Raw genomic sequence first — 55178 nt, forward strand, 5'->3', positions numbered from 1 at the left:
CGTTTTGTTTTTTTTTTTGGTGGGGGGGGGGGGGGGGGGGTTGGGGGGGGGGGGGGGGGTGGCGGCGCCCCCCCCCCCCCACGACGGGCCGGTACGCGGGCATGCGGGGGCGGCTGGGCATGAGGGCTCCCTTGGTTGCTCTGGGTTCCCGAGTTCTTACCGGGTGTAGCCATGGTGGCCCGACTGGCTCTACGATGGCCAGGGTCTAACCTTGACTGTTCCGTCTGGTTATGGGTGGCAACGTTCATGAAGAGCAACGAGCTTGACGCAGCCTCATCTCCTCTCGTGCGTTTCGGTGTAGAACTACGCAGGTCGAGGCGGGCCATGCGATGGTCGCAAACCGAGCTGGGGCGTCGGATGGGCTACTCGAATGCCATGGTCTCGTACGTCGAACGGGCGAAGAAGGCCGTAACCTCTAACTTTGCGGTTAGAGCAGATGAGGTGTTCGAAACGGGAGGCACGTTCTACGAGCTCTGGTGCCGGTACTCCAAGGCGAGCCTTCTGGAAGGCTTTCCGGAGTTTGCCGATGCTGAGGCTCGATGCCGTCGCCTGCGCGAGTTCGCACTCACCATCGTCACGGGACTGTTCCAAGTGCCGGAGTATGCCGAGGCGCTGGCATTCGCAGCTGTCCAACGCGGTGCGATCACTCAGTCTGCAGCGGAACAGCGAGTCGAGTTCCTGGCTACCCGTCAACGGGTGCTAGACCGGAAGGGCCCACTGCGGATCCACGCTGTGCTGGACGAGGGCTGCCTGGCACGGCCAATCGGTGGGCAGTCCGTCATGCTCAAACAGCTCGACCGCATCGCGGAACTGGCCGCCCGGCCGAACGTCACCATCCAGGTGGCACCTTTCCATCTAGGCGAGAACCTGCCGTTCACAATGCCGGTTACTCTGCTGGACCTCCCAGATGGTTCGGTGGTCGGCTACGCCGAATCACATGCCCGAGGCCATCTCGAACGCGTTCGCGAAACGGTCACGGCCTGGGAGAGCGAGTACGATCAGCTGGTGGTCGAAGCGCTGCCCAAGGCGGCATCCCTGGCACTGATCCACAAGGCTCGGAAGGAGCTAGCCCCATGAACCCCGATCTGTCCGGCGCGTCCTGGGCCAAGTCGTCGTACTCCAACAACGGCGGTCAGTGCGTGGAGGTCTCCGCGAGCTTCCCGGGTGCCGTTCCCGTCCGTGACTCCAAGGACCCCGAGGGCCCTGCACTTGTCTTCCCTGCGGATGCCTGGCAGTCGTTCGTCGCCGGTGTCCAGGCGGGCGACTTCGGCGCCGTCTGAGCTGGCCTACATGAGGGACCCCGACCCAGCATCCTGGTCGGGGTCCTTTCTGCTGGCCTGGTGGGGTGCACCGCTGCGGGGTGTGCGCAGCCCATCGGCATGGGTATGTTGAGCATGTGCCCCGGCGGTCCTCAAGGCTCGCCGGTGTGTGCGTTCCCGCTGCGCGAACAGGGAAGGGGCCCGAGGCCATGCGTGTCGATCTCCGCAGCGCCAGGTGGCGCAAGAGTACGTACAGCGACAATGGGGGAGAGTGCCTAGAGGTCGCTGCCGGTGTTCCTGGCCTGATCCCTGTGCGTGACTCCAAGGACCCCGACGGTCCGGTGCTCGTCTTCCCGGTGGGGACCTGGCAGTCGTTCGTCTTCGCTGTCCGAGCCGGCGAGTTCGGCATCCTCTGAACCGGCGGCCGTTTCAGATCGAGAAGGGAAGCTGGCCCTATGCACCCTGACCTGTCCGGCGCGTCCTGGGCCAAGTCGTCGTACTCCGACAACGGCGGTCAGTGTGTGGAGGTCTCTGCGAGCTTCCCGGGTGCCGTTCCGGTGCGCGACTCCAAGGACCCCGAGGGTCCGGCGCTTGTCTTCCCCACCGACGCGTGGCGGTCGTTCATCGCCGGTGTCCGGACGGGCGAGTTCGGCGCCGTCTGAGTTGGCCTGCATGAGGGACCCCGACCGGCACCTGGTCGGGGTCCTTTCTGTCGGCCTGGTGGGGGTGTGCACCGCTGCGAGGTGTCTGCAGCCGGTTGCCATGGGTATGTTGAGCGTGTGCCCGGCGGTTCTCAGGGTCTGACGATGCGTGCGTTCCTGCTGTGCGAACAGGGAAGGGGCCCGAGTCTTGCGTGTTGATCTCCGTAGCGCCAGGTGGCGCAAGAGCACGTACAGCAACAACGGGGGAGAGTGCTTGGAGGTCGCTGCCGGTGTCCCTGGCCTGATCCCCGTGCGTGACTCCAAGGAGCCCGACGGTCCGGTGCTCGTCTTCCCGGTGGAGACCTGGCAGTCGTTCGTCATCGCTGTCCGAGCCGGCGAGTTCGGCACCGTCTGAACCGGCTGCCGTTTCAGATCGAGAAGGGAAAGCTGGCCCCATGAACCCTGACCTGTCCGGCGCGTCCTGGGCCAAGTCGTCGTATTCCGGTGGCGGAGGCAATTGCCTGGAGGTCTCCACGAGCCTCCCGGGTGTCGTTCCCGTCCGTGACTCCAAGGACCCCGAGGGCCCGGCGCTTGTCTTCCCCGCCGATGCGTGGCGGTCGTTCATCGCCGGTGTCCGAACGGGCGAGTTCGGCGCGGTCTGAGCTGGCCTGCGACGAGGACCCCGACCGGTGGCCCGGTCGGGGTCCTTTCTGCTGGCCTGGTGGGGTGCACCGCTGTGGGGTGTCCGCAGTTGGTCGGCATTGGGTATGTCGAGCGTGTGCCCGGCGGAACTCAAGGCCTGACGATGCGTGCGTTCCCGCTGCGCGAACCGGGGAAGGGGACCCAAGCCATGCATGTTGATCCCCGCAGCGCCAGGTGGCGCAAGAGCACGTCGAGTACCTCTACGCGATCGCCGACGGCGAGGTCGTACCCGAGGAGGCCGAGCCCGAAGTCGTCGTCTGCATGGACGAGTTCGGGCCGCTCGACCTCCAATCCCACCTCGGCCGACAATGGGCCGAATGCGGTGGCAGGCACAAGGACCCCGACCGGGAACCCCGCCCCCGGCGCCGGGCGACCTCGCTTGTCACAGTCCTCACAGGTCCTTTGTGAGGTCCGCCACCTTGTCGGCCACCTGTGAGAGCAAACTCTGCGGACCGGTGCTCGCCGGATCGTCCTGCACCGCGTCCCTCAGGTCAGCGGTCAGCTGCTGCACCTTGTCTTTGACCTCATCGAGCTGGCTGTCCTTGGCTTCGGCATCAAGCGCATCCTCGCTCATCTGACTACTCCTCAAATATGAATCAAAAAGGGATGGATGAGGTGTCTGCGGGCCAGATTACAGGTCAGGGGCCGTTGCCGGCTGGGGGTTCAGGCGAGCCCAGCGCCGCATCGGGCAGCGTTCGGCCGACTGACGACCTCGCGTAGGCGCTCGTCGGCAGTGTGCTTGTTCCGCCATACATGAGGTAGCGGCGGATCATGCTGCCCTGCTCCCTTCAGCGCTTGCCGTCCGACCTTTGTGTGCAAAGGAGCTGACGGATCATCGGACCATGAAGCCCCGGCAGCCCCGCCTCCGGCGCCGCCACTCAGTGGCTGCGGCGGGCGTTGAGGCGGGCGGCCTGGCGCGTGAGGTGGTCGCGCTCGGCGAGGTTGGGGGCCTTGTGGGCCGCCTCGGCGTACAGCCGTGCCGCCGTCGCCAGGTCGCCGTCGCGCTCGTGGAGGTACGCCGCCACCGCCGTGTGGCGGGGCAGCTTGTCGTCCAGCGCCGCGAGCGCCGCCAGCCCGGCACGCGGTCCGTCGGCCTCGCCGACGGCGACCGCGCGGTTGAGCCGCACGACCGGGCTGTCGGTCAGGCGCGTGAGTTCGTCGTACCACTCGACGATCTGCACCCAGTCGGTCTCCTCGGCGGTGGGCGCGTCGGCGTGCAGGGCCGCGATGGCGGCCTGGGCCTGGAACTCGCCCAGCCGGTCGCGGGCGAGTGCCGCCTGCAGGATCTCGACGCCCTCGGCGATCGCCCCGGTGTCCCACCGGCCGCGGTCCTGCTCGGCGAGCGGCACCAGGCTGCCGTCGGGTGCGGTCCGGGTGGCGCGCCGGGCGTGGTGGAGCAGCATGAGGGCGAGCAGCCCCGCCACCTCGGGGTGGTCGATCGCGGTCGCGAGCTGGCGGGTGAGCCGGATGGCCTCGGCGGCGAGGTCGACGTCGCCGGAGTAGCCCTCGTTGAAGACCAGGTAGAGGACGCGCAGCACGGTGGCGACGTCGCCGGGCCGGTCGAAGCGCACGCCGGAGACGGTGCGCTTGGCCCGGCTGATCCGCTGCGCCATGGTCGCCTCGGGCACCAGGTAGGCCCGGGCGATCTGGCGGGTGGTCAGCCCGCCGACGGCGCGCAGCGTGAGCGCGACGGCGGACGACGGTGTCAGCGACGGGTGGGCGCACAGGAAGTAGAGCTGGAGCGTGTCGTCCACGCCGGCCGCGGGCCCGGGCGCCGGCTCCTCCTCGACGCGGTCCTCGCGTCGGCGGCGGGCGGCGTCCGCGCGCGTCGCGTCGAGGAACCGGCGCCAGGCGACGGTGACCAGCCAGCCCTTCGGGTCCCTCGGAGGGTCGGCCGGCCAGACGCGGACCGCCTCGACCAGGGCGTCCTGCACGGCGTCCTCGGCCGCCGCGAAGTCGGCTCCGCGGCGGACGAGGACGGCGAGCACGCTCGGTGTGAGGCTCCGGAGCAGGACCTCGTTCACCTGGGAGGTCACTCCGTGATGGTGGGCGGCTCGGTGAGGAACGGGCGCAGCTCCAGCCACTCGTGGATCGGCTCCCCGCCCGCCCCGGGGGCGGCCGACAGCTCCCCGGCCAGTTCGACGGCGCGGTCGTAGCCGTCGACGTCGATCACCATCCAGCCGGCGATGAGGTCCTTGGTCTCGGCGAACGGGCCGTCGGTGACCGGCGGGCGCCCCTCGCCGTCGTAGCGGACCCAGGCGCCCTCGGGGGCGAGCGCCTGGCCGTCGACGAACTCGCCGGTCTCCTGGAGCCGGGCCGCGAAGTCCTTCATGTACTGCACGTGCGCCGTGATCTCCTCCGGCGTCCACTGGTCCATCGGCACGTTGTTGGCCGGGGCCGGGGCGCCGCGATAGTGCTTGAGCAGCAAGTACTTGGCCATCGTGGTTCTCCTCAGTACTGGTGCGACCCATTGTGGTCGCGTTCAGTGCTGGGACGGAGCAGGTCCCGGGTTCTCGACATCATCGGCCGGAATTTCTTCGGATCTTTTTCGGCGGCCCGCTCCTCGCGGCCGTGGGCGGACGCCAGTGCCGGCGCTCAGGGGGGTCGGCGTTCAGGGGGTCGGCACGACGATCAGCTCGCCGACCAGGGCGGCGGCCGCCGCGCGGTCCTCCTCCGGGAGCCCCTCGTCGGTGATCAGGACGTCGACCTCGTCGAGCGGGGCGAAGGAGACCAGGCCGACGGAGTTCCACTTGGTGTGGTCGGCCACCACGACGACCCGCCGGGCGGTGTGGATGAACGTCCGGTTGGTCTCGGCCTCGGCGAGGTTGGGCGCCATCAGGCCGCCGTCGGCGGAGAGGCCGTGGCAGCCGAGGATCAGCACGTTCACGTGCAGCGAGCGGATGGCCTGGTCTGCGACCGGGCCCACCAGGGCGTCCGAAGGGGTGCGGACGCCGCCGGTGCGGATGACGGTGGCGGAGGAGGGCGCGCCGTCCGGGCCCGGGTCCTCCATGAGGTCGGCGATGCGCAGTGAGTTGGTGACGACGGTCAGCCCGCCGATCGCGCGCAGGCGGCGGGCCACCTCGTAGGTGGTGGTGCCGGCGGCCAGGCCGACGGCCGAGCCGGGCTGGACGAGCTCGGCCGCGCTCCGGGCGATCGCCTCCTTGGCGGGCAGCTGCCAGGACGACTTGGCCTCGAACCCGGGCTCGCGGACGACCGGGTCCTCGATCCGCACGGCGCCGCCGTGGACCTTGTGGAGCAGGTCCTTGCGGGCGAGCACGTCCAGGTCCCGGCGCACGGTCATGTCCGAGACACCGAGCTCGCGGACGAGTTCGTTGACCCGCACCCCGCCGCGGGTGCGCACCAGGTCGAGGATCAGGGCGCGCCGCTGGCCGGCGAGCGGCTGGGTGGTGTCGGACATCGGGTTGGCCTCCTCCGGCGGGTGGTGACCCGGGTGAATGGGTGATCATCGCCATCATGTCAGGTCGAGTCGGTCGCGCGTTCATCCCACACTGTTGACTTCCGTTGAATCTTGTTTGATTGTGACTGTGTCCGGGGCATGCGCGCCGGCGAGCTGAGAGGGAACGATGGCCAAGACCGTGACCACGCTGGCGGACGGCCGCGAGCTGATCTACTTCGACGCGGGCGCGGTCGCACCGCCGCGCACCGCCGTCGACCGCCGTCCGCTGGACCGGTCGGCCCCGGCCTCCGAGGTCCGGCTCGACCGGGCCACCGGCGCCTGGGTCACCATCGCCGCCCACCGCCAGGCCCGTACCTACCACCCGCCGGCCGACGAGTGCCCGCTCTGCCCCTCCCGCGACGGGCGCCTCAGCGAGATCCCGGACGCCGACTACCAGGTCGTCGTCTTCGAGAACCGCTTCCCCTCGCTGGCCACGGCCCCGCCGGACCTGCGCCCGGGAGGCGTGCACCCGGGGGCCGGGCACCCGGACGGCGGGGCCCCGGGGGCCGACCCGATGCGGACCGCCCGCCCGGGCGACGGCCGCTGCGAGGTGGTCTGCTTCACGGCCGACCACGACGTCTCCTTCGCCGACCTGGACGAGGACCGCGCCCGGCTGGTGCTGGACGCCTGGACCGACCGCACGGCCGAGCTGTCGGTGCTGCCCGAGGTGGCGCAGGTGTACTGCTTCGAGAACCGGGGCGCCGAGATCGGCGTCACCCTCGCGCACCCGCACGGCCAGATCTACGCCCTGCCCTTCACCACCCCGCGCACCGCCCGCATGATCGAGCAGGCGGGGCGCCACCGCGAGGCCACCGGCCGCAACCTCTTCGAGGACCTCCTCGCCGCCGAACGCGCCGACGGGGAGAGGGTCGTGGCCGCCGGCGAGCACTGGACGGCCTTCGTCCCGTTCGCCGCCCGCTGGCCGTACGAAGTCCACCTCTACCCCAACCGCCGCGTCGCGGACCTCACCGAACTCACCGAGGACGAGCGCGCCGAGTTCCCCGCCCGGTACCTCGACCTGCTGCGCCGCTTCGACGCCCTCTTCGCCACCCCGCAGGCGCGTCGACCGGCCTCCGGGCGGACGCCGTACATCTCCGCCTGGCACCAGGCCCCCGCCCGCAACGGTGGCGAACTCGCCCTGCACCTGGAGCTGTTCACCGTCCGGCGGGCCGCCGACAAGCTCAAGCACCTGGCCGGGGTCGAGTCCGGCATGGACGCCTTCGTCAACGACATCGCGCCGGAGACCGCCGCCCGGCGCCTGCGCGACGCGCTGGCCCGACCCGCCTGACCCGCCCGGTCTACACTCACCCGCTCCACCCCCACTCGCTCCACCCTGACCCGCTCCACCCCCCACCCGCAGACCGCCCACCCGGAGAACGACGACGATGACGACCTTCCACGCGCTGTACGGCCACCAGCCCGAAGGGGAGTGGGCGGCCCCCGGCCGGGTCAACCTGATCGGTGAACACACCGACTACAACCTCGGCTTCGTGCTGCCGATCGCCCTGGCGCAGACCGTCCGCGTCCAGGCCCGCCGCCGAACCGACGGCCGGCTGCGCCTGTACAGCGCCCAGGGCGACGGCTCCGTCACCGAGCTGACCACCGAGGACCTCGCCGCGGGCACCGTGACCGGCTGGGCCCGCTACCCGGCCGCCGTCGTCATGGCGCTCGTCGAGGCGGGCCACCGGGTCGGCGGAGCGGACCTGCTGTTCGACAGCGACGTCCCCACCGGAGCCGGGCTCTCCTCCTCCGCGGCCCTGGAGTGCGCGGTCGCGGTCGCCTACAACGACCTGTTCGGCCTGGGCCTGGGCGAGCAGGAGCTGGCCCTGCTCGCCCAGCGGGCCGAGAACCGGTTCGTCGGCGTGCCCTGCGGGGTGATGGACCAGATGGCGTCGATGTGCTGCCGGGCCGGTGCGGCGCTGTACCTCGACACCCGGGACCTGTCCGCCCGCCAGGTGCCGCTCGACCTGGCCGGCGCCGGGCTGCGGCTGCTGGTGATCGACACCAGGGTGAAGCACGACCTCGCCGACGGCGCCTACGCGCAGCTGCGGGCCGGGTGCGAACGGGCCGCCGAGCTGCTCGGGCTGCCCGCCCTGCGCGAGGTCCCGCTCACCGGCCTGGAGGAGGCCCTCACCCGGCTGCCCGCCGAGCTGCGGCCGCTGGTCCGGCACGTGGTGACGGAGGACGACCGCGTCCGGCAGGCGGTGGCCCTGCTCGACGCGGGCGACCCGGCCGCGCTCGGACCGATCCTGACGGCGGGCCACGCCTCGCTGCGCGACGACTACCGGGTCTCCTGCGCGGAGACCGACCTCGCGGTCGCGGCCGCCGTCGCCGCCGGGGCCTTCGGAGCCCGGATGACCGGCGGCGGATTCGGCGGCTCGGTCATCGCTCTGGTCACCGCCGACACCGCCGATGCGGTCGCCGGGAGCGTCACCGAGGCCTTCCGCGAGGCGGGCCACGCCGAGCCGGTCATCCACCACGCCGAGCCGGCGAGCGGAGCCCGGAAGCTGAGCTGAGCTGAGCTGAGCTGACCTGGGCTGAGCTGCGCTGATCGGGGGCGGCGGGGCGGGCTCGGATGGGGGCGGGCCCGGCCCTCGCCGTGGCGTCCCGGCGTCCCGGCGGCGCGCCGAGCCCGCCGCTACCGCCGGATCGGCGCCGGGCGGCGATGATCGATGACAGCTCTCCCGGAGCGACGTCGTCCCATCGCTTGTCCCGTACAGGAGGGCTCCGATGCCCCGGCCGTCCCTGCCGTCGCCGACTCTCACGCCCCTGGTACTGGCGCTCTCGTCGCTGGCCACCGCGGTGCTCCCGGTAGCGCCGGGCGCCGGATCCCAGACCGCACGGACGGCGAGCGCGGCGGCCTCCGCGCCCGCGCCCGCTCCCGTCACTCCCTTGTCCGAACGGGTGCCGTCCCCTCTCGCACCCGCGCCGCCCCCCGGTGACGGCCGGGATCGCTTCCCGGCGCGGTTCACCGCGCCGTACGTCGAGGCCTGGGGATCGCCGGACGTGCTGGAGCGGGCCCGCCGGGAGCGGGGCCTGTCGTACTTCACGCTGGGGTTCGTGATCAGCGACGGCGGCTGCGAAGGCGCGCTCGACGGAACCATTCCGGTCGTGGAGCCCGGGTGGCCGGAGGCGGTGGCGGCGCTGCGCGCGGCCGGCGGCGACGTGATCGTCTCCCTGGGCGGCGGCGCGGGCGTCGAGCTGGCGCGGGCGTGCGGCTCGGTGGACGCCCTCGTCGGCGCCTACCGGCGCGTGGTGGATGCCTTCGACCTGCGCCGGATCGACCTGGACATCGAAGGCCCCACCCTGGAGGACGGCGCCGCGAACGATCGCCGCACCCGGGCGCTGGCCCGGCTCCAGCACGAGTACGCGGCGACGGGGCGCGGACTCGCCGTCCAGTACACCCTGCCGACCCACCCCCACGGCCTGTCCGACCCGGCGCTGGACCTGTTGCGCGACGCCCGCGACCGGGGCCTGGACATCGACCTCGTCAACATCATGACGATGGACTACGGCCCCGACTTCGACATGGGCCGGACGGCCGTCCGGGCCGCGAAGGGCCTGCACGAGCAGCTCGCCGGGATCTGGCCGGGCAAGAGCGCCGAACAGCTGTGGGCGATGGAGGGCAATACGCCCATGGTGGGTGTCAACGACGCCGTGAACGAGGTCTTCAGCACGGCCGACGCCACCGAACTGGCCGCCTTCGCCGAGGAGAAGGGCATCCGGATACTGTCCTACTGGTCACTGGGGCGCGACCGGGCCTGTCCCGTGCTCGGCGCCCTGGCCGAGGACTGCAGCGGGACCGCGCAGGATCCGGGCGACTTCACCCGCATCCTCAACCGCGCCGCGCCACCGGCCCCGGGTGCGGCCGGGACCGCCCGGTTCCCGTACCGGAGCGCGGGAGCACGACGAAGCATCGTCCCGCTGCGCGCCGACGGCCGGGTGCGGGCGGAGGTCGAACACAACCCCGCCGGCCTGGCGCAGTCGACGGCCTTCCAACGCCGGCACGGGGGGCCGCACGCGAGGGGGCCCGCGGGACCGCACCGGTAGCCCCCGTTCCCCCGGTGCGGCGGCCCGGATTCGCCGGCGACTCCTCGATGGTGACTCGCCGATCGCGGGGTGCCGGCAGCACGCTTTCGGGCGGCCGGCGGGCTCGGGCGGGCGGGGTCAGCAGGGCGGCGTCACGGTGTGGATCGCCTGGAGGAGCCGGCGCAGGGCGGGCGGGGGCGGGTCGCTGCGGACGGCGAGCGAGGTGGTGACGGCGAGGTCGGCGAGCGGCCGGTAGGCGATCCGGGGGACGGGCGGCAGGTCGGACACCCGGTAGAAGACCGTCCACGACGGGGCGTCGTCGGCGATCTCGGTGAGCGTCTCGCGCAGGGTGGTGAAGGGCGGGCCGGGCGCCGGCGCGGTGGGGCCGGCCGCGCGCCGGGCGGCGGTGACCAGGTCGTGGAAGGGCGGGTTGTGCGCGCGGGGGGCGAGGCGCAGCGGCAGGTCGCCCAACTGCGCCAGGCGCAGCGGGGCGCCGCCGGCGGGGGAGGGCCCGGACCCGGCCAGGGGGTGGTCGGCGGGCAGGGCGGCGTACAGCGGGTCGCTCCAGAGCGGGAGCAGGTCCAGCCCGGGGGCGGTGGCCGGGCCGCGCACGAAGGCGGCGTCCAGCGCGCCCGAGCGGACCTGGGCGAGCCGCTCCGCCGGGGCGGCCCGGGCGAGCCGGACCCGCAGGCGCGGCGCGATGTCCGCCAGCGCGGCCAGGACGCGGTAGAGCCGGTCGCCGGGCCCGTGCACGGCGCCCAGCCGGAGCATGCCGTCGGCCCCGGCGGCGATCTCGGCGGCCACCCGGCGGGTGCGGTCGGCCGCGGCGAGGACGGCCCGGGCCTCGGGCAGCAGGCGCTCACCGGCGGCCGTCAGCCGGACGCGCCGGGTCGAGCGGTCGAAGAGCGGCACCCCGAGCTCGCGCTCCAGCCGCTGGACCTGCTGGCTGACGGCGGACTGGACGATGCCCAACCGCTCGGCGGCGCGGCCGAACCCGCCCTCCTCGGCCACCGCCACGACGTACGCCAGCTGCCGGAGCTCCACGGTCCCCCTCGGTGTGCCGGTCCATCGCGACCGGTGATCGGTGACATCGCCAACTGCTGCTGGTTCGGCCGCTATTCCCGGGCTCGAATGGGACCGGACCAGCCGGCCACCCGAGGAGGACCCACCGATGCCGACCGACCCGAACCCGAACCCGAACCCGGACGTGAACCCGCGCCCCGCCCGCCGCCCCGCGACCGACCACGCCGGCCGCGAGCCGGTGCCCGATGCGGCGCCGGTGCCCGATGCGACGCCGCTGCCCGATGCGACGCCGGTGCCCGATGCGACGCCGGTGCCCGTGGTCCGGGCGGCCGACGCCGAACGCGTCGCCCTGGCGGCGGGCAGCGCCTTCCACCTGCTGGCCGACGGTGACGGCGCCGCCACCCCGCCCGGCGGCGCGTTCGGCGCCAACCGCCTCGTCCTGGCCGAGGGCGCGGACGGCGCCAGGCCGCACGTCCACGCGCGGTCCTCCGAGCTGTTCTACGTGCTCGCCGGCACGGCGGAGTTCCTGCTGGGCGACCGGCCGGCTACCGTCACGGCGGGCGACCTGGTGGTCGTCCCGCCGGGGCTGCCGCACGCGTTCGGCGCGGCGCCCGGCCACCCGGCCGACCTGCTCGTGGTGATGACACCGGCGGTGGAGCGCTTCGGCTACTTCCGCCACCTCGGCCGGATCGCCGCCGGGCTGGACACCTTCGACCGGCTCCTCCCCGAACAGGAGCGCTACGACGTGCACTTCACCGACGCCGGGCCCTGGCGGCGCGCCCGCTCCGGCGGCCCGCGCTGACCCCGGCGACCGGTCCGGGCGTCCGACCCGGCGGTGGACGGAACCCGGGTGTTCGCCACATCACCACGTGCGAAGGGCGGTCGGCTCCGTACGGCTCGCGCCGGAGAGCTGCCGTGGCGTCACCGACCCGCACACGGAGGCCGAGGCCGCGTATGACGCGGACCCGGTAACCTCGGCAGGCGCGCCGGCTCGAGGCGGCTCGTGGCGGTGTCGTGCGCGGTGAGGAAGGTGCCCCCGGCCGTGTTCGCACGACACCTCCTGATCCCGGAAGCGCTGCGGCGGGCCCACCGGCGCACCGGGGAGCATGATCTGACCAGGGACCACGGCGAGCGGCAACCGGCGTGGTTCAGCCCCTCACTCGACGGCGAGGAGAGTCGCCATGCGGACCGGCATCGTGATGGCAGCAGGGCCGGGTGTGGAACGCCTGGCCGCCCGCGCGGAGGAACTCGGCTTCGACAGTTTCTGGGTGTACGACACGCCGATGATCCACGGCGATCCGTTCGTGAGTCTCGCGCTCTGCGCCAGGTCCACCCACCGGATCAGGCTCGGCATCGGTGTCACCTCGCCGGCACTGCGGTCCGCACCCGCCGCGGCGGCGGCCGTCGGCAGCCTCAACGCCCTCGCCCCCGGCCGCATCATCTGCGGGGTCGGCACCGGCAACACGGCGCGCCGGACACTCGGCATGCGGCCCATGACGACGGCGGAGCTGGAGTCGTTCACGGCCGCCCTCCAAGAGCTCACCGCGGGCCGCGAGACGGACCACCGCGAGGGGACCCGGTCCAGCAGGGTGCGATTCCTGCACGTCGGGCCGTACGTCAACACCGAGGCTCCGGTGGAGTTCGTGGTGGCCGCGTTCGGCCCGAAGGCCGCCGCGGTCGCCGGCCGGCTCGGCGCGGGAACGATCTCCTTCGGGATGCACGACCCCGCGGCCTGGTCCGCCCTCGGCGAGGCCCGGCGGGCGGCTGCACGGGACGCGGGCAGCGCCGAGCAGACCCGCTCGTACCTCATGTCCTCCCTGCACGTCCTCGCCGACGGCGAGGACCGCTACGGCGATCCGGTCAAGGACGCGACGGGGCACATCGCCCTGAGCGCGCTGATCCTCGCCGCGGAGAACCCCGCCGTCCGCGCGGCCCTCCCGCCGGAGCAGGCGGCGGCCGTCGACCGGCTCCTCCGGTCGCGCGGCACCACCCCCACCGACCCCGAGCGCCACCAGGCGCTCTACCGCAACTACCTGGGTCGGCTGCTCCCCGAGGACCGCGAGCTCATCGTGCCCTCCCTGGTGGACAGATTCGGCCTGGTCGGCACCGCGGGCGAGGTCATCGAGCGGATCGACGTGCTGGAGGAGTCGGGGGTCGACGAGCTGGTGATCCAGCCCGTCGTGGACCCGGAGAGCGAGATGGCCGCGCTCGCACGGCTGCTGGTCTGACGACCCGGCGAAGGGCGGCCCGCCGGACGGGCGGGACCCTCGTGCACGGCGCCGGCCCCGGGACCGGACGGTCCCGGGGCCGATGGGCGCCCGGCAGGCCGGGCGGACCGTGCGTCAGTGGGCGGGGTCGAGGGCGTCCGCCGGCAGCAGGGGCCCCGGCACCAGGGGGCCGGTGACGTTCTTGGTGTCGTCGTCGTCATCGTCCGTGAAGGTCGACGTGATCGAGCTGGTGCCCGAGGAGAGCACTCCGATCACGATGAACGCCACCAGCAGCCCGCGCCCGCCGCCGCTCATCACCAGCGGGTGGGTCCCCGAGACCGGGCCGCTCACCGGCCCGCCCGACCCCGGCGCCGGCTCGTCGCCGAACAGCCGCTTCGGGTAGGCGGAGGTGAGCATCAGCAGGTAGGCCATGTACCGCATCCGGTAGCGCAGGATCGCCGCCGTGGCCTCGAACAGGGGCTGCGGCATCCGGCCCAGGATCAGGACCACCAGCCAGCTGATGAAGGCGACCGTCCACCAGCCGGCGTACAGCACGGCCTGGATGATCATCGCGGGGATGACGAGCACGATCCGGAAGAACACCGCGAGCCGGTTGAGTTCACCGGGCCGCAGCTCGACCTGTACGGGGTAGCCGGGCGTCCGGAACGCGAACGGTGGGTACCGGTCGTGGGTCAGCAGCAGGTACGTGTTCACCCGGGTCTCGTACGGGACGAAGCCGGACAGGTAGTCGGCGGCGAATCCCGGCAGCCGGCCGAGGAACAGCGCACCGAACCAGCCGATCACGGTGACGAAGAACGCCACCACCGACAACGCCCAGACCACGATGAACTGGGGGATCAGCAGCAGGATCCGCACCAGCACGGTGAGCCGGTTCTGCGGCCCCGGCGGGGGCATGTCCAGCACCGGCAGCCACTCGCTGTCCAACGGAGCGGGCGCGGGGGGAGCCTGCCACATCCGGGCCTCCAGGTCTCGGCACCAGGCGGACGGTGGTGCACCGCCGTGTGCTCCGAAGATCGCAGCCGCCCGCCGTCCGCGCGCGCTGCATTGCGCCGCCCGGGCGACCCCGCTGCGGTGCGGGCCGCCCCCGGCACCGGGCACGCCCGGTCGTCGGAAGGTGTCGGGCCTCGCGTCAGCATGCCGTTGATTCGCACACTCCCGACCATTCGGATGATCACATTCACGCTCCGGACGGCCGGACAACGATCAGAGCCAGGCAATTGCGGGCAACGGGTCCACCCTCGCGACATCGGGAGGGAGGATCGCAGCTGCGGTCGTCCGTGCCGCCGTTGTGTCATGTCTCGGCCATGCAGTGCTCACGTGTGGGGGTGCCCGGTTGCCAACCATCGACGACCACGACGAAGGTGACGACCGCGACCGTCGTGACCGCTACGACGACCGCGGGGAACGCCACGGTGGTGACGGCTCCTACGACGAGCGCGCCGACTACGACGAGCGCGACGACGACAGCGACGGCGCCGACCACGACGACCTCGCCGACTTCGACGCGTTCCTCCGGGTCTCCGCCGGGCTCACGGGCTTCGACGAGGCGGAGCTGCGCGCCACCGGCATGGCCCACGAGCACCACCGCACCCTGCTGGCCCGCCGGGTCCGCGACGAACACGCCCTCATCCACCTCTGGTACGTCGGCGCCTGGCCGGGCGAGCCGCCCTCCTCGCCCCGCGCCCACGACCAGGGGCTGATGTGGCGCACCTTCCGGGGTGCCGCGCCCGGCGCCGCCGCGCCCGGGCACGGCAGCTGGGCCGAGGCGCCGCTCGGAGGCGGCCGGTGAGCGCGCGCTGGGACGCCGTCGTGGTCGGCGCGGGCTTCGCCGGGTCCCTGGTCGCCGAGCGCCTCGGCGCGCAGGGCTGGCGCGTCCTCGTCCTGGAGGCCGGCCACCCGGCCCGCGGCGCCGCCGCCACCACGGCGGCGTACCGCGCCGCCGGCGGCGGGACGCCCACCTCGCCGTACCCGCTCAGCGAGGACGCGCCGTCCCCCGACGTGAGCGACCTCACCGGGCGGCCGGACGGCGGCTTCGAGGCGACCGGCCACCTGGTGCAGCACGGACCGCTGCCCTACGCCAGCGGCTACCTGCGGGTCAACGGCGGCACCGGGCTGCTGTGGACCGGACTCACCCCGCGCATGCACCCCGAGGACTTCCGCACCGGCGACCTCGGCCACGGCCGCAACTGGCCGATCGGCTACCACGACCTCGAACCGTACTACCGCCACGCCGAGCGGGAACTCGGCGTGGCGGCCGACGCCGACCAGCAGCGCGAGGCCGTCGGCCTGCCCATCCCGGACGGCTACGCCTTCCCGACCCGCGCCATCGCCCCCAGCTACCTCGACCGGCAGCTGGCCCGCGCCCTCGACGGCCGTACCGTCCGCGACCCCGCCGTGGCGGCGGCCGCACGCCTCGCCGTCACCGCCACCCCGCACGCCCGCAACGGGCTGCCCGGCCGGCCCGCGGGGGATCCGCCGCACGGCCCGGGTGTGGCCGGCACGCCCTGCGCGGGCAGCGCGAGCTGCGTCCCGATCTGCCCGACCGGTGCCAAGTACACGCCGCTGCGCACCCAGGCCCGCTGGTCCGGGACCGTCGAACTGCGCACGGACGCCGTGGTCGGCCGGGTGATCGCCGACGGCACCGGCCGGATCACCGGGGTCGACTACCTGTCCGGCGGCGCCACCCACCGGGTCGAGGCCGACCTCGTCGTCCTCGCCGCCCACGCGATCGAGAACGCCCGGCTACTGCTCCTCTCCGGCCTGGCCAACCGCAGCGACCAGGTCGGCCGGAACCTGATGGACCATCCGGCCCTGCTCACCTGGGGCCTGATGCCGGACCAGGTCGGCCCCTACCGCGGCCCGGGGTCGACCAGTGGGCTGGAGGCCTTCCGCTTCGGCGCCGGCCGCACGCGCCGCGCGCCCTTCCGGATCGAGATCGGCAACTGGGGCTGGTCCTGGGCCGCCGGACCGCCGCAGGTCGAGGTCGCGGAACTGCTCGCCGCCGGGGTGCGCGGGAAGGAGCTGCGCGAGCGCCTCGGTGACCGGCTCGGCCGGCAGTTCGCCCTCCAGTTCGAGCTGGAGCAGCCCGCCGACCCGGCCAACCGCGTCACCCTCGACCCGGACCGGCGGGACAGGCTGGGGCTGCCCCGCCCCGCCCTGCACTACGACCTCTCCCCGTACGTGCGGCGCGGCATGGCGTCGGCCCGAGCCGTCTCCGACCAGCTGTTCGCGCTGCTCGGCGCCGAGGACCACACCCGCTACGAGGCCGGGCCGCGCTGGCCGGGCCGACTGGAACACGAGGGCCGCCCCTACGCCTACCGGGGCGCGGGCCACGCCGGCGGCACGCACATCATGGGCGACTCGCCGGCCGACTCCGTCGTCGACCAGTGGCAGCGCTGCTGGGACCACCCCAACCTGTACGCCGTCGGCTGCGGATCGATGCCCTCGCTCGGCACCTCCAACCCCTCGCTCACCATGGCCGCGCTCGCGCTGCGCAGCGCCGAACGGATCCACCGCGACCTGCTGGCGCTGCACCGCCCGGTGGCGATCGCCGCACCGGCGGGCCCGCCCGTGCCCGCCCGACAACTGACGGAGTCCTGATGACCGCCCTTCCGCTCCCGCCCGTCCCGGAGCCGTACCACCTGCCGTTCCACTACGGCGCGCTGCACAACATCGGCGTGGACTACCTGGTCGCCCCGGGCCCGTGCCGCGACCTGCTCGCCAAGCGCCACCCGGGCCTGGCCGTCGCCCTGTTCGACGGCATGGCCTGCGTCTCGCTCAACTACCAGCTCTACTTCGCGCAGTACCCGGGCGGCGGCGGGATCACCCAGGAGGTGGAGATCAACGTCATCGCCCACCCGCTGTTCGCCGAGGACCGCCTGCCGGAGCTCAACTACGGCCAGTACGCCCGGGGGTACGACCAGACCAAGCTGCTCGGGATCGCCCGGATGCACGTCCTGTGCGACAACCCGCTCGCCATCGACGCGGGCCGCAGGCTCTACGCCGAGCCGAAGCGGCCCGGCTGGTTCGAGGCCGAGATGCCCTCACTCAACGCCCCGTCCGTGCGCGAGCGGTGGTCGGTCTCCTGCCGCCGGGCCTCGCTCGGTCCGGAGGGACTGAACCGTCACGACCGGGAACTGTTCGCCCTCGAGGCCGACCTGGTGGGCCTCACTCCCGAGGCCGTCAACAACACGCCGATCACGGGCTACGGCACCGACGAGGAGGGCCGGCTGCTGGCCGGACCGCTCAACGTCCACCAGCAGTACCGGTTCTACGGGTTGGACGACCGCAGCGCGGCGCGCGTCCGGCTCTCCCTCGGCGAGCGGTCTGCGGTGGCCGACGCGGCTGACGTGGCTAGCGACGCCGGGGTGGCCGAGGAGGCCGTCGGCGACCTCGACCGGCTCGTCGGGAACGCCTCCGCCGCCGGAGTGTGGACGTACCAGTCCCCGCCGGTCGCCGCGCACAACCGCCCCTACTACGTCCGCTGAGCGGGGTCACCGTTCCGCCCCGGCCGCGGGTGACGGCCGCGCGTCAACTCGGTCCGCCCTCAGGGACCCTGAAAGGCTGACACCCACGCGGGAGGCCCCGCCGGACCGGGGCCTCCCGCCAGACTCCCCTCATGACGGGCAACTCGGAGCAACCGTTCGAGCCGGGCGCCACCGCCGTCCGGCGGGATGTCGTGCGCGGAAGGATCTGGACGGCGATGCCGCTGCACGTCGTCGCCGACACCGGCGCGGCACTCACCCTCGCCGCCTGGCCGGGTGTCGAGAGCCTGGCGCCGACCACCTGGATCGCGGCGCTGCTCACCGGCGACCAGGCGGTCCGCAAGCGGGGCGTCGACGACCTCGCCGCCGGACGCTGGGAACTCGGCCGCTGGGTCTGGCGCGACACCGTCGTCCTCAGCGACTTCACGGCCGGCGAGTACTTCAGCGTGCACCGCTTCTTCGCTGCCGACGGCCGCCCGCTGCGCTGGTACGTCAACTTCGAGCGGCCCCACCGGCGGACGCGGATCGGCATCGACACCTTCGACCTCTTCGTGGACCTCGTCGTCGCCCCGGACCTCTCCTCGCACAGCTGGAAGGACGAGGACGAGTACGCGCAGGCCAGACGGCTCGGCCTGGTCGACGACCCGCTCCACCGGGAGGTGAGCCGGGCGCGCGAGCGGGCCCTCGCCCTGCTCGCGGAGCGCCACGGCCCGTTCGCACCCGGCGCCACGAGGTGGACGGCCCCGCCGCCGCCGTCCCCCCTGCCCGCTCTGCCGCCTACGGCCCTCACCGCCCCGACCGGCTGAGGGTCCGGCCCGGGGCGGTAGGAACGGTGAGGGCCGTCCCGGGCGTCCACCGCGTCGGCCGGCCTCACCCCCGGGCCGATCGCGCGTCCGGCCGGCCGGCCGGAGGTGGCCCGTCACCACCCGGTGCCGCGCCCGCCGACATCGTGGCGACGACGGCCGAGGCACCGGCCTCCCGGGTGACTGGCTCGGCAGCCGGCTCGCCATCGTGCCTCGCCCCCGGAGCGGGCGACTCCTCGGCCGGCTCCGGCGCCCGCGACCAGCGGCCGGCGAGGAGGGTGCCGGCGATCAGCTGGAGCTGGTGGTAGACCATCAGCGGCAGTACCAGGAGCCCGGCCTGCGGCCCGAACAGGACCGTCGCCATCGGCAGGCCGCTCGCCAGGCTCTTCTGCGAACCGCAGAGCACGGCCGCGATACCGGACGCCCGGTCGAGCCCCAGCAGGTGCGCGCCGAGCCGGGCGAGGCCGAGGGTGGCGCCGAGCAGTGCGAGCAGCACCGCCAGCAGGCCGAGCAGTGCGCCGGGGGTGGTCATGGTCCAGATGCCCTGGGCCACCGCCGCACTGAACGCGGTGTAGACGACGAGCAGGATCGAGCCCCGGTCCACCGGGGTCAGGAGGCGTTTGTGCCGGGCCAGGAAGCCGCCGATCCGCGGGCGCAGCGCCTGCCCGAGGAGGAACGGCGCGAGCAGTTGCGCACCGATCCGGAGCAGCCCGTCGGCGGACAGGGCGGTGTGCGCGCCCAGCAGCCAGGCAGCCAGCAGCGGCGTGAGGAGCAGACCGGCCAGGCTGGAGTAGGTGCCCGCGCAGATCGCCGCCGGGACGTTGCCCCGGGCGGCGCCGGTGAGGGCCACCGAGGACTGCACCGTCGACGGGACGAGGCAGAGGAACAGCACCCCGGTCTGCAGCTGCTCGGTGAGCGGGCGGGGCGTCAGTGCGGCGGTGGCGAGCCCGAGCAGCGGGAAGAGGACGAAGGTGCAGGCCAGGACCAGCCCGTGCAGCCGTAGGTGCCGCAGCCCGGCCAGCGTCTCACGGGCGGAGAGCCGGGCGCCGTAGAGGAAGAAGAGCAGCCCGACCGCGAGGTCGCAGGTCAGCTCGGCCGCGCGGGCGGCCCGACCGGTGGCGGGCAGCAGCGCGGCGAGCAGTACCGTGCCCGCCAGCGCCGCCACATACGGGTCGAGGCCGCGCAGCCGGAGCCCCGACCGTGCCCGCCCCGGCCCGGGAGGGGGTGCCGCTGCGGTGCCGGGCACCCCTGCGGTGCCCGGCGCCGCACCCGGTACTGGACCCGGTGCCGGACCCGCCGCAGGGGCCCCGTCCCCCGGGATTTCGGTCTCCCGGACCTCTGGCTCCGAGGCGGCGGCTCTCGGAGCACCGGGCTCGCCAGCACTGGGCTCGCCGGCCCCGGGCCCGGGTGCCCGGTGCCGGAGCCCGCCGCTCACTCGCCGCTCCCTGCCGCGGAGTCGGCCGCACTGACCGGAGCGATCCCCAACAGCGTGCCCACCAGCGCATTGGCGGGGCCGTGGTCGCTGCCCGCCGTGCCCTGTCCGGTCTGGAGGTTGCCCGCCTTGTCGATCTCCAGGAGTGAGTCCGTACTCACCAGCGAGTCCGCATGCGAGTTGTCGATCACGGTGATCAGGCCGCCGCCCGCCACCGCGGGGGAGGCGGCGGCGCCGAGCAGGGCCCACGCCCCGAGCAGCCCGGCGGCGAGCCGCCACAGGGCCGCGGACCCGGCCCGCACCGCCCCGGAGGGCACCGCCGCGCGGCCCGGCACCGGGCCGCGCGGTGCGCACGTCACGCCCGCACCGCCTCGCGCCGGCGGGGGCGGGCGATGTTCCGCTCCAGCAGCTCGGTGGACTCGCGGACACCGATCTGCGGGCTGTCCTCGGCGGGGGCCGGCAGCCGGCCGTCGGCCACCTTCAGCCCGGCCAGCGCCTCGTCCATCGCCCGGTGGGCGGCGAACAGGCAGGGGGTGCTGTAGATGGCGACGTCCACGCCGAGCTCTCCCAGCTCGGACAGCGAGAGCCGGGGGGACTTGCCGCCGGCGATCTGGTTGAACAGCAGCGGCTTGTCGCCCACGACCTGCCGGATCCGGCGGATCCACTCCTCGCTGCGCACCCCGTCCACCAGGACGACATCGGCCTCGGTGGCGGCGAGCGCCTCGGCCCGCAGCAGGATGTCGCTCTCCTCGGTCGCGTCCGTCCGCGCCACCACCACGAGGTCGGTGCGGGCGGCGAGGACCTGGTCGAGCTTCTCCAGGTACTCCTCCAGCGGCAGGACCTGCTTGCCGTCGGCGTGGCCGCAGCGGCGCGGGCGCTTCTGGTCCTCCAGGATGACGCCGGAGGCGCCGATCCGCTCCAGCCTGCGCACCACGTGGCAGGCCACCTCCGGGTCGACGTAGCCGTCGTCGATGTCGACCAGGAGGTGGTGCTGCGGGAACGCGCCGCGCAGCCGCTCGACGAAGGCCACCATGTCCGGCCAGGCGATGAAGCCGATGTCGGGCAGGCCGTAGTAGGAGGCCGCGAAGCCGAAGCCCGAGACGAACATGCCGTTGTAGTGCTCGGCCGCGATCGAGGCCGAGTACATGTCGTAGACGCCGATGAGCGGGGTCGTTCCCTGGGCCGCGATGTCCTCGCGGAGGCGCTGTCCGTAGCCCGGCGCCGTGTCTTCGTGAAGCACTGCCTTCTCCTCACTTGCCAAGGTGGGGCGCGGCGCGAGGGTGGCTCCACCGGCCGGGAGCCGGAGACCACCCGATACGCGACGCGCACGGGACTTTGCCTGAACTTGGCCATTGCTAGGGCCAAATGAGGCGTTCTCACTATGCGGCCTTTAATGTTCCGTGGGCAAATCTTTAAAAGAAGTTCCCTCGTGTGAGTGATGAGGATTCATATTGATAGGAATGGCATATGAAAAGCCTGTGGCGGGGCGCATGACGCCCCGCCACCGACTCCGCGGGCGCCGGGCGAGGAGACCAGCCGCGCACCGCTCCCGGGCGGAGCCTGCGCGGCGGTGCCGGGCGGGCAGCAGCAGGGTCTCGACGCCGGTGCCGGGCACCCGCGGCGCGGGCCGGCAGGCGAGTCAGGACGGCTGTCGGTCCGGTCGCCGGAGCCGGAGCCGGCGGCTCGCCGCGTTGCGGACGCGGCGGGTCCGCCCCCGTTCGGCGGGCAGACCGAGGGCGTCGGTCGAGGTCGAGGCCGAGGTCGAGGTCGAGGTCGAGGTCGAGGTCGCGATCCGTTCGGCCGAGGCCGTGCGCCGGAACCGGTCCGCCGCGCCGGTGAGTTCCCGGGCGGTCCACGGCTCGTCCGGCGCGACCGCCCTGAGCAGGGTCCATCCGCGCAGGCGGCGGGTGAGGAACGGGCGGTCGCCGATCACCGCGGCCGTGCTGCGGCCCAGGTGGTGAACCGGGCGTCGGTCGGCAAGCCGGCGGCCCGGCGGACCCGGGTCCGCGTCAGTCGCGGTCCCCGTCGAGGTTCAGCCACCCGCTGACGACGTACCAGTGGCCGCCCGCGCTCAGGTGGTCGATCAGGGCGCGCTGGAGCGGGGTGTCCCGGGGCAGGGAGTCCAGCGGGCGGCCGGCGCTTCCGAAGACGTAGCGGAGCGGGTTGTCGTCCTCCGGCTCGCCGGGCGGGCGCAGCGGGGTGAACCGCTGCTGGAAGCGGAGGATGTTGGACTCCGCCCGCAGGTAGCGGCCGAGTTGGGGGTCGAGCAGCCAGGAGAAGATGCACGCCGCCGGGTACGGCTCGGTGGGGAAGTGCCGGGCGAAGAAGCCGCGGGCCCGGGCGAGCGCGCGGTCGCAGGCCTCGGGGGAGAGCGGACCGCAGTGGTCGGCGATGTGGATCTGGAGGCACCAGGGGCCGAAACCGGCTTCGGCGGCCGCCTCGGCGTCCGGCCCGGTGAGCCGTTTGCGCTGGAACTGGAGCCGTCCGAGCTGGAAGAGCTCGCCCCGGAAGTGCAGGGTCAGCCAGGCGGGGTTGCGCAGTCCGCCGGGGTGGCCCCGCCGGCGGCTCACCACCAGCTGGCGGCCGAGGTCGGCCAGCGTCGTCCGGGTCACCGCCGGGCTGATCCCGAGCGCGCGGTGGTACGCCCGGGTGTGCGGGGCGAGGGCGACGAAGAGCAGGGTCATGAGGTGCCCGACGCCCTCCAACCCGGTCGGCCGATCGCCGCGGAGCCCGGAGGACCGCCCGACCGTTCCGACCGCCGCCGACTGTTCGCGCAGGGCCTCGTCGAAGGCGGCCCGCAGCCCCCGGTCCCGGGCCAGTCCGGTGCGTGCGGCGAGGACGGCGTTCACCTCCTCGAACGGGACGGCGAGTTCGAGCAGCGCCTCGGGCAACTGCTCCGTGTCCGGCAGCGTGAACGGCTCCACGGGAACCTCCTCAAGGTCCGGCCCGGCAGCGACCCGCCGACCCTATCGGGGAACGGCGGTGGCGGCCGGGGCGATCGGGACACCGGAGGCGCCCGGAGCCGGGCCGGGGCGCGGGGGCTCAGCGCAGCAGCGTGAACACCAGCGCGCAGACGCCGCCGAGCGCCGTCCCGGCGAGTACCTGCGCGGGGGTGTGGGCCTTCAGCACCAGCCGTGACCAGCCCACCGCCGCCGGTGCGGCGGCCGCCACGGGCAGCACGGCCGGGCCGAACGCCAGCACCAGGATCATCGCGGCGCCGCCGGCCACGGCGTTGTGCAGGGAGATCTGCCACCCCACCGTGACGGCCAGCGCCGACACCAGACCGGCCAGCATCGCGACGACCAGCGCGCCGACCTCCGCCGGAGCGTCCAGCGCGTACAGCAGCGCCACACCCGCCACCACCGACAGCAGGCTGGCGGCCATCGGGACGACGCGCTGACGGCGTACGCGGATGTGCTTGTCGGTCAGCGTGCCGCGCCGCACCCCGAGGGCGATGATGCCCAACGGCACCACCCCGCAGAACAGTGCGGCCAGCAGCCCCCAGCCCGTCCCCGACCAGCCCGCGGTGCTGTGCGCACCGACGAGCAGCAGCAGGGCGATGACCAGATGCGCGGGGGCCAGGGTCTCCGTGACGATCCGCGCGGTCCGCTCGCGCGGTGAGGCGGTGGCGAAGGCGGGCGGCTCGGGCGGCACGAAGGCGCTCATCCGGGCAGCTCGGAGCGGGTCGGCAGGGCGTCGGTCGGGTGCATCGCGACACCCTACCGACCGGGGGCGACACCGCCCTCCGCCGGGGCCGGGTACCGGGCGGGGTCGAACCCGGCCCCGCCGGACCAACGCCCGACAGCGCGGCGGATCAGCCGGTCCGGACCACCGGCCGGGCGGCCCGGCGGCTGCGCAGCGCCTGGAGGAGGCGCCTGGTCGCACGGGTGGCGACCGGCGGCAGCAGGTCCAGCGCCAGGCGCCGCGAGGCCGAGCGCGATTGGGCCGAGCCCGGCTTGACCGGGTACTTCAGCCGCACCACCCGCGCCCCGGCGATGGAGTCCTCGTCCACGTTGTAGCCGCCGGCCCGCCAGTCCCGGTCGAGCAGCACCCGCTGCAGCGCCTCGGCGTCCCCCCAGGTGCCGTAGAACTTCATCGGGGTGAGCAGCACCGGCCGGAGCCCGCCGGTGAACACGGCCTGCCAGACCGCCGCCGAGACACCGGGCGTGTGTTCCGAGCGGTAGTCGTCGAGCACGACCAGGCCGTTCTCGCCCAGTGCCGCCCGGGCCACCTCGATGTCCCCGGCGACGTGCTCGTAGAGGTGCGAGGCGTCGACGTGGACGAAGCGGCAGCTGCCGTCCGGGATGCGGCGGTCGGCCAGCACCGAGGTGGGGGCCTGCACGATGACCGGCAACTGCGGGTGGAACTTGAGGTAGTTGGCCTCGAAGGCGCTCCTGGTCAGGGTCTTGCGGTAGGACATCGTCATCTCGGCGGCGTTGTCGGCGTCGCCCGCCTCGGAGTCGAACAGGTCGCAGACGGTCAGCTGCTCGCCGGGCCGGAGGTGGTCGCCGAGCAGGACGGCGCTCCGGCCGAGGTAGGTGCCCAGTTCGAGGATGTCGCCGGTCTGGCCCGCCGCGCTCTGCCCGGCGAGGAAGTGGGCGAAGGCCTCCTGGTCGACCTTGAAGAACCAGCCGGGGATGCCGTCCCGCGTCAGGTGCTGCGGGCGGGCGGTTCCGGTGTCGGCAGTGGGCACGGCGGCCTCCAGGGGTGCGGGCATGGCCCGGCGCGTACGGTTCACCCCGCGGCGGCGCCATGGTGTGAGGCGGATCATCATAGCGACGACAACACCCCGTTGCGCCAGGCCCGGAACGGGATTCGACGGGCCTTTTCGCACTCCTGCGCACCGGCCCCTCACGGGCCCTCGGCGACCGGGCCGGGCAGGCCCGGACCGGAGTCCGGCACGGCGGCCCCGGGACCGTCCCCGGGCAGGCCGCCCCCGCCTCAGGAGGGCCGGCCGCGTTCCAGCCCGGCGATCGTCTCGGCCAGCCAGGCCCGCTCGGCGGCGCCGGACGCGCGTGCGACCAGCAGCATGCCCCGCCGGAACGGGCTGGGCTCCTGCTCCGCCGTGACCGGCCGGCCCTGCGCGTCGTAGAAGAAGCTGCTCGGCGCCTCCAGGAACGCCAGCCGGCGCCGCAGCACCGCGGCCTGCGCGGCGGGGTCGGTGAGGCGGTCGAGGAAGGCGGCGACGGCGAAGAAGCGGATCTGGTCGGAGATCTCGACCTCGGCCGGGTCGGCCAGGCGGCGCTCCAGTTCGGCCCGGCCCTGGGCGGTGAGCTCCAGGACCTGCCGCGGCACGGCGCCGCTGCCCGGTTCAGTGCGGCGCTCCAGCAGCCCGGCCTTCTCCAGCCGGGTGATGGCGGGGTAGAGCGCGCCGTCGCTGACGGGTCGGACATGACCGGTCAGGCCGGTGATCCGTGACTTCAACTCGTAGCCGTGCAGCGGCTCGTCGTACAGGAAGCCGAGGATCGCGAGGGTGAGCACCGGGACAGCCCCCTTCCGTCGTCGCGCGATCCGTCCGGCCGTCATGCTACCTCTTGCCGATGTGCATCGAAACGAGGTATCTCTATTCGAGATAGCGGGACAGCGAGAGGGCGGGACGCGGGCGAGCGGCCGAGCAGGCCGACCGGGCCGTGGAGCCGACGGAACCGGGGGAGCGACCGTGCGAGGACACCTGTCGAGGCTGATCGGACTGGCGGGCCCGGTCTACGCCGGGCTCCTGTCCGGGGTGGTCGCCTCGGTCATCGGGACGTACTGGGTGGGCCGGCTCGGCGGGTCCGCCGTCGCCGCCGTCACCCTCGCGGGCACCGTCGAGAACCTGCTGCTCGGCCTGGTCCTGGTGGTCGGCTCCGGCACCATCGTGCGGATCTCGCACGCCGTCGGCGCCGCGGACCTCGCGGCGGCCGGGCGTACCGCGCGGGCGGCCTGGCGGCTCTGTGCCGGCGGCAGCCTGGTGCTCGCCGCGACCGGCTTCCTGCTGCGCCACCCGATCGCGAACGCCTTCCTGGACGGCCCCGCCGCCGGGTTCGCCGCGGACTACTTCGCGGTCTCCTTCCCCGCCGTCGGCCTCTTCTTCGGCCAGCGGGTGGCCGACGAACTCTTCAAGGGCACCGGTGACACCCGGACGCCGATGCGGATCGCCCTGCTGAGCAGCGCCCTGCTGCTCGTCCTGGACCCGCTGCTGATCTTCGGCGCCGGACCGCTCCCGGCCCTTGGCGTGACGGGGGCGGCCGTGGCGCTGACCGCCTCGCGTGCCGCGGCCTTCGCCGTCACGGTGCTGCTCCGGCGGCGGCACCGGCTGGCCGCCCCGGCGGGCGGGCTGCTCCCGGAGTCCCGCCGGATCGTCTCCGCCGGCGCGCCGTTCGGCTTCGACTTCACCGCCCGGATGGGCGTCGGCACGGCGCAGCTCGGCCTGGTCGCGGCCTTCGGCGTCCCGGCCGTGGCCGGCTACGGGGTGGGCTACCGCGTGCTGTTGATCGTGACGATGGCCTTCTACGCCGTACGGCAGGCCGCCGCCATCGAGGCTGCGCGGCTCACCGGCGCGGGTGACACGGCCGGGCTGCGCACCCTGGGCCGCGACACCGCCCGGCTGGCCGGAGCCCTCGGCGCGGGCGCCGCCGTGCTCTGCGCGGCGCTGGCGGTGCCGGTCACCGCGTTGTTCACCGAGGACCGGGCGGTGGCCGCCCAGTCAGTCGGCTTCCTGCGGATGACCGGGTTCTATCTGCTGCCCTACGCCCTGGTGGTGGCGCTCGGCGGCGTGTTCCAGGCCACCGGCGCGGGCCGCCCGCTGGTGGTGGCCGTCCTGCTCGGGCTCACCGTCCAACTCGTGGCCGGCGTGGCGCTGTCGGGCCCGCTCGGTGTGGACGGCCTCTGGGCCGGCATGGCGCTCGGGGCGGTGGCCCAGCTGGGCCTGATGCGCCTGCTGGTGACGAACCGCCGACGGCCCGCACCGGCGGTCGGGCCGTCGGAACCGTCGGAACCGTCGGAGGAGCCGTCCGTGTCGTCCGTGATGTCCGTGCCGTCGGAACCGGTCGGACCGGGTGCCGGGGTCGACCGGCTGCGGGCGCCGGTGGAATGACACCCGCCCCCGGTGCTGCCGCCAACTCGCCTGCCGGGAAGGCTCTGTGGCCCGCACGGTCAGCCCGGCTGCCGCACCTCGGTGACCGCCGCCCGGGGCCGCGCCGGGAGCCGGGTGGTGAGCAGGGCGCCGACGGCCGCCGTGGCCGCGAGGGCGAGCAGGGCCGGGCCCATGGCGGTCACGAGCGGCCGTCCCGCGCTCAGGAGGGTCGCGGCCGCCGTGCCGAGGGTGGGGCCGATGTTCATCACCGTCTGCTGGAGCCCCCCGGCGACGCCCGCGTCGGCCACCGCGGCGTCGCGGACCAGTACGGCGGTGGCGGTGACCATCACCGTGCCGAACCCGGTGCCCAGGAGGAGGAAGCTGCTGCCGATCGCGACGGCGCCGGACGACCCGTCGAACCGGGCGGCGAGCACGGCGCCGAGCGTGACCAGCAGCATCCCCGCGCCGGCCGTGGCACGGGCCCCGTGGCGGCGCATCAGCACGGCGGAGGCCGGGGCGGCGGCCACCATGGTGACGGCCAGCGGCAGCGCCCGGAGCCCGCACTGGAACGGGTCCAGGCCGAGTACGTCCTGGAGGAAGTAGGTGGCCAGGAACAGCGTCCCGAAGAGCGCCGCGGACGCGGTCAGCAGCACCCCGAGCGCCGACACGACCGTGGGCGACGCGATCACCCTCGGCGGCAGCAGCGGGTGCGCCGCACGTCGCTGCTGGTGGAGGAAGGCGAAGCCGAGCAGGGCGGCGGCGACGAGGCCGAGCCGGGTGGTGGCCGTCCAGCCGTGCTCGGGCACGCCGACGAGGGTGTGCACCAGGCAGACCAGCGCGGCCGCGAGCAGGCCCGCGCCCGCCAGGTCGAGCGAGCGCGGGGAGCCGGCGGCCCGGTCGGTGGGCGGCTGCGGAATCCGTACGGCCAGGGCGGCGAGTCCGGCTGCCACGGCGGGCGCGACGGTGAGGAAGAAGACGGCGCGCCAGCCCAGTTGGGCGGTCAGCGCCCCGCCGACCACCGGCCCGGCCGCGGCCGCCAGCCCGATCGCGCTGGTACGCAGGGCGATCGGCATGGCGAGCCGGTCGGCCGGGTAGGCCGCCCGCAGCATGCCCAGGGTGGCCGGCTGCAGCAGGGCGCCCGCCACGCCCTGGGCGACGCGCAGGCCGATCACCCAGCCGACGCCGGGCGCCAGGCCGATCGCGGCCGAGGTCGCGGCGAAGCCCAGCACGCCGATGGCGAAGACGCGTTGGTGGCCGTAGCGGTCGCCCAACCGCCCTGCGAAGACCAGCAGGCTGGCCACCGCGATCAGGTACGCGGTGCTGGTCCACTGCACGGCGGTGAAGGAGGCGTTCAGGTCGTGTTGCATCGTGGGCCGGGCGACGGTGAGCACGGTGCCGTCCAGCGCCACGATCGAGGCGCCGGTGATGCTTCCGGCGAGGGTGAGGCGTTGGCGCGCGGAGGTGGTCACCGGGCCTCCGGGCCGAGGTGGGCGGTCAGCGCGGCGCGCAGCAGCGGCTCGATGTCGTCGCTGCCGGTGGCGAGTTGCAGGCTGCCCCAGGCCCGGAGCTGGGCGAGGCCGTGCAGATTGGCCCAGAGCGCACCGGCGACGGCCGCGGACTCCGCACCGCTCGGCGGCCGCACCTCGGCGACCAGGCGGGTGAAGGTCCCGAAGAGCGGGAGGCTGGTCTGCCGCAGGCCGATGCCGCTGCCCTCCAGCAGGTCGTGACGGAACATCAGCTCGAACATGCCGGGCGCGGCGGCCGCGTAGTCGAGGTAGGCGCGGGCGAGTGCGGCGAGCCGCTCGCGCGGCCCGGTGCCCGCGGTGTCGTCCGCGTGGGCGAGTGCGGCGGCCAGCTCGTCGAAGCCGTGCCGGGCGATGGCGGACAGCAGCTCGACGTGGGTGGCGAAGTAGCGACGGGGCGCGCCGTGCGAGACGCCGGCCTGGCGGGCGATCTCGCGCAGGGTGAGTGCGTGGACGCCCTCGCCGGTCACCAGCTCGACGCCGGCCGCCACCAGTCGGGCGCGCAGGCCCGTGTCCTGATCGTTCATGGACACTGTCTACCAGGGCGGCGTAGACAGTGTCTACTCGCCGGCGCGGGGGTGGGCCGGGCAGAATCGGCGGTATGGACGAGGGCGGCGAACCGGCGTGTTGGCTGGACCGGGTCTGCCCGGAGTGCGGGCGGTTGCGGGAGCGGAGCGGGCCGGAGCCGTGCGAGAACTGCGGTGCCCGGCCCGAGTCCGGGGCGGACCGCGGGGTGGACCGGGCCGCCCACCCGGCGGCGGGGCCGGAGGCGGCGGTGTGAGCGGACCCCGGGGCCCCGGGGCGGATCGGGCCCGCTGATCCGCCCCGGGGCCGTGGTCAGCGCGGAAGCCCGTTGGCCGGCTGCTCCTGCGCGAGCCCGTCACGCGCGAGCCCGTCCTGTCCGATCCCGTCACGCGTGAGCCCGTCCGGCGCGCCACCCCCCGGTGCGGCACCTTCCGGCGCCGCGCCGTCCTCCGGGTCGGCCGCCGGCAGCCGTTCGGTCCCCGGCAGCCGTTCGACGGCCGGCGCGTCCTGGACGGCGGGTGTCCAGGGCCCCCGCGCATGCCCACGCCCGCGCAGCGCTGCGAGCCGCTCCACGGCGGGCTGGGTGTACCGGGCGGCGAGCGGTCCGGTGACCACCAGGATCAGCACGTACGCGGTGGCGAACGGACCGAGCTCGGGTTCGATGCCCGCGGTGACGGCCAGTCCGGCGATGACGATCGAGAACTCCCCGCGCGAGACCAGCGCCCCGCCGGCCCGCCAGCGGCCGCGCTCGGCGATCCCGGCCCGGCGGGCGGCCCAGTACCCGGTGGCCACCTTGGTGAGCGCGGTGACCAGGGCCAGCAGCAGCGCGGGCAGCAGCACGGGCGGGATGCTGGTGGGGTCGGTGCTGAGCCCGAAGAAGACGAAGAAGACCGCCGCGAAGAGGTCCCGCAACGGGCTGAGCAGGGTGTGCGCGCCCTCGGCGGCCTCGCCGGAGAGGGCGATGCCGACCAGGAAGGCCCCGACCGCCGCCGACACCTGGAGCTGCTGCGCGAGGCCGGCGACCAGCAGGGTGAGCCCGAGGACGACCAGCAGCAGCTTCTCCGGGTCGTCGTGCGACACGAACTTCGAGATCACCCGGCCGTAGCGGAGCGCGACGAAGAGCACGGCGCCGGCGGTGGCGAGCGCGATGGCGAGGGTGATCGAGCCGGCGAGCAGCCCGGCGCCGGCCAGCAGCGCGGTCAGGATCGGCAGGTAGACGGCCATCGCCAGGTCCTCGAGCACCAGGATGCTGAGGATCACCGGGGTCTCCCGGTTGCCGAGCCGGCCGAGATCTCCGAGCACCTTGGCGATGACCCCGGAGGACGAGATCCAGGTGACGCCGGCCAGGACCACGGCGGCGACCGGGCCCCAGCCGAGCAGCAGTGCGGCCGCCGCGCCGGGCAGCGCGTTGAGCAGGAAGTCGACGGCACCGGCCGGGTACTGGGCCTTGAGGTTGGTCACCAGGTCGGCTGCGGTGTACTCCAGACCCAGCATCAGCAGCAGCAGGACGACGCCGATCTCGGCGCCGGTGGCGACGAACTCCTCACTGGCGCTGAGCGGCAGCAGCCCGCCCTTGCCGAAGGCCAGTCCGCCGAGCAGGTAGAGCGGGATGGGTGAGAACCCGTACCGGCCGGCTATTCGGCCGAGCAGGCCCAGCACCAGGATGACCGAGCCGAGTTCGATGAAGACGGTCGCGGTGTGCATCCGATCACTCCCTGCCCAGGATCGCGGCGGCGGCGTCCACGCCCTCGCGGGTGCCGATCACGATCAGGATGTCGCCGCCGGCCAGGCGGAAGTCGGGTGCGGGGGACGGCACGGCACCGGTGCGGCGCAGCACGGCGACGATCGAGGCGCCGGTCGCGGTGCGCATCCGGGTCTCGCCGAGCAGCCGGCCGTTCCAGTGGGAGGTGCCGTCGACGGGGAGGCGCTCGGCGACCAGACCCAGGTCGGTGGTGTGCAGCAGGCCGGGATTGTGGTGAGCGGGTGTCAGGGCGTCGACCAGGGCGGTGGACTCCTCGGCCGTCAGCCGGAAGGCCTGGGCGCAGGCGTCGGGGTCGTCCGAGCGGTAGACGTTGAGGCTGCGTGAACCGTCCCGGTGGGCGATGACGGACAGGTGCCGTTGTTCTCGGGTGGTGAGGTCGTACTGGACGCCGACGCCGGGCAGGGGAGTGGTCCGGACACGGGGGATCGACACGGCGGCTGTCCTCTCGTCAGGGCTTCCCGCTGGCGTGCGCGACAGCTGCCGGAACAGGGCCGGCCCGGCGGGCGACCGGCGGCCCCCGACGGGCCGGCCGGCGCCGCACCGCGTGCGACACGCGGAAGCGCTACCGTGCCAATAGTAATGAGTGTGTAAAGCCCTCCTGGTGGGAGGGGGCCGGAAGGCCTCCGGAGGGGCTCCCGGGGGACGATCCGACGGAGTGTCCGACGGGGTGTCCGACGGGGGGCCCGAGGTGCTCGGGGTGCTCGGCTACCCCGGGCGCGGACGTGCGGAACCCCGGCCGCGGTGTGCGCGTGGTCGCGCACTCCGGACCGGGGTACCGGTTCGACGGGTGGCCGGGCGGTGCCGGCGGGCTACTGGGGCGGCTGGTCGCGGAACTGCTCCTTGGCCTTCTCCTGAGCCGTGTCGACGTGGCCGCTGTACTTGCCCTGGGTCCGCTGGTCGACGGTGTCACCCGCCTTGTCGACGGCCTTGTCGGCCTGGTCCTCGTGGCCCTTCAGCATCTGCTTGATCTTGTCGATCATGGACATTCGGTCACACTCCTGGATGAGACGGCCCCACCCCTCCAGGATCGCCGCGCTGTCGGATGTCCGCATCCGGTCAGCTTTCGCGTCAGGGTTGGAAATGTGGCGCCGAGCATGTCAAATCGGGATCTCCATGGACTCTCGGAAGGACTTGCCGTGAATGCTCGGACCAGCCGCCCGACCGCCTCACCCCGCCCGGGGACTGCCCGGACCCGTCGGGTCGCGAGCTCCGCGCTGGCGGTGGCGGCCCTGGTGACCCCGTTGCTGCTGGTCGGTACCGGGAGCGCCGCGGCCGATCCGGACCCCGGCCGCAAGGGCGCCAAGCTGGCCGCCCGACTGGTCGACGAGAGCAGCGCGGGCAGCGCCCACCGGACGCTGGCGGCGCTTCAGCGGATCGCGGACCGCAACGGCGGCAACCGGGTGGCGGGCTCGCGCGGCCACGACGAGTCGGCCCGCTACGTGTACGAGCAGGCCCGCCAGGCCGGGCTGAAGGTGTCGAAGCAGGAGTTCGAGTACACCTTCTTCCAGGCGCTCTCGCAGCGGCTCAGCGTGGTGTCGCCGCAGGCCGAGGACGTGCCGGTGATCGCCATGACGTACTCCGTCGGCGGCCCGGAGGGCGGTCTGACGGCCCCGCTCGCGGTCGTCCCGGCGGACGACACCACCGGCTGCGAGGCGGGCGACTACGCGGCCGGCGCGTTCACCGGCCGGATCGCGCTGATCAAGCGCGGCGGCTGCAGCTTCGCCGTCAAGGCGGCCGCGGCGGCGGACGCGGGCGCGCTCGGCGCGATCGTGTACAACAACACCGAAGGCGACCTCAACGGCACCCTCGGGGAGCCGACGGCCGGCCGGCTCCCGACCGGCGGGATCACCAAGGCGGCCGGCGAGGCGCTGGTCGCCAAGGCCGCGGCCGGCCCGGTCACCGTCGGCCTGGACATCCGCACCTTCATGGAGAAGCGCAAGACCTGGAACGTCATCGCGGAGACCCGCGGCGGCGACCCGGCGAACACCGTCGTCATCGGCTCGCACCTCGACTCCGTGGTGGCGGGCCCGGGCATCAACGACAACGGCTCGGGCTCGGCGGGCGTCCTGGAGGTGGCGAAGAACCTGGGCAACCGGCCGGTGAAGAACAAGGTCAGGTTCGCCTGGTGGTCCGCCGAGGAGTTCGGCCTCAAGGGCTCCGAGGCCTACGTGGCGTCACTCTCCGAGGCCGAGCAGAAGAAGATCAAGCTCTACCTGAACTTCGACATGATCGCCTCGCCCAACTCGGCCCAGTTCGTCTACGACGGCGACGACTCCGACCACGTCGGCTCCGGCCCCGGCCCGGACGGCTCGGCGCAGCTGGAGCGGCACATCACCGACTACCTGGACCGCCGGGGCCTGCCGCACGAGGGCACCGACTTCACCGGCCGCTCCGACTACGGCCCCTTCATCGACGCCGGCATCCCGGCCGGCGGCACCGACACCGGCGCCGAGGTGATCAAGTCCGCGGCGCAGGCGGCGCGTTACGGCGGCACCGCCGGGGTGGCGTTCGACACGTGCTACCACAAGGCCTGCGACGACCTGCGCAACCTCGACATGAAGGCCTTCGACGTCAACATCGACGTGATCGCCGACGCCGTCGGCACCTACGCCTGGGACCTCTCCTCGCTGCACGCGCCGGTGACGCCGCAGCACACCGACGGCCAGGCCGGCAGCGGCGGCGGCCTCCAGGACGGCCACGCCCACGAGGTCGCGGCCTGACCACCCGGGGCCCCGCCGCCGGGCGGGGCCCCGGCCTCGCGCCGACCTGCCGTGCCGCCCTTCCGCGCTGCCCTGCCGTGCCGCCCTCCGTGCCGCCCTGACCTGCTCCGGTCTGCCGTTCCGTGCCCCGGGTCGCCGGGTCGTACCCGGACGGCGGCCGATCGGCCGGGGCCGATGAGTGCGCCGCCGGGCCTCCTGACACCATGGCACCGAGATCACGTCACCGTGACACCCTCGGAGGAGTCAGCATCATGAGCACGCACTACGACGTCGTCGTCCTCGGCGCAGGCCCCGGCGGCTACACCGCCGCCGTCCGCGCCTCCCAGCTGGGCCTGCGGACCGCCGTCATCGAGGCCAAGTACTGGGGCGGGGTCTGTCTCAACGTCGGCTGCATCCCCTCCAAGGCACTGCTGCGCAACGCCGAGCTGGCGCACATCTTCACCAAGGAGGCCAAGACCTTCGGCATCAAGGTCGAGGGCACGGTGAGCTTCGACTTCGGCGAGGCGTTCCGCCGCAGCCGGACCGTCGCCGACGGCCGGGTCAAGGGTGTCCACTACCTGATGAAGAAGAACGGCATCACCGAGTACGACGGCCGGGGCACCTTCGTCGACGACCGCACCCTCCAGGTCGCCCTGACCGGCGGTGGCTTCGAGGTCGTCACCTTCGACCACTGCATCATCGCGGCCGGCGCCACCACCCGGCTGCTGCCCGGCACCAGCCTCAGCGAGCGCGTGGTGACCTACGAGGAGCAGATCCTCACCGAGGAGCTGCCGGGCAGCATCATCATCGCGGGCGCCGGCGCGATCGGCGTCGAGTTCGCCTACGTGCTGCACAACTACGGCGTGAAGGTCACCATCGTCGAGTTCCTCGACCGGATGGTGCCGCTGGAGGACGCCGAGGTCTCCGCCGAGCTCGGCAAGCAGTACCGCAAGCTCGGCATCGAGGTGCTCACCTCGACCCGGGTGGAGTCGATCGACGACAGCGACCCGGCCGCCAAGGTCAAGGTCACCGTCACCCGCGACGGGCAGCAGCAGGTGCTGGAGGCCGACAAGGTGCTCCAGGCGATCGGCTTCGCACCCCGGGTGCACGGCTACGGCCTGGAGAACACCGGTGTGAAGCTCACCGACCGGGGCGCCATCGACGTCGACGGCCGGGGCCGTACCAGCGTCGACCACATCTTCGCGATCGGTGACGTCACGGCCAAGCTGATGCTGGCCCACGCGGCCGAGTCGATGGGCGTGATCGCCGCCGAGACCATCGGCGGGGCCGAGACCATGGAGCTCGACTTCGCGATGATCCCGCGCGCGACCTACTGCCAGCCGCAGATCGCCAGCTTCGGCTACACCGAGGCGCAGGCCCGCGAGCTGGGCTACGACGTCAAGGTCGCCAAATTCCCGTTCACCGCCAACGGCAAGGCGCACGGCCTCGGCCACCCGATCGGCTTCGTCAAGGTCATCAGCGACGGCAAGCACGGCGAGCTGCTGGGTGCCCACCTGATCGGCCCCGAGGTCACCGAGCTGCTGCCGGAGCTGACCCTGGCCCAGCAGTGGGATCTCACCGTGCACGAGGTGGCCCGCAACGTGCACGCCCACCCGACCCTCGGCGAGGCGGTCAAGGAGGCGATCCACGGCCTGGCCGGTCACATGATCAACATGTGACGCGCGCGCGGGCGCGGGCGCGGGCCGGACCGCGGCCGCACGGGCAGGGCACCGGATGGCGGGACCGCCGCCCGGTGCCCTGCGGGCCGGACCATGGCCAATCACCTTCGATTGGCCATGGTGGGCCGCGGGAGGCGCCGCCTATCGTCCCGGCATGCGCATTCACGTGATCGACGCCTTCACCGACCGTCCGTTCGCCGGAAACCCGGCAGGTGTGTGCCTCCTGCCGGCGGGGGAGTGGCCGGACGACAGCTGGATGCGGCAGGTGGCCGCCGAACTGAACCACTCCGAGACCGCGTTCGCCCTTCCGCTGGCCGGCGATGCCGAGGCCGACTGGGCGATCCGCTGGTTCACCCCCGTCGTCGAGGCCACCCTGTGCGGCCACGCCACCCTGGCCACGGCACACGCCCTCCGCACCGAGCGGGGGACCCTCGGCACCGTCCGGTTCGGCAGCCGGCACCACGGGGTCCTCGTCACGCACACCGACGGGACCGGCGCCATCACCCTGGACTTCCCGGCCGCGCCCGGCACGGAGGTCCCCGCGCCGGAGGGACTGGCCGAGGCGCTGACGGTCGAGCCCGAGTCGACCCGGCACACCGGTCGGCTGGGTGACCTGCTGGCCGTCCTGCCGGACGAAGCCGCCGTTCGCGCGCTGGCCCCCCGACTGGCGGAGGTGGCCGCCCTGACGCTCCGTGAGGGCCTGCGCGGCATCATCGTCACGGCGCCGGCCGCTCGGGACGGCGGCGCCGCGTACGACTTCGTCTCCCGCTTCTTCGCGCCCGCCCGGGGCATCCCGGAGGACCCGGTCACGGGCAGCGCCCACACCGCGCTCGCCCCGTACTGGTCGGCGCGCCTGGGCCGCGACCGGCTCGCCGGCCTCCAGGTGTCCGCCCGCACGGGCCTGGTCCGAACGGCCCTGCACGGTGACCGCGTCCACCTCACCGGCAGCGCGGTCACCGTCCTGGACGGCACCCTGCACGTCTAGTCGTACCGGGCGGTGTCCCGGGGAGGCCGAGGTCGGTCCAGTGAACGCTCGGCCGCGGTTTCGCGGGAAGACCAAGGAAATCAGGGTCAATTGCCGTGGCAGGTAGCGGGACGGACTCGCGTGACATTGCGAGACATACGACCTGAATCAACCGATGCGGGACGTGTGCAATCTTCCGTTCGGAAGAGCGGCTTGCTAGCCTGATTCCCGGGGGGAGCGGAGTGTCTCTCCTGTCACAAAAGGGGGATTTTGTGCGCAAGAAGATTCTTGGCCTGATCGCATTTCCGGCAATTGTCGGAGGCCTTCTCGCTCCCGTGGCACCGGCGGCGGCGGTGGGTGGCGCTCCCGACAGTGTCATCGACCCTCCGGGCATTCACTACCTCTCGACGTGGGTCGGTCAGGGGAGGTGTTTGGCTGTTCCGGCGAACGGTGCCTACGGCTCGACGGCGACCCTCGTCCAGTGCAACCCTTTCGACGACCAGAGTTGGGCCGTGCCCCAGGCGGGCAACACGGGCGTGATCCGCAACAAGTATTTCAAGAATACGTACGGAACGGGTTGCCTGACAGTACAGGGCGGTGCCGAGAACAGCACGGCATTCATCTACAACTGCACCGACCTCAGGGACCAGCTGTGGAGTGCCGAGCTTGTTCCGTTTCACAACGGAGCGGTGCGGTACAGGAATGTCAACAGCGGCATGTGCCTGACCGCACAGGGCACCACCGTGGGTACCGCCGCGATGCAGTACCCCTGCAACGACTTTGCCGACCAGATCTGGGCGGCTTGATTCCGGGCCATCGCAGGATCGAGTGCCTCGGGGGTGAAGCGGAGGGCTGAGGCCCTCGTACCGGGCCCCCACGGGGCGCGAGGACGGTGCTGACGGCAGCAGGTCGAACGGCCCCCGACGTGGTGGCGCCCTTGTGGGTCCTGCCCTGGCCGTCTCCTTCCGGTTGCCGCCGTCGCCGTCGCCACGGTCTGCGGTGTTCGCCCCGGTGCCGGTACCCACCGGCGCCGGGGCGAACGATCGAGCGCTCGGTTCGGTGCCGGAATCCGCCCGGAACCGCAGTGACCCGACCGCCCGGAACGCAGTGACCTGACCGCCCGTGTCCCGGCCGCGACCGTCCCGGCGGACGTGCGTCAGGTGCTGCGCCAGGTCAAGTAGGTGCCGAGCCGGTCATGGTCCGGCGGAGCGGCGTGTCGCGGGGCGGTGGGGAACGACGAGGTGCTGGACGTCGGCATCGAGGAGCCTCCGCGGCGAAGGGACGGGTGGCTGTCCCGGTGAACTGCCGGCCCGACACCTTGTTCCGGGAAGCCGAACACGCAGCGAACGCCACCCGGTGGGGCTGGCCTTCTGCGGCGGCGGGTCAGATGTCGGCGAGGCGGTCGGAGAGCTCGAGGGCTGCGGTGGCAGGGGCGAGGGCGGTGCACAGGCCGATGACCTCGTGGACGGTGGGGCGGACGAGGTGACGACGATGTGCACCGAGCGGTCGAGGGTGCGGATCGCCGCCCACGGGTAACCGTTCGGATCCCGCCGCCCGCACAGCGCGCCCCCGCCGGCCCCGCGAAAAGCGCTCGCCGGACGCGTCGTCGCCCTGTTACCGTCGGAGACATGAAGCGCGCTGCAGCCGTCCTGACGACGACGCCGGAGAGAGTCCCGGTGCGCTGACTGCTGACCTAGTCCGAAGCCCCGGGGCCGAGCGCCCCGGGGCTTCGTCGTACCCGGCCCGCTCGGCCCGGAGCGCCGCCTGCGGATCCCCACCGCAGGCGTCACCCCGCAGAATCGAGTGGAGACCGCCACCATGAACGACCACCGCCGGCTCGGCCGCGAACTCGACCTCTTCGACACCGACCCGCTGATGGGCGCCGGTCTGCCGTACTGGCTGCCCGACGGTGCCGCCGTCCGGCACGCCCTGGAGGAGTTCGTCCGAGGGCGCGAGCAGCGGGCCGGCTACCGCCATGTGTACTCGCCGGTGCTCGGCAAACGTGAGCTGTACGAGATCTCCGGCCACTGGTCGCACTACCGGGACGACATGTTCCCGCCGATGGACCTGGGGGCCGAGCAGGTCGTGCTGCGCCCCAGCCTCTGTCCGCACCATGCGCTGATCTACCGCTCCCGGGCCCGCAGTTACCGCGAACTCCCCCTGCGCATGGCGGAGTTGGGCGGCATGTACCGCTCCGAGCTGTCCGGTGTGCTGGGCGGGCTCACCCGGGTCCGGGCGATCCAGCTGAACGACGCGCACATCTTCTGCACCCCCGAGCAGGCCGCCGACGAGGCGGTGGCCGCGCTGGAGCTGATCCGCGAGGCGCATCGCGCGCTCGGGATCCGGCCCGTCCGCTACCGCCTCTCGCTGCCCGGCGAGGGCGGGAAGTACGTGGCCGACCCGGCGCTCTGGCAGCGGGCCACCGCGCTGCTGACCGAGGTGCTGGAGCGCTCCGGGGTGCCGTTCGAGGCGGCCGAGGGGGAGGCGGCGTTCTACGGGCCGAAGATCGACGTCCAGATCGCCGACGCCGCCGGGCGCGAGTCCACCCTCTCCACCGTGCAGATCGACTTCCACCAGCCGGAGCGGTTCGGCCTGCACTACATCGGCGCCGACGGGGCCAAGCACCGGCCGGTGATGGTCCACCGCAGTGTGATCGGCAGCGTCGAGCGGGTCGTCGCGCATCTGATCGAGCTGTACGGCGGTGCGTTCCCAGCCTGGCTGGCGCCCACCCAGCTGGTCCTGCTGCCCGTCTCCGAGGGTGAGGTCGCCCGGGCCGAGCAGCTGCGGAGGCGCTGTCTCGACCAGGGGCTGCGGGCCGAGGTCGCCGGGCCCGAGCACGGCAGTCTGGGCGCGCGGATCCGGGAGGCCCGGCTGGTCCCGTACCAGGCGGTGATCGGGCCCAGGGAGGCGGCGGACGAGCGGGTGGCCCTGCGGCTGCGCGACGGGCGCAGGCTCGACCCCATGCCGGCCGAGGAGGCGCTGGCCCGGATCGGGGCCCTGGTCGGGGCGTTCGCCGCCCAGCTGTGGGAGGCGGCGGCGCCGGCCGGGGAGTAGGGCGCCCCGACGCCCCGGGCCCGGCCCGCCCGGGGCGTCGGGGCCGTCGGGGGCATCCGGCGCCGGCGGTCAGTAGGACTGCAGCTCGATCAGGTGGCCGTCGGGGTCGCGCAGATGGGCGCTGCGCAGGTTCGGGCCCCACTCGGGGCGGTCGGTGGGCCCGCTCACCGGGGTGCCGCCGTGCCCGAGGCAGAAGGCGAGCGCGCCGTCCACGTCGTCGACGCGGAAGACCAGCATCGCGCCGTCCTGGGCGGCCGGCGGCCGGGCCGGGAGCCCGTCGGTGCCCAGGGCGGCGGCCATCATCGCGCGGTCGTACAGCGCGAGCACGGCCCGGTCGTCGACCTCCCAGTTGGCGTACGGGCCCGCAGGTTCGCCCTTGGCCAGGACGGCGCCGGTGAGGCGCGGCAGGACCGCCCGGTAGAAGCCGAAGCACTCGGCGAAGCGGGAGACGAGCAGGCGGTTGTACGGGGTGTCCACAAGGGCTCCTGGGCTCGGGGGCGATCACCGGATATTAGTAGGTGGGCACCCACTATAGGACCAGACCCTAGACTTCTCCCGTGACCGACGAGAGCTCCACCCCGCCCACGCTGCTGGACCTCAGCACCTACCTGCTCTCCCGGGTCGGCCGGACCGCCCGGAGCCGGCTGGCCGAACGGCTGGCCGAACGCGGCCTGCGGCTCTGGGACATGGCGGTGCTCGCCGCGCTGGCCGACTTCGGGCCGCACGCCCAGCGGGACCTGGTCCGGCGGCTCGGCGTGGACCCGAGCGACATGGCCAAGGCCGCCGACCGGCTGGCCGCCGCCGGCTGCGTCGAGCGCGTGCGCGACACGGCGGACCGCCGGCGCGTCTCGGTCAGCATCACCGCGACCGGCCGGGCGGCCCTGGCCGAGCTGGACGCCCAGGCCCGCGAGGTGCAGGACGAGATCCTCGCCCCGCTCGACGCGCAGGAGCGCCGCACCCTGCACGACTTGCTCCGCCGCGTCCACCACGACCTGCCGGGAGCGCCCTGAGGTGGCCCGAGGTGGCCCGAGGTGGCCCGAGACGCGCTGAGGCGGCCCGGGCGACGGTCGGTCAGCCGAGCGCCTGCGGGCGCCGGGCACCGGCGAACTCGGCGGCCCAGCGCGGGTCTTCGAACACGCCCGGGAGGCGGGTGACGAGGGTGCCGGTGCGCTCGGCGTGGATCATCGCGCCATCGCCCGCGTGGACGCCGACGTGGTGCAGTGGCGCGCCCGGGCGCGAGAAGAAGAGCAGGTCGCCGGGGAGCAGGTCGGCCCGGGCGACCGGGGCGGAGCGGTGGTACTGCGCGACGGTGTAGTGGGCGAGGTCGACGGTGCCGTCGCTGGCCCGGTACCAGCTGTAGAGGGCGAGCCCGCTGCAGTCGAAGCCGACGGTGTGCTCGCCGAGGCACTCGCCGTCCAGGTAGCCGTTCTCCTCGTCGCAGAAGCCGATGCTCGCGCCCAGCCGGTCACCGCCGCCCCAGGCGTACGGGACGCCGATCTGCGCGGCCGCCACCTCGGCGACCCGGCGGCCCAGGGTGGCGGGCGGCGCCGCGGCCGGCGCCGCCCGTGCCGCGGCGGTCGCCAGCACCGGTACGACGCCCGCGCCCAGCGCCAGCCCCAGGACGTGGCGGCGGCCGACACCCCGGCCCGGCAGTCGCAGCACCATGGCGGACCTCCTCTTCTCGGTGGAGTACCAGGATCGGGGGCGGATGACGCGACCCGCCATCACCCGCAACGGTGAACCGGGAGTGCGGGGGCGCAGGGGCGCGGGCGGCGCGGGGAGAGACGTCGAGCGCCGTTGGCCGGCAAATGGTTTGACGTGTGATCAGCAGGGTGCCGACGATGAGGGGAAACACCCGTTCGACCTACGGAGCCCCCATGAGCGGTACCGTCCGGCTGATCCGCAACCACCGCCTCACCCAGGCGGTGGACTACGCCTACGCCGCATCCGTGGACGCGCCGGTCCGCTCGCTCTGGCTGGCGGGCGCCTGCCCGCTCGACGCCGAGGGCCGGACGGTCGCGGTGGGCGACTTCGAGGGCCAGGCCCACCAGGTGATGCGCAATCTGATCACGGTGCTGGAGGACGAGGGCGCCGCGCTGACCGACCTCGTCCGGACGACCGTGTACGTCGCCTCCTCCGACCAGGCCGACCTGGTGAAGGCGTGGGAGGTCTATCGCTCGTACCTGGGGAGCCACGACGTGCCCAGCACCCTGCTCGGCGTCGCGGTGCTGGGCTACTCCGACCAGCTCGTCGAGGTCGAGGCGGTGGCGGTGCTCTCCTGACCGCGTCCTGGCACGCGGAGCCCCGCAGGGCGGGCCCGGGGCAGCCGGCGCCGAGGAGCGCGTCGAGCTGCTCGTAGCCCTCGATCACGCCGCGGTCCATCCCACTGGCCATGATCGCGTCGCGGGTGGCCAGGTTGTCGACGAGGGAGAGCGAGCTGACCCGGGTGCGGCCTTCGCCGACCGGTTCGAAGACCACGGTCTCCAGGGAGACGCCGTCCGGTACGCCCTCGAAGGTGAAGGTCTGGACGAGCCGGGTGTTCGGGCGGACCTCGTGGAAGGAGCCGTAGAAGGAGGCGATCACCTCGCCCGCCTGTCCCTCCCCGTCCGTGCCGCCCTCCTCGGCCAGCGCCGAGTAGCGGTAGCTGCCGCCGGTGCGGGCGTCCCAGACGTCGATCCTCATCACGCGGTTCTTGGGGCCGAGCCACTGCGCGACCAGCTCGGGCTCGGTCCAGGCGCGGAACACCCGGGCCGGCGGGGCGTCGAACTCGCGGACGATGCGGATGACGGGAAGTGCCGGGTCCGCCTCGATGCGGGTCCGGCGGTCGTCGGTGGTGGTCATGACGTTGCTCCTTCGTTCTGCTCGGGTGCGTCCGGTCCGGTGGATCCCGGGCGCTCGCCGGTCTCGTTCCGCGCGTCGGTCCTGTCCTGCGCGTCGGTCCTGTCCCGTCCGCCGGTCTCGTCCCGTGGGTCGGTCTCGTCCCGCTCGCCGTCCATTGCCGCGAGGACGGCGTCCAGGCGGTCGAACCGCTCCTCGGCCTGCCGGCGGTACCGCTCGATCCAGACCGTCATGAGGTCGAGCACCCGGGGTTCGAGGTGGCACGGCCGGCGCTGCGCGTCCCGGCTGCGGCTCACCAGCCCGGCCTCCTCCAGCACCTTGAGGTGCTTGGAGACGGCCTGCATCGACATGGCGTAGGACTCGGCGAGTTCGCCGACGCCGGCGTCGCGCACGGAGAGCCGGGCGACGATGTCGCGCCGGGTCGGGTCGGCCAGGGCGACGAACGCCCTGGACAGCTGGTCGGCGGCCATCGCGCACCTCTGCTTCTCTTCGCAACCGTTTGGTTGAGTACAAGGCTACGCCGCTCGGGGGCCTTGTTCAACCGATTGGTTGAGTTCGCCTGGCGTCCGCCGTCCCGGGCATGCCGAGGGCCTGTGGCGGGTCTCCGCCACAGGCCCGGGGGCACTCCTGTCCGGCCGTCACTCCTGCTTGATCGCGGAGATGTCGAACTCCAGCACGACCTTGTCGCCGACCAGGACGCCGCCGCCTTCGAGGGCGGCGTTCCAGGTGATGCCGTAGTCCTTCCGGCTGATGGTGACCGACCCCTCCAGGCCGACCCGGAGGTTGCCGTAGGGGTCGCGGGCGTTGCCGGTGTACTCGAAGTCGATGGTGATCGGCCGGGCGGTGCCCTTGATGGTCAGATCGCCGCTGACCCGGTACTCGGTGCTGCTCAGCTGTTCGACACCCGTCGAGGCGAAGGTGATCTTCGGGTGGTTCGGCGCGTCGAGGAAGTCGTTGGTGCGCAGGTGACCGTCGCGCTGCTCATTGCCGGTGTCGATGCTCTCGGAGGTGATCGACACCTGGGCGGTGGAGCGGCTCGGGTCGGTGCCGTCGAGGTGGGCGGTGCCCTCGATGGTGGTGAACGCGCCGCGCACCTTCGTCACCATGGCGTGGCGTGCCACGAAGCCGATCCGGGTGTGCGCCGGGTCCAGGACGTAGTCGCCGGTGAGATCGGACAGCGGGGTCGTCGTGGTCACGGGAATCTCCTGAGGGGGACGGATGCGGAGCCGGAGGTCGGAGCCCCGCGGCGCCGGCCGTGCCTGCCCGGGGGAGGCGGCGGGCCGGGCGGTGGTGCCCCGGGCCACGCTAGGCGCTCCCTCCCGGTGTCGCACGCCGTGCTCACCCGGACGGATGCACGCACGCACGCCCACGCACGCGCGAACGCACGGAGGGAGGAATGCACGGGCGGGTCGGGCCGCGGCCTTCAGGGGCGTCCGGTTCCCCGCAGCGCCCGCCGACGCCCCGGCCACCCTCTCGTACCACGACCCGTCCACGGTCGGCGGCTCTTCGGCACCTCCCGCGCTCGACCTGGTCGTCGCCCGGCCGTCCCCCAAAGTCCCGTTCGTACAGTTATTCCTGACGTTCAGGAACCATCTGAGCGCAGGTCCGGCTCAGGGCTCGATGACGAGGCGTTCGATGAGGTCGTCGCGGAGCGCGAACCGGTAGTGCAGATCGACGGTGCCGCCGGGGAAGTCGCCTTCGAGGTGGTGCGTGGCGACGTAGTGGGACGGGTCGGCCTGCTGGGCGCCGGTGAGGCGGATGGTGTACGTGAACTCGGTCGCGGCCCGATCGAGCCACCGCTCGATCGCGGCGGCGCCCTCGTAGCTGTTCCCGTCGTCGACCACCGTGGCGTCGCGGGTGAACGCGGCGACGGCGGAGGCGGTGTCGTGGGCGCGGTGCGCGTCCAGGTAGCGCGTGATCACCCGGGGCAGGGCGTCCGGGGTGATGGTCCGGGGCTGGCTGTCGTACATGACGGTCCTCACGGTGGTGTCGGGTGCGGACGGGGGCGGGTGCTGTTCCCGGATGGGGGCGGGCAGGGCATCGCCCCGCGTCGGTACTGCCGGACATTGAAACTGCTAAAATAGAAGCTACTAACTTCGACTTTAGCAGTAACCGAGAGGACGGTCACCGTGGCAAGCCGGATCAGGCTGGAGGACCGGGAGTGCCCGCTCTCCACGACGGTGGAGCACGTCGGCGAATGGTGGACCTTGCTGATCCTCCATGACGCCTTCGACGGCTACACGCGCTTCGACCAGTTCCAGGAGAGCCTGGGCATCTCCTCCAGCATGCTCACCACCCGGCTGAAGACCCTCGTCAATGACGGGCTGCTGGAGCGCCGGCCCTACCAGGCCAACCCCGTCCGCCACGAGTACGTGCTGACCGCGCTCGGGCACTCGCTCCGGCCGGTGATCGTCGCCCTGGCCGCCTGGGGCAACTCCCGCCTCGCGCCGGCGGAGCGCAGCATGATCCTCGTCGACGCGCACAGCGGGGAGGAGGTCGAACCCGTCGTCGTCGACGCCAGGACCGGCCGCCGGCTCGACGACAGCGACGCGTACGTCTTCACGGCCGGCCCCGCGGCCGGCGCCGCCATGCGGAACCGCTATGCGGCGCGACCGGTGACCCCCGAGGCGTCGCAGCTCTCGGACGCCTCGGATGTCTCGGACGTCTCGGACGTCTCGGAGGCTTCGGGGCAGGAGGCGTAGGGCGCACGCGACCGGCCGGCCTCGGCCCGCCCCGCTCAGCCGCCCTCCGCCCGGTCGTGACACCACCCAAAACAGCATGTTCGGTACGCGAATCAGCGCCGGTTAAGATACGGGCTGTCTGGTTTTGTTCAATCGGTGCGGTGGGCGGGGTGGTCGTGTGGTGCGGCAGGAGCGGGCGGTGCGGACGCGCCGGCTGATTCTGGAGGCGGCGGCATCGGTCTTCGACGAGTGCGGGTACGAGGCGGCGACGATCGGCGAGGTGGTGGCCCGCGCCGGCGTCACCCGGGGGGCGGTCTACTTCCACTTCGCGTCCAAGCGGGACCTCGCACAGGGGGTGGTGGAGGAGCAGTTCGCCCACGACGCCGTGCCCGAACGGGCCTGCAGACTCCAGGAGTTCGTCGACACCGGCATGGTGGTGGCGCATCTGATGCCGCGTGACACGGTGCTGAGTGCGGGCGCCCGGCTGTCGTTGGGCCAGGACGGCCTCGGGGACTTGGGCGGCGGCGCCGTCCCCGGGTGGATCGCCCGGTTCGAGGCGCTCCTCACCGGCGCGGGGGAGCGGGGCGAACTGCTGCCGCACGTCGTGCCGGCCGACACCGCCTGGCTGGTGACGGCGGCCTGGTCGGGCGTGCAGATCCAGTCGCAGAAGCTCTCCGGCCGGACGGACCTGGAACGACGGGTCGCCGCCCTCTTCCAGCACCTGCTGCCGAGCGTGGCCGTGCCGGGCGTGCTGGCCTCGCTGGAGATGGGCGCCGACCGGGGTGCGCGGGTGGTCGCCGAGGTGGCCGCGGCCCGCGCTGCCGCCGACCGGGCCGGGGACGAACGCGCGGTGGCGGGGCTCGTCACCCACTGACTCCGCGCCCCGGTCGGCGGCTCCCGATCAAGGGCACCGCCGCCGGTCAGAACCGTACAGCGCGTCCGGTTTGGCAAAGAACAAACCGCTCATCCCGTTTCTGGCGGCCCGGTGCGCGCGGGGTGTCCGCACGGGGATCGTCGCCCGGGCGCCCCGGACGATGCGCCGGGACCTGCGCGCCCACCGGATCGGCCGCCGGACCGACCGGCCCGGCAAACCAATGTGCCAAGGATGCGTCGGCAGATCACCGGAGGGGTTACCTGGTGACCATCAGTCACGGCATCGTCGACGCGCGGGAGTTCGACCGATCGGCACGGCCGGCCGTGGAGCCGCGGGGGAACGGGATCGTTCCACCGGCGGCGCGGCAACGGCCCGGTGCCGACCCCGGTCGGCCCCCGCGGAGCGGTGACGAACGGCGGAGGTCGCCGTGGAGGTCCTGGCGTGTGCGGGCGTGAGGATGAGGAGTGGAGGGCCGGTTGGTGCAGGAGAGATCGGAGCGGACGCGCGGGCGTCTGGTCGCGGCAGGGGCGGAGCTGTTCGACCGGTCCGGCTACGCGGGCGCGACGCTGGCGGACATCGCCGCGGCGGCGGGGGTGACGAAGGGCGCGCTGTACTTCCACTTCAGTTCGAAGGAGGAGCTGGCACGGGCGGTGGTGGAGCACGCCGAGCGGGCGCTGCGGACCGCCTGCTGCGCGCTGCGGGCGGAGACCTCGTCGGTCCAGGCGCTGATCGACGCGGGGTACTGGCTGGTGGCGGCGCTGGAGTCGGACGCGGTGGTGCGGGCGGCGTTCCGGCTGGGCCGCGAGGACGGGGCCTGGCAGGGCGCGGGCGGGCCGGTCGTCGGGGTCCGGGGCTTCCAGGGGGTCTGGGCGGGCGCCGTCCGGGAGCTGCTGGCGGGCGCGCGCAAGGCGGGAGAACTGCGCGAGCGCTCGGGCGGGGTGGGCCCGGAGTCCCTGCTGGTGGCCGCCGCGTGCGGGCTGGAGGTGCTGGGCGGCGCGGCGCGCGGCCGGGAGGAGCTGGCCGAGCGGCTGCAGGCGTTCTGGGACTGGCTGCTGCCCTGCCTCGTCCCCGCCGAGGCGGTCGGCTCCTACCGGACGGTGGCACCGCCGGCCGGCTGAGCACGGGCTGCCCGGCGGGCTTCGGCGTCCGCCCGGCTGGACGGACGTCCGGCCGGGCGGCCCGGTGCAGGAGGGGGAGGCGGCCCGCGCTCACCGGTCGAATGTCAGTGCCAGGATCCATGATGGCGGTATGAACGACGCAGCCACCAAGGCCTCTCCCGTTGCCCTGGCATCTCCGGACGCCTACGCCGATGCCGTCTCCACGGCCGTACGGGCCGCCGCGGCGTACTACGCCGACGGTGCCACCCCGCTCGGCGACGACGAGTACGACGCCCTGGTGCGCGCCATCGAGGCGTACGAGCGCGAGCACCCGCAGGAGGTGCTCCCGGACTCCCCGACCGGCAAGGTGGCCGGCGGCGCGGCGGTCGGGGACGTCCCGCACTCGGTGCCGATGCTCTCGCTCGACAACGTCTTCTCCGCGGCGGAGCTGGAGGCCTGGGCGGAGGGCCTGGAGCGCCGCCTGGGCCGGCCGGTGACCGGCTGGTGCGTCGAGCCGAAGCTGGACGGTCTGGCGATCGCCGCGCGGTACCGGGCCGGCCGCCTCACCCAGGTGCTGACCCGCGGCGACGGCCTCGCCGGTGAGGACATCACCCACGCCGCCGACGCGGTGCTCGGCCTGCCCGCCCGGCTCGCCGAACCGCTGGACATCGAGCTGCGCGGCGAAGTCCTGCTCACCCAGGAGCAGTTCGACCACGCCAACGCCGTCCGCACCGAGCACGGCGCGACCCCGTTCGCGCACCCCCGCAGCGGCGCGGCCGGCACCCTGCGGGCCAAGGACCGCGCGTACCGCGTCGAGCTCACCTTCTTCGCCTACGGCGCCATCGGCCTGCCCGGCCTCGGGCACGGCGACCTGCTGGACCGCCTCGCCGCGCTCGGCGCCAACACCGCGGCCACCACCGCGGCCCACCCGCAGCGCTGCGCCACGATCGCCGAGGTCGGGCAGCGCGTCGACGAGATCGCGGCCCTGCGCGCGGCCCTGCCGTTCGGCATCGACGGCGTGGTCGTCAAGGCCGACTCCGCCGCCGACCAGGAGCAGGCCGGCTCCGGCTCGCGCGCCCCGCGCTGGGCGATCGCCCGCAAGCTCCAGGCCCAGCACAAGGTCACCCGGCTGCTCGGAGTGGAGTGGAACGTCGGCCGGACGGGCATCATCGCGCCCCGCGCCGTCCTGGAGCCGGTGGTCATCGACGGTGTCACCGTCACCTACGCCACCCTGCACAACCCGGCCGACATCGAGCGCCGGGGCCTGATGATCGGCGACCAGGTGTTCGTCTACCGCGCGGGCGACGTCATCCCGCGGGTCGAGGCCCCGCTGGTGGACGAGCGCACCGGTGCCGAGCAGCTGATCGCCTTCCCCGAGGCGTGCCCGCGCTGCGGTGACGCCATCGACACCTCCGAGCAGCGCTGGCGCTGCGTGCGCGGCCGCGCCTGCCAGGCCGTCGCCTCGATCATCTACGCCGCCGGGCGCGACCAGCTGGACGTCGAGGGCCTGGGCGGCACCCGCGCCGTCCAGCTCGTCGAGGCCGGGCTGGTCGGTGACCTCGCCGACCTCTTCACGCTCACCAAGGAGCAGCTCCTCACCCTGGAGCGGATGGGCGACACCAGCGCGGACAACCTGCTCGCGGCGATCGGGACCGCCCGTACCCAGCCGCTGAACCGGGTCTTCTGCGCGCTCGGCATCCGCGGTACCGGGCGGACGATGTCGCGCCGGATCGCCGCGCACTTCGGCAGCATGGCCGCGATCCGCGCCGCCGACGCCGAGGCGCTCGCCGGGGTGGACGGCATCGGCGCCGAGAAGGCCACCGTCATCGTCGCCGAACTCGCCGAGGTGGCGACGCTGTTGGACCGGCTGGCAGCCCTGGGCGTCGGCACCGCCGTCACCGTGCCGACCGCGCCCGCCGCCTCCGCCGACGGGACCGGGGAGCAGGCCGAGGCGGCCGGTGCGGCGGCCGGCCCGCTGGCCGGTGAGAGCGTCGTCGTCACCGGCGCCATGACCGGCCCGCTGGCCGAGCTCTCCCGCAACGCGGTGAACGAGCTGATCGAGCGGGCCGGCGGCAAGGCCTCCTCGTCCGTCTCCAAGCGGACCACCCTGCTGGTCGCCGGGGAGAAGGCCGGCTCCAAGCGGGCCAAGGCCGAGGAGCTCGGCATCCGGATCCTCACCCCGGAGGAGTTCGCCACCCTGGTCGCGGACCACCTCGCCTGAGTGGCGGCCGCTCACACCTCTCCGGTGCCAGGGGACGGGTGATCGGCGACGTGTTCGCCGCGATCGACCGGATCGGCTTCCGGGCGCCGCTCGGAGGCTCATGGTGACGTCGCTGTCCCGCAGGCCCCGGAGACCTGGGAGTGCCGCCTGCTGCTACGTTCTGATGACCGATCAAGTCTCTTCCGGCACAGGTAGGTTCCGCCATGTCCGCGTACACCCGGTGCTCCGCTCTGCGCTGCTTCGACCAGGCGACGGAGTATCTGTTCGATGTGCCGCTGTGCGCTGCTCATGCGGCGAAGTTCGGCAGGGTGCCCGAGGCTCCGTCGACGGTCTGTGCATCACTGGGCTGCCCACACGGGGCCGAGTTCCACCCGGCCGGCGTCGCTCTGTGCGATCGGCATCGCGCCGAGCTGGCGGCGGAGATGGTGATACAGCACGTGAAGAACACGACCAGGGCGGCGCGGAAGCAGGCGAGCGCCAGGGGTGTGATCGGCCGACCGCGCGCCCTGACCAACCTGGTCTACGACCCGGCCGCCGAGCATCTCCACAGCAACGGCGTCGTCTATTACGTGACTTGGCGTAACCGGCTGGATCGCATCAAGATCGGCACCTCGACCGACTGCCGCCAGAGGTTCCAGTCCGGCGAGCTGCGACCGTTCGGTGAGAAGCCGCAGCTGCTCGTCGCGGAGCCGGGAGGCTCCTACGAGGAGAACCAGCGGCATCTCCAATTCCATCACCTGCGGCGGGGCGGGGAGTTCTTCGAGTACACGGACGAGTTGGTGGAGCACGTGCATGAGCTGCGGCAGCGTTCCCCCGACTACCGCGACCTGGCCGAGGTCGGCTACACCTACGGATGACCACGTCATGTGCGGCCCGGACGGTCCGACCGGCCCGCTGGGCGAGCTCTCCCGCAACGCGCTGAAGGGGCTGATCGAGTGGGCCGGCGGCAAGGCCTGCTCGTCCGTGTCCAGGCGGACCACCTCGCCTGAGCGGCGGCCGGCCGGTCGAGAATCATCCGCTGTGCGGGTCACCGGAGTGCGGGCCGTCGAGGAGCGGGGCCAGTGCCCGGCGAAGGTCGGCGGGCTCGCGGTAGAGCAGCCCGGTCATCCCGAGCCGGGCGGCCGCCTCGACGTTCTCCGGGCGGTCGTCGACGAAGAGGCAGCGGCCGGGTGTCGCCCGGGCGCGCTCCGCCGCGACCTCGTAGATCCGCCGATCGGGCTTGGCCGCACCGACCCGGGTGCTGTTGATCACGCCCTCGGCGAGGTCGGCGAGCCCGAGCGCGGCCAGGTCCTCCTCCAGCCACGCGGTGGCGTTGGTGACGAGCAGGACGGAGCAGCGCTCCCGGGCCCGGCGGAGCAGGTCGACGACGGCGGCGTCCGCGCGGGCCGGTGCGTGCGTGAACGCGGCGGCGAGCTCCCGGGCCGGCTCCGCCGGCAGGCCGGTGGCGGCGAGGTCGCGGGCGATGGCCCCGGCCCACTCGCTGCGGGAGAGCCCGCCGAGGACCAGCGCCGTTCCGGCGTCCCCGGCGAACGCCAGCTCGGCGGTCCGGCCCTGCGGCAGCCCGGCGGCGTGTTCGAGGCGGGTCACCTCATGGTGGTCGAAGAAGCGGAGCACGCCGTCGATGTCGCACAGCACGGCGTCGAAGGGGGGTTTGCCCGTCATGGTCGAGGTCGTCATCACACCTGAATACCACCGGCGGAGGGCGCGCCGCCGGTGCCTTCCGGGTCCGGAGGGTGCGGTAGGGTGGCGGCGCCGAATAGGACCACGAACCTCGGGAGGTGAGACCCATTACCGGTACGACGGAGCGGGTGCTCCCCGGGAACGGCTGTGAAGGCGTGGCGCCGAGCGCGTAGTGGCGCTCTGCCGGTACGGCGACGGTCCCTCTCGGGGAGCCCTGGCGGATTGATCCTTCGCCTGCTTTCTTGATGGGGTTCTTTTGTCTGTTTTCTCTTCTGCGCTGCTGCGTTCCTCGGTGACCTCCCGCCTCCGGGCGGCCGGTTGTGTGTTCGCCGAGGACGAGGCGCGCATCCTGCTCGATGCCGCCACCACTCCCGCGGAGCTCGCCGCGATGGTGCGCTCCCGGGCCCAGGGCCACCCGTTGGAGCACGTGGTCGGCTGGGCGGAGTTCGGGGGCCTGCGGATCTCCGTGGACGCGGGTGTCTTCGTCCCCAGGCGCCGCAGCGAGTTCCTGGTCGAGACGGCGCTCGGGCTGACGCCCGCGCACGCCCTGGTCGTCGACCTCTGCTGCGGAAGCGGCGCCCTGGCCGCAGCCCTCGCGGCGGCGACCCCGCACCCGGTGGAGGTGTACGCGGCGGACGTCGACGCGGCCGCCGTCCGGTGCGCGCGCCGCAACCTCGCCGCCGCCGGCGGCCGGGTGTTCGAGGGCGACCTGTTCGAGCCGCTGCCCGCCACCCTGCGCGGCCGGGTCGACGTCCTGCTCGCGAACGTGCCCTACGTGCCGACCGCCGACATCGCCCTGCTCCCCACCGAGGCCCGCGTGCACGAGGCACGCCCGGCCCTGGACGGCGGCGCCGACGGGCTGGACGTGCTGCGCCGGGTCGCGGGGGAGGCGCCCCGGTGGCTGGCCCCGGGCGGGGCGCTGTTCTTCGAGACCAGTGAGCGCCAGGTGCCCGAGGCGCTCGCCGTCGTCGGCGCGGCCGGGCTGGACGGCGCGCTCTCCTCGTGCGCCGACCGCGACGCGACCGTGGTGACCGCGACCCGCCGCTGACCGCTGACCGCTGACCGCTGGCCGCGCTGACCGTCGCCCGCCTGCGGCCGCGCCCGACCGCAGGCGGGCGACGGCCGGGTGCCCGAGGCACGCCCTCCGGGCATCCGGCCGCGCGGGCCCCGGCCGCGCACCCCGGAATTCCGATTGCCCCGCTGCTCCCGGGGATGGTGGAGTACCCGGCATGAGTACGGATCATGAAACGCTGCTGGCCCTCCTCGACTCCCGGATGCGCCGCGGCGCCGGGGGCGAGACCCCTGCCGCCCGGATCGAGCACACCCCGGCCGTCGTCCGGCAGAGCGGCCCCGACAGCGTCTGGAACGGCATCATCTGGTCGGACCTCGACGCCGCCGTCGCCGACGAGGTGATCGCCGAGCAGGTCCGCCACTACGCCGGACTCGGCCAGGACTTCGAGTGGACGGTGTACGGCCACGACCGCCCGGCCGACCTCGGCGACCGGCTGACCGCCGCCGGGTTCACCCCGGACGAGCCGGAGACCCTCATGGTCGCCGACATCGCCGACCTCACCCGCCGGATGGCCGGTACGGGGGAGCCGGCGGGTATCGAGCTGCGCGAGGTCACCGACGAGGCGGGCGTCGCCCAAGTCGTCGCCGTCCACGAGGAGGCGTTCGGCACCGACGGCACCCGGCTGGGCCGCCGCATCCTGGCGCAGCTGGAGGAGAGCCCGGACACCTTCAAGGTCCACCTCGCCGTCGCCCACCACGAGGGCCGCGAGACCCCGGTGAGCTCGGCGCGGATGGAACTGCACCCCGGTACGGGCTTCGCGGGGCTCTGGGGCGGCGGGACGCTGACCGCCTGGCGCGGCCGCGGCGTCTACCGAGCGCTGGTCGCGCACCGGGCCCGGATCGCCGCCGGCCTCGGCTACCAGTACCTCCGGGTCGACGCCTCCGACCAGAGCCGCCCCATCCTGGAACGCCTCGGCTTCGCCGTCCTGACCACCATGACGCCCTACCAGTACGAGCAGCGCTCGCGGTCCTGACCCGCCCGGCCGGCAGGTCCGGACCCGGGCGGGCGCCCGGCGGACCGCCGCCGCCACGTACCGGTCGGAGCCGAAGCCGCCCGGCGTCGGACCGTGCCCGGTGTCGGACTGTGCCGGGCGGACCGCACCGCCACGGTCCGCCCCCGCCGCCGCGAGGCCCCGTCGCCGCGTGGTCCGGGGGCCGTTCGGGGGATGCGCGGCGTGTGAGGGCCGGGCCGGTGCCGGTTCGCCCGGATAGTGGGCTGGTCCGTTCGGCACGGGGCCGGGCGCAGGAGGGAGCGGACCCATGACCGGAACGGCCGGGGCGCCGGACGCGGGGTACTCCCCGCGGCGGTGGACGGCGATGACCGGTATGTGCGTCGCGGCCGGCATGGTCTGGCTGTCGTTCGCCGACTTCGGGGTCGCGGTCCCGACGATCTCGGACGAGCTGTCGGTCTCGCTGCCCGCCCTGCAGTGGGCCAACAACGCCTTCAGCCTCTCCACCGGCGCCCTGGTGCTCGCGGCCGGGAAGCTGGGCGACGTGTTCGGGCGCAAGCGCATGCTGGAGATCGGCCTGGTGGTCCTGGGCGCGATCTCGTTGTTGGCGGCGTTCACACCGGGGGTGTCGGGGATGATCGCCGGACGGGCCGCGATGGGCGTCGGCGCGGCGCTGATCCTGCCCGCCACGCTGGCGCTGATCCCGCCGATGTTCCCCGTGCGGGAGCAGCCGCGTGCGTTCGGGGCCTGGATGGCGGTCGCCTGGGTCGGCCAGGCCGCCGGACCGGCCGTCGGCGGGGTGCTGACCGGCCTGGCCGGCTGGCGGTCGATCTTCTGGATCAACGCTCCGCTGGCCGTGGTCGCCTGGTGGCTGGTGCGCCGGTCGGCGGTGGAGTCCACCGATCCGAACGCCACCCGGCACATCGACCTCGTCGGTCTGGTGATCAGTGCCACGGCCGCGTTCTGCCTGCTCTACGGGTGCACGGCCGGCCAGGAGGACGGCTTCACCGACCCGGTGATCATCGGTCTGCTGGTCGGGTCCGTCGTGCTGGCGGTGCTGTTCGTCCTGGTGGAGCGGCGGGTCAGGGATCCGCTGCTGGACCTGCGACTGTTCGCCTCGCGGCCGTTCGACGGGGCGCTCGCGGCGAACTCCGTGATGAACATCGTCTTCGCCGGGGTGAGTTTCCTGCTCACGCTCTACCTCCAGGAGGTCCGCGGCTACGGTCCGGTCGCGGCCGGGCTGCTGTTGCTGCCCTCCACGGTGACCATCCTGCTGTTCAACCCGTTCGGCGGGCGGGTGGCGGCCCGGCGCGGGGCGCGGCTACCGGTGGCCGTCGGCCTGTTCCTGCTGGGCATCGGCACCCTGGTGGCGGCCGTGATCGGCGACGCCTACCACTACGCGGTCCTGGCCGCCGGGCTGCTGGTGCTCGGCGCCGGCCTCGGGCTGATGTCCGTGCCGCTGTCCGACACCGCCGTGGCCGGACCGCCGGAGGAGCTGGCCGGGACGGCCTCCGGGATGTTCAAGGTCACCAGCATGCTGGGCGGCGCCTTCGGCGTCGCCGTGATGGTGGCCGTCCAACAGGCCGTGGAGACCAACCAGGCGGTCAACCGGGCGCTGGCGGCCGGGCTGTCGGAGGCCGACGCCCAGCAACTGGGGAACGCCGTCACGGACTCCAAGCTCGCCGACCAGATCCTCGCCTCGGTCGACCAGTCGACGGCGGACGCGATCAACGCCGCCTTCCGCGACGTCGAGGCGGTCGGCACCGGCCGCGCGATCGGCCTGGCCGGCCTGCTCGCGGTCGTGGCGGCGCTGGCCCTGCCGCTGGTGTGGCGGCAACGGGCGGGGCACCGGGAGCCGTCGGCGATGCCCGAGGACCCGGTGGAGAAGCGGTAGCGGACGGGCGGGCCCCACTGTCCGCCGCACCCGCCCGAGTCGGCGAATCGGCCGTCCCGCCGGACGGAGCGGCGACGCCCGGTGGACGCGCGGACATGGAACTGAGCTCGGCGACGATGGCCCCTCGGGTCGGGGCGGGCTTGACTGGGTGTCATGACAGCCGACGCGCAGGGCACCGGAACCACCCGGCAGGCTCGGCTGCCCCGCACCCCCGCCGAAGGAGCCCCGATGCGTCCCGACCCGACCACCCTCACCGCCCCCGCCCCCGCGGTCGCCCCCGCCCCTTCCGGCGGCCGCGGGAGCCGGGCCGCCGGTCCGCTGCTGGCCGTCGGCACCGTGGCGACGGGCCTGATGGCCGGGCTCTTCTTCGCCTTCGACGTGTCCGTCATGCCGGGCCTGGCCGACGGCGACGACCGCACCTATGTGACCGCGATGCAGCACATCAACAAGGCGATCGAGAACGGGGTCTTCGGCCTCGTCTTCGTCGGCGCGCTCGTGGCCACCGGCCTCGCGGCGTTCCTCCAGTACCGGGCGGGGCGGCGCACCGTCGCGAT

The 55178-nt window shown here is 73.6% G+C and carries 57 protein-coding genes and 2 pseudogenes (1 of these 59 running past the window's edge); 33 read left to right on the top strand and 26 right to left on the bottom strand.

Annotated features, from left to right (window positions below; all coding sequences use genetic code 11):
* Positions 1-246 precede the first annotated feature (246 nt).
* The 7 genes and pseudogenes from ACWDRR_RS24955 to ACWDRR_RS24985 form a co-directional block, all read left to right on the top strand.
* A complete protein-coding gene (locus ACWDRR_RS24955) occupies positions 247-1077 on the top strand; it encodes a helix-turn-helix domain-containing protein (RefSeq protein ID WP_449774430.1) in 831 nt (276 codons plus the stop codon).
* Positions 1074-1280: a DUF397 domain-containing protein gene (locus ACWDRR_RS24960; protein ID WP_449774431.1), complete on the top strand. Its 207-nt coding sequence runs from the start codon at positions 1074-1076 to the stop codon at positions 1278-1280. The genes ACWDRR_RS24955 and ACWDRR_RS24960 overlap by 4 nt, the downstream gene beginning before the upstream one ends.
* Before the next feature lie 188 nt (positions 1281-1468).
* A complete protein-coding gene (locus ACWDRR_RS24965; protein WP_449774432.1) occupies positions 1469-1675 on the top strand; it encodes a DUF397 domain-containing protein in 207 nt (68 codons plus the stop codon).
* A 39-nt stretch (positions 1676-1714) separates the two neighbouring features.
* Positions 1715-1921, top strand: coding sequence for a DUF397 domain-containing protein (locus ACWDRR_RS24970; protein ID WP_449774433.1), 207 nt, complete (start codon positions 1715-1717; stop codon positions 1919-1921).
* Between the two features lie 148 nt (positions 1922-2069).
* Complete coding sequence (locus ACWDRR_RS24975) at positions 2070-2315, top strand: DUF397 domain-containing protein (protein WP_449774434.1); 246 nt, start codon at positions 2070-2072, stop codon at positions 2313-2315.
* Positions 2316-2355: 40 nt separating this feature from the next.
* Positions 2356-2562, top strand: a complete 207-nt coding sequence (locus ACWDRR_RS24980; RefSeq protein WP_449774435.1) for a DUF397 domain-containing protein — start codon at positions 2356-2358, stop codon at positions 2560-2562.
* A gap of 229 nt (positions 2563-2791) precedes the next feature.
* Positions 2792-2977, top strand: a pseudogene (locus ACWDRR_RS24985) (IS630 family transposase); the annotation flags it as partial.
* A gap of 16 nt (positions 2978-2993) precedes the next feature.
* Here ACWDRR_RS24985 and ACWDRR_RS24990 read toward each other — a convergent pair.
* From ACWDRR_RS24990 to ACWDRR_RS25005, 4 genes are all read right to left on the bottom strand, one after another.
* A complete protein-coding gene (locus ACWDRR_RS24990) occupies positions 2994-3176 on the bottom strand; it encodes a hypothetical protein (RefSeq protein WP_449774436.1) in 183 nt (60 codons plus the stop codon).
* Positions 3177-3480: 304 nt separating this feature from the next.
* Positions 3481-4626, bottom strand: a complete 1146-nt coding sequence (locus ACWDRR_RS24995) for an RNA polymerase sigma factor (protein ID WP_449774510.1) — start codon at positions 4624-4626, stop codon at positions 3481-3483.
* Positions 4627-4634: 8 nt separating this feature from the next.
* Positions 4635-5042, bottom strand: coding sequence for a YciI family protein (locus ACWDRR_RS25000; RefSeq protein WP_449774437.1), 408 nt, complete (start codon positions 5040-5042; stop codon positions 4635-4637).
* Positions 5043-5213: 171 nt separating this feature from the next.
* Positions 5214-6020 carry a DeoR/GlpR family DNA-binding transcription regulator gene (locus tag ACWDRR_RS25005; protein ID WP_449774438.1) on the bottom strand — a complete coding sequence of 269 codons (807 nt, stop codon included), beginning with the start codon at positions 6018-6020 and terminating at the stop codon, positions 5214-5216.
* A 166-nt stretch (positions 6021-6186) separates the two neighbouring features.
* Between ACWDRR_RS25005 and galT the strand changes: the two genes are divergently transcribed.
* From galT to ACWDRR_RS25020, 3 genes are all read left to right on the top strand, one after another.
* Positions 6187-7347, top strand: coding sequence for a galactose-1-phosphate uridylyltransferase (gene galT / locus ACWDRR_RS25010; RefSeq protein ID WP_449774439.1), 1161 nt, complete (start codon positions 6187-6189; stop codon positions 7345-7347).
* Between the two features lie 97 nt (positions 7348-7444).
* The gene (galK, locus tag ACWDRR_RS25015) at positions 7445-8575 is read left to right on the top strand and encodes a galactokinase (protein WP_449774440.1); all 1131 of its coding nucleotides are present in this window, start codon (positions 7445-7447) and stop codon (positions 8573-8575) included.
* Between the two features lie 214 nt (positions 8576-8789).
* The gene (locus ACWDRR_RS25020) at positions 8790-10109 is read left to right on the top strand and encodes a chitinase (protein ID WP_449774441.1); all 1320 of its coding nucleotides are present in this window, start codon (positions 8790-8792) and stop codon (positions 10107-10109) included.
* Between the two features lie 117 nt (positions 10110-10226).
* Here the strand turns inward: ACWDRR_RS25020 and ACWDRR_RS25025 are convergent, their stop codons facing one another.
* Positions 10227-11132: a LysR family transcriptional regulator gene (locus tag ACWDRR_RS25025; RefSeq protein ID WP_449774442.1), complete on the bottom strand. Its 906-nt coding sequence runs from the start codon at positions 11130-11132 to the stop codon at positions 10227-10229.
* 127 nt (positions 11133-11259) lie between these two features.
* Between ACWDRR_RS25025 and ACWDRR_RS25030 the strand changes: the two genes are divergently transcribed.
* On the top strand, positions 11260-11913 hold the full coding sequence (locus ACWDRR_RS25030; RefSeq protein WP_449774443.1) for a cupin domain-containing protein: 654 nt from the start codon (positions 11260-11262) through the stop codon (positions 11911-11913).
* 379 nt (positions 11914-12292) lie between these two features.
* Complete coding sequence (locus tag ACWDRR_RS25035) at positions 12293-13339, top strand: LLM class flavin-dependent oxidoreductase (protein WP_449774444.1); 1047 nt, start codon at positions 12293-12295, stop codon at positions 13337-13339.
* 114 nt (positions 13340-13453) lie between these two features.
* Here ACWDRR_RS25035 and ACWDRR_RS25040 read toward each other — a convergent pair whose 3' ends face one another.
* Entirely contained in the window at positions 13454-14293 is an 840-nt protein-coding gene (locus ACWDRR_RS25040; RefSeq protein WP_449774445.1) for a DUF4389 domain-containing protein, read from the bottom strand.
* 379 nt (positions 14294-14672) lie between these two features.
* Here ACWDRR_RS25040 and ACWDRR_RS25045 point away from each other — a divergent pair, with 379 nt between their 5' ends.
* From ACWDRR_RS25045 to ACWDRR_RS25060, 4 genes are all read left to right on the top strand, one after another.
* Positions 14673-15128, top strand: a complete 456-nt coding sequence (locus ACWDRR_RS25045) for a hypothetical protein (protein ID WP_449774446.1) — start codon at positions 14673-14675, stop codon at positions 15126-15128.
* Complete coding sequence (locus ACWDRR_RS25050) at positions 15125-16939, top strand: GMC family oxidoreductase (protein WP_449774447.1); 1815 nt, start codon at positions 15125-15127, stop codon at positions 16937-16939. The genes ACWDRR_RS25045 and ACWDRR_RS25050 overlap by 4 nt, the downstream gene beginning before the upstream one ends.
* The gene (locus ACWDRR_RS25055; protein WP_449774448.1) at positions 16939-17826 is read left to right on the top strand and encodes a hypothetical protein; all 888 of its coding nucleotides are present in this window, start codon (positions 16939-16941) and stop codon (positions 17824-17826) included. Before ACWDRR_RS25050 ends, ACWDRR_RS25055 begins: the two co-directional genes overlap by 1 nt.
* A gap of 131 nt (positions 17827-17957) precedes the next feature.
* Positions 17958-18629, top strand: coding sequence for a DUF402 domain-containing protein (locus ACWDRR_RS25060; protein WP_449774449.1), 672 nt, complete (start codon positions 17958-17960; stop codon positions 18627-18629).
* 64 nt (positions 18630-18693) lie between these two features.
* On the opposite strand, the gene ACWDRR_RS25065 is transcribed toward ACWDRR_RS25060, so the two are convergent.
* The 8 genes from ACWDRR_RS25065 to ACWDRR_RS25100 form a co-directional block, all read right to left on the bottom strand.
* A complete protein-coding gene (locus tag ACWDRR_RS25065; RefSeq protein ID WP_449774511.1) occupies positions 18694-19812 on the bottom strand; it encodes a bile acid:sodium symporter family protein in 1119 nt (372 codons plus the stop codon).
* 245 nt (positions 19813-20057) lie between these two features.
* Positions 20058-20417: a hypothetical protein gene (locus ACWDRR_RS25070; protein WP_449774450.1), complete on the bottom strand. Its 360-nt coding sequence runs from the start codon at positions 20415-20417 to the stop codon at positions 20058-20060.
* On the bottom strand, positions 20414-21298 hold the full coding sequence (locus tag ACWDRR_RS25075; protein WP_449774451.1) for an isocitrate lyase/PEP mutase family protein: 885 nt from the start codon (positions 21296-21298) through the stop codon (positions 20414-20416). The genes ACWDRR_RS25070 and ACWDRR_RS25075 overlap by 4 nt, the downstream gene beginning before the upstream one ends.
* Before the next feature lie 399 nt (positions 21299-21697).
* The gene (locus ACWDRR_RS25080; RefSeq protein ID WP_449774452.1) at positions 21698-21991 is read right to left on the bottom strand and encodes a hypothetical protein; all 294 of its coding nucleotides are present in this window, start codon (positions 21989-21991) and stop codon (positions 21698-21700) included.
* A 76-nt stretch (positions 21992-22067) separates the two neighbouring features.
* A complete protein-coding gene (locus ACWDRR_RS25085; protein ID WP_449774453.1) occupies positions 22068-22982 on the bottom strand; it encodes an acyltransferase domain-containing protein in 915 nt (304 codons plus the stop codon).
* A gap of 118 nt (positions 22983-23100) precedes the next feature.
* A complete protein-coding gene (locus tag ACWDRR_RS25090; protein WP_449774454.1) occupies positions 23101-23724 on the bottom strand; it encodes a phosphatase PAP2 family protein in 624 nt (207 codons plus the stop codon).
* A 148-nt stretch (positions 23725-23872) separates the two neighbouring features.
* Positions 23873-24775 carry a class I SAM-dependent methyltransferase gene (locus tag ACWDRR_RS25095; protein WP_449774455.1) on the bottom strand — a complete coding sequence of 301 codons (903 nt, stop codon included), beginning with the start codon at positions 24773-24775 and terminating at the stop codon, positions 23873-23875.
* Between the two features lie 224 nt (positions 24776-24999).
* Positions 25000-25539, bottom strand: coding sequence for a PadR family transcriptional regulator (locus ACWDRR_RS25100; RefSeq protein WP_449774456.1), 540 nt, complete (start codon positions 25537-25539; stop codon positions 25000-25002).
* 178 nt (positions 25540-25717) lie between these two features.
* Between ACWDRR_RS25100 and ACWDRR_RS25105 the strand changes: the two genes are divergently transcribed.
* Positions 25718-27133: an MATE family efflux transporter gene (locus ACWDRR_RS25105; RefSeq protein ID WP_449774457.1), complete on the top strand. Its 1416-nt coding sequence runs from the start codon at positions 25718-25720 to the stop codon at positions 27131-27133.
* 59 nt (positions 27134-27192) lie between these two features.
* Here the strand turns inward: ACWDRR_RS25105 and ACWDRR_RS25110 are convergent, their stop codons facing one another.
* The 5 genes from ACWDRR_RS25110 to ACWDRR_RS25130 all read right to left on the bottom strand — a co-directional run bounded on the left by ACWDRR_RS25110 (position 27193) and on the right by ACWDRR_RS25130 (position 31908).
* Positions 27193-28581 carry an MFS transporter gene (locus ACWDRR_RS25110; RefSeq protein WP_449774458.1) on the bottom strand — a complete coding sequence of 463 codons (1389 nt, stop codon included), beginning with the start codon at positions 28579-28581 and terminating at the stop codon, positions 27193-27195.
* The gene (locus tag ACWDRR_RS25115; RefSeq protein ID WP_449774459.1) at positions 28578-29162 is read right to left on the bottom strand and encodes a TetR/AcrR family transcriptional regulator; all 585 of its coding nucleotides are present in this window, start codon (positions 29160-29162) and stop codon (positions 28578-28580) included. Before ACWDRR_RS25115 ends, ACWDRR_RS25110 begins: the two co-directional genes overlap by 4 nt.
* A gap of 310 nt (positions 29163-29472) precedes the next feature.
* On the bottom strand, positions 29473-30864 hold the full coding sequence (locus ACWDRR_RS25120; protein WP_449774460.1) for a cation:proton antiporter: 1392 nt from the start codon (positions 30862-30864) through the stop codon (positions 29473-29475).
* Between the two features lie 4 nt (positions 30865-30868).
* A complete protein-coding gene (locus tag ACWDRR_RS25125; RefSeq protein ID WP_387881492.1) occupies positions 30869-31354 on the bottom strand; it encodes a cation:proton antiporter regulatory subunit in 486 nt (161 codons plus the stop codon).
* A 377-nt stretch (positions 31355-31731) separates the two neighbouring features.
* Positions 31732-31908, bottom strand: a complete 177-nt coding sequence (locus tag ACWDRR_RS25130; protein WP_402389225.1) for an antitoxin — start codon at positions 31906-31908, stop codon at positions 31732-31734.
* Positions 31909-32136: 228 nt separating this feature from the next.
* On the opposite strand from ACWDRR_RS25130, the gene ACWDRR_RS25135 reads away from it, so the two are divergent.
* The 5 genes from ACWDRR_RS25135 to thrS all read left to right on the top strand — a co-directional run bounded on the left by ACWDRR_RS25135 (position 32137) and on the right by thrS (position 39318).
* Positions 32137-33642: a M28 family metallopeptidase gene (locus ACWDRR_RS25135; protein ID WP_449774512.1), complete on the top strand. Its 1506-nt coding sequence runs from the start codon at positions 32137-32139 to the stop codon at positions 33640-33642.
* 251 nt (positions 33643-33893) lie between these two features.
* The gene (lpdA, locus tag ACWDRR_RS25140) at positions 33894-35300 is read left to right on the top strand and encodes a dihydrolipoyl dehydrogenase (protein ID WP_449774461.1); all 1407 of its coding nucleotides are present in this window, start codon (positions 33894-33896) and stop codon (positions 35298-35300) included.
* A gap of 154 nt (positions 35301-35454) precedes the next feature.
* Positions 35455-36285 (top strand): PhzF family phenazine biosynthesis protein, encoded by an 831-nt coding sequence (locus ACWDRR_RS25145; RefSeq protein ID WP_449774462.1) that lies wholly within the window; start codon positions 35455-35457, stop codon positions 36283-36285.
* A 251-nt stretch (positions 36286-36536) separates the two neighbouring features.
* Positions 36537-37070: an RICIN domain-containing protein gene (locus ACWDRR_RS25150; protein WP_449774463.1), complete on the top strand. Its 534-nt coding sequence runs from the start codon at positions 36537-36539 to the stop codon at positions 37068-37070.
* Positions 37071-38034: 964 nt separating this feature from the next.
* On the top strand, positions 38035-39318 hold the full coding sequence (thrS, locus tag ACWDRR_RS25155) for a threonine--tRNA ligase (RefSeq protein ID WP_449774513.1): 1284 nt from the start codon (positions 38035-38037) through the stop codon (positions 39316-39318).
* A gap of 69 nt (positions 39319-39387) precedes the next feature.
* Here thrS and ACWDRR_RS25160 read toward each other — a convergent pair whose 3' ends face one another.
* Entirely contained in the window at positions 39388-39795 is a 408-nt protein-coding gene (locus ACWDRR_RS25160) for a VOC family protein (protein WP_449774464.1), read from the bottom strand.
* Between the two features lie 80 nt (positions 39796-39875).
* On the opposite strand from ACWDRR_RS25160, the gene ACWDRR_RS25165 reads away from it, so the two are divergent.
* The gene (locus ACWDRR_RS25165) at positions 39876-40328 is read left to right on the top strand and encodes a MarR family winged helix-turn-helix transcriptional regulator (protein WP_449774465.1); all 453 of its coding nucleotides are present in this window, start codon (positions 39876-39878) and stop codon (positions 40326-40328) included.
* 61 nt (positions 40329-40389) lie between these two features.
* Here ACWDRR_RS25165 and ACWDRR_RS25170 read toward each other — a convergent pair whose 3' ends face one another.
* The gene (locus ACWDRR_RS25170) at positions 40390-40983 is read right to left on the bottom strand and encodes a C40 family peptidase (protein WP_449774466.1); all 594 of its coding nucleotides are present in this window, start codon (positions 40981-40983) and stop codon (positions 40390-40392) included.
* A gap of 212 nt (positions 40984-41195) precedes the next feature.
* On the opposite strand from ACWDRR_RS25170, the gene ACWDRR_RS25175 reads away from it, so the two are divergent.
* Entirely contained in the window at positions 41196-41600 is a 405-nt protein-coding gene (locus tag ACWDRR_RS25175; RefSeq protein WP_449774467.1) for a RidA family protein, read from the top strand.
* A gap of 61 nt (positions 41601-41661) precedes the next feature.
* Here the strand turns inward: ACWDRR_RS25175 and ACWDRR_RS25180 are convergent.
* The 4 genes and pseudogenes from ACWDRR_RS25180 to ACWDRR_RS25195 form a co-directional block, all read right to left on the bottom strand.
* Positions 41662-42159, bottom strand: a pseudogene (locus ACWDRR_RS25180) (SRPBCC family protein); the annotation flags it as partial.
* A complete protein-coding gene (locus ACWDRR_RS25185) occupies positions 42156-42626 on the bottom strand; it encodes an ArsR/SmtB family transcription factor (RefSeq protein ID WP_449774468.1) in 471 nt (156 codons plus the stop codon). The gene ACWDRR_RS25185 and the pseudogene ACWDRR_RS25180, both read right to left, overlap by 4 nt.
* A gap of 168 nt (positions 42627-42794) precedes the next feature.
* The gene (locus ACWDRR_RS25190; RefSeq protein ID WP_449774469.1) at positions 42795-43352 is read right to left on the bottom strand and encodes a YceI family protein; all 558 of its coding nucleotides are present in this window, start codon (positions 43350-43352) and stop codon (positions 42795-42797) included.
* A gap of 414 nt (positions 43353-43766) precedes the next feature.
* On the bottom strand, positions 43767-44126 hold the full coding sequence (locus tag ACWDRR_RS25195; protein ID WP_449774470.1) for a nuclear transport factor 2 family protein: 360 nt from the start codon (positions 44124-44126) through the stop codon (positions 43767-43769).
* Between the two features lie 159 nt (positions 44127-44285).
* Here ACWDRR_RS25195 and ACWDRR_RS25200 point away from each other — a divergent pair, with 159 nt between their 5' ends.
* From ACWDRR_RS25200 to ACWDRR_RS25220, 5 genes are all read left to right on the top strand, one after another.
* Positions 44286-44858: a winged helix-turn-helix transcriptional regulator gene (locus tag ACWDRR_RS25200; RefSeq protein WP_449774471.1), complete on the top strand. Its 573-nt coding sequence runs from the start codon at positions 44286-44288 to the stop codon at positions 44856-44858.
* 178 nt (positions 44859-45036) lie between these two features.
* Positions 45037-45711, top strand: coding sequence for a ScbR family autoregulator-binding transcription factor (locus ACWDRR_RS25205; RefSeq protein ID WP_449774472.1), 675 nt, complete (start codon positions 45037-45039; stop codon positions 45709-45711).
* A gap of 479 nt (positions 45712-46190) precedes the next feature.
* Positions 46191-46829, top strand: a complete 639-nt coding sequence (locus ACWDRR_RS25210; RefSeq protein WP_449774473.1) for a ScbR family autoregulator-binding transcription factor — start codon at positions 46191-46193, stop codon at positions 46827-46829.
* Positions 46830-46959: 130 nt separating this feature from the next.
* Entirely contained in the window at positions 46960-49029 is a 2070-nt protein-coding gene (ligA, locus tag ACWDRR_RS25215) for an NAD-dependent DNA ligase LigA (protein ID WP_449774474.1), read from the top strand.
* 203 nt (positions 49030-49232) lie between these two features.
* On the top strand, positions 49233-49886 hold the full coding sequence (locus ACWDRR_RS25220; protein ID WP_449774475.1) for a hypothetical protein: 654 nt from the start codon (positions 49233-49235) through the stop codon (positions 49884-49886).
* A gap of 154 nt (positions 49887-50040) precedes the next feature.
* On the opposite strand, the gene ACWDRR_RS25225 is transcribed toward ACWDRR_RS25220, so the two are convergent.
* Complete coding sequence (locus ACWDRR_RS25225) at positions 50041-50706, bottom strand: HAD-IA family hydrolase (RefSeq protein ID WP_449774476.1); 666 nt, start codon at positions 50704-50706, stop codon at positions 50041-50043.
* Between the two features lie 295 nt (positions 50707-51001).
* On the opposite strand from ACWDRR_RS25225, the gene ACWDRR_RS25230 reads away from it, so the two are divergent.
* The 4 genes from ACWDRR_RS25230 to ACWDRR_RS25245 form a co-directional block, all read left to right on the top strand.
* Positions 51002-51757, top strand: a complete 756-nt coding sequence (locus ACWDRR_RS25230; protein WP_449774477.1) for a putative protein N(5)-glutamine methyltransferase — start codon at positions 51002-51004, stop codon at positions 51755-51757.
* Between the two features lie 181 nt (positions 51758-51938).
* Positions 51939-52754 carry a GNAT family N-acetyltransferase gene (locus ACWDRR_RS25235; protein WP_449774478.1) on the top strand — a complete coding sequence of 272 codons (816 nt, stop codon included), beginning with the start codon at positions 51939-51941 and terminating at the stop codon, positions 52752-52754.
* A 286-nt stretch (positions 52755-53040) separates the two neighbouring features.
* Positions 53041-54624 carry an MFS transporter gene (locus tag ACWDRR_RS25240; RefSeq protein ID WP_449774479.1) on the top strand — a complete coding sequence of 528 codons (1584 nt, stop codon included), beginning with the start codon at positions 53041-53043 and terminating at the stop codon, positions 54622-54624.
* Positions 54625-54777: 153 nt separating this feature from the next.
* Positions 54778-55178, top strand: partial view of an anthrone oxygenase family protein gene (locus ACWDRR_RS25245; RefSeq protein ID WP_449774480.1) — the 5' portion only. Its footprint extends 274 nt past the window's final position; only the first 401 of its 675 coding nucleotides appear in the window; its start codon is at positions 54778-54780; its stop codon lies beyond the right edge, outside the window.

This window comes from Kitasatospora sp. NPDC003701 (assembly GCF_053587085.1).

Excerpts from the sequence above, each read along its gene's own strand:
- ACWDRR_RS24955 (WP_449774430.1), top strand. The coding sequence starts at position 247 with ATGAAGAGCAACGAGCTTGACGCAGCCTCATCTCCTCTCGTGCGTTTC.
- ACWDRR_RS24960 (WP_449774431.1), top strand. The coding sequence starts at position 1,074 with ATGAACCCCGATCTGTCCGGCGCGTCCTGGGCCAAGTCGTCGTACTCC.
- ACWDRR_RS24965 (WP_449774432.1), top strand. The coding sequence starts at position 1,469 with ATGCGTGTCGATCTCCGCAGCGCCAGGTGGCGCAAGAGTACGTACAGC.
- ACWDRR_RS24970 (WP_449774433.1), top strand. The coding sequence starts at position 1,715 with ATGCACCCTGACCTGTCCGGCGCGTCCTGGGCCAAGTCGTCGTACTCC.
- ACWDRR_RS24980 (WP_449774435.1), top strand. The coding sequence starts at position 2,356 with ATGAACCCTGACCTGTCCGGCGCGTCCTGGGCCAAGTCGTCGTATTCC.
- ACWDRR_RS24990 (WP_449774436.1), bottom strand. The coding sequence starts at position 3,176 with ATGAGCGAGGATGCGCTTGATGCCGAAGCCAAGGACAGCCAGCTCGAT.
- ACWDRR_RS25000 (WP_449774437.1), bottom strand. The coding sequence starts at position 5,042 with ATGGCCAAGTACTTGCTGCTCAAGCACTATCGCGGCGCCCCGGCCCCG.
- ACWDRR_RS25005 (WP_449774438.1), bottom strand. The coding sequence starts at position 6,020 with ATGTCCGACACCACCCAGCCGCTCGCCGGCCAGCGGCGCGCCCTGATC.
- galT (WP_449774439.1), top strand. The coding sequence starts at position 6,187 with ATGGCCAAGACCGTGACCACGCTGGCGGACGGCCGCGAGCTGATCTAC.
- galK (WP_449774440.1), top strand. The coding sequence starts at position 7,445 with ATGACGACCTTCCACGCGCTGTACGGCCACCAGCCCGAAGGGGAGTGG.
- ACWDRR_RS25020 (WP_449774441.1), top strand. The coding sequence starts at position 8,790 with ATGCCCCGGCCGTCCCTGCCGTCGCCGACTCTCACGCCCCTGGTACTG.
- ACWDRR_RS25030 (WP_449774443.1), top strand. The coding sequence starts at position 11,260 with ATGCCGACCGACCCGAACCCGAACCCGAACCCGGACGTGAACCCGCGC.
- ACWDRR_RS25035 (WP_449774444.1), top strand. The coding sequence starts at position 12,293 with ATGCGGACCGGCATCGTGATGGCAGCAGGGCCGGGTGTGGAACGCCTG.
- ACWDRR_RS25040 (WP_449774445.1), bottom strand. The coding sequence starts at position 14,293 with ATGTGGCAGGCTCCCCCCGCGCCCGCTCCGTTGGACAGCGAGTGGCTG.
- ACWDRR_RS25055 (WP_449774448.1), top strand. The coding sequence starts at position 16,939 with ATGACCGCCCTTCCGCTCCCGCCCGTCCCGGAGCCGTACCACCTGCCG.
- ACWDRR_RS25060 (WP_449774449.1), top strand. The coding sequence starts at position 17,958 with ATGACGGGCAACTCGGAGCAACCGTTCGAGCCGGGCGCCACCGCCGTC.
- ACWDRR_RS25090 (WP_449774454.1), bottom strand. The coding sequence starts at position 23,724 with ATGAGCGCCTTCGTGCCGCCCGAGCCGCCCGCCTTCGCCACCGCCTCA.
- ACWDRR_RS25095 (WP_449774455.1), bottom strand. The coding sequence starts at position 24,775 with ATGCCCGCACCCCTGGAGGCCGCCGTGCCCACTGCCGACACCGGAACC.
- ACWDRR_RS25115 (WP_449774459.1), bottom strand. The coding sequence starts at position 29,162 with ATGAACGATCAGGACACGGGCCTGCGCGCCCGACTGGTGGCGGCCGGC.
- ACWDRR_RS25120 (WP_449774460.1), bottom strand. The coding sequence starts at position 30,864 with ATGCACACCGCGACCGTCTTCATCGAACTCGGCTCGGTCATCCTGGTG.
- ACWDRR_RS25130 (WP_402389225.1), bottom strand. The coding sequence starts at position 31,908 with ATGTCCATGATCGACAAGATCAAGCAGATGCTGAAGGGCCACGAGGAC.
- lpdA (WP_449774461.1), top strand. The coding sequence starts at position 33,894 with ATGAGCACGCACTACGACGTCGTCGTCCTCGGCGCAGGCCCCGGCGGC.
- ACWDRR_RS25145 (WP_449774462.1), top strand. The coding sequence starts at position 35,455 with ATGCGCATTCACGTGATCGACGCCTTCACCGACCGTCCGTTCGCCGGA.
- ACWDRR_RS25170 (WP_449774466.1), bottom strand. The coding sequence starts at position 40,983 with ATGGTGCTGCGACTGCCGGGCCGGGGTGTCGGCCGCCGCCACGTCCTG.
- ACWDRR_RS25175 (WP_449774467.1), top strand. The coding sequence starts at position 41,196 with ATGAGCGGTACCGTCCGGCTGATCCGCAACCACCGCCTCACCCAGGCG.
- ACWDRR_RS25185 (WP_449774468.1), bottom strand. The coding sequence starts at position 42,626 with ATGGCCGCCGACCAGCTGTCCAGGGCGTTCGTCGCCCTGGCCGACCCG.
- ACWDRR_RS25195 (WP_449774470.1), bottom strand. The coding sequence starts at position 44,126 with ATGTACGACAGCCAGCCCCGGACCATCACCCCGGACGCCCTGCCCCGG.
- ligA (WP_449774474.1), top strand. The coding sequence starts at position 46,960 with ATGAACGACGCAGCCACCAAGGCCTCTCCCGTTGCCCTGGCATCTCCG.
- ACWDRR_RS25220 (WP_449774475.1), top strand. The coding sequence starts at position 49,233 with ATGTCCGCGTACACCCGGTGCTCCGCTCTGCGCTGCTTCGACCAGGCG.
- ACWDRR_RS25225 (WP_449774476.1), bottom strand. The coding sequence starts at position 50,706 with ATGACGACCTCGACCATGACGGGCAAACCCCCCTTCGACGCCGTGCTG.
- ACWDRR_RS25235 (WP_449774478.1), top strand. The coding sequence starts at position 51,939 with ATGAGTACGGATCATGAAACGCTGCTGGCCCTCCTCGACTCCCGGATG.
- ACWDRR_RS25240 (WP_449774479.1), top strand. The coding sequence starts at position 53,041 with ATGACCGGAACGGCCGGGGCGCCGGACGCGGGGTACTCCCCGCGGCGG.